48 protein-coding genes and 5 tRNA genes (1 of these 53 running past the window's edge) are annotated in these 57671 nt (G+C 71.4%); 39 read left to right on the plus strand and 14 right to left on the minus strand.

Features of this window, described 5'->3' with window-relative positions; genetic code table 11:
- A partial coding sequence (locus tag CHR28_RS23775) for a nitrate- and nitrite sensing domain-containing protein (RefSeq protein WP_143655881.1) occupies nt 1–2316 on the minus strand: 2316 nt, incomplete at its 3' end.
- Between the two features lie 600 nt (nt 2317–2916).
- Between CHR28_RS23775 and CHR28_RS23780 the strand changes: the two genes are divergently transcribed.
- The 11 genes from CHR28_RS23780 (at nt 2917) to CHR28_RS23830 (ending at nt 12412) form a co-directional block, all read left to right on the plus strand.
- Complete coding sequence (locus CHR28_RS23780) at nt 2917–3108, plus strand: hypothetical protein (RefSeq protein WP_179272543.1); 192 nt, start codon at nt 2917–2919, stop codon at nt 3106–3108.
- A gap of 173 nt (nt 3109–3281) precedes the next feature.
- Nucleotides 3282–4058 (plus strand): fumarylacetoacetate hydrolase family protein, encoded by a 777-nt coding sequence (locus tag CHR28_RS23785; protein ID WP_094055727.1) that lies wholly within the window; start codon nt 3282–3284, stop codon nt 4056–4058.
- Entirely contained in the window at nt 4051–5535 is a 1485-nt protein-coding gene (gene gltX, locus CHR28_RS23790) for a glutamate--tRNA ligase (RefSeq protein ID WP_094055728.1), read from the plus strand. Before CHR28_RS23785 ends, gltX begins: the two co-directional genes overlap by 8 nt.
- 170 nt (nt 5536–5705) lie before the next feature.
- The gene (locus CHR28_RS23795) at nt 5706–7919 is read left to right on the plus strand and encodes a hypothetical protein (RefSeq protein ID WP_094055729.1); all 2214 of its coding nucleotides are present in this window, start codon (nt 5706–5708) and stop codon (nt 7917–7919) included.
- Nucleotides 7920–7948: 29 nt separating this feature from the next.
- Nucleotides 7949–8680 carry an HAD family hydrolase gene (locus CHR28_RS23800; protein WP_094055730.1) on the plus strand — a complete coding sequence of 244 codons (732 nt, stop codon included), beginning with the start codon at nt 7949–7951 and terminating at the stop codon, nt 8678–8680.
- Between the two features lie 90 nt (nt 8681–8770).
- Nucleotides 8771–8842, plus strand: a tRNA-Gln gene (locus tag CHR28_RS23805).
- A gap of 40 nt (nt 8843–8882) precedes the next feature.
- Nucleotides 8883–8955, plus strand: a tRNA-Glu gene (locus CHR28_RS23810).
- A gap of 39 nt (nt 8956–8994) precedes the next feature.
- A tRNA-Glu gene (locus CHR28_RS23815) sits at nt 8995–9067 on the plus strand.
- A 20-nt stretch (nt 9068–9087) separates the two neighbouring features.
- Nucleotides 9088–9159 (plus strand) — tRNA-Gln (locus CHR28_RS23820).
- Between the two features lie 28 nt (nt 9160–9187).
- Nucleotides 9188–9260: transfer RNA gene (locus CHR28_RS23825), tRNA-Glu, on the plus strand.
- Between the two features lie 506 nt (nt 9261–9766).
- Nucleotides 9767–12412, plus strand: a complete 2646-nt coding sequence (locus CHR28_RS23830; protein ID WP_094055731.1) for a ParA family protein — start codon at nt 9767–9769, stop codon at nt 12410–12412.
- 228 nt (nt 12413–12640) lie between these two features.
- Here CHR28_RS23830 and ndgR read toward each other — a convergent pair whose 3' ends face one another.
- The gene (gene ndgR, locus CHR28_RS23835; protein WP_094055732.1) at nt 12641–13354 is read right to left on the minus strand and encodes an IclR family transcriptional regulator NdgR; all 714 of its coding nucleotides are present in this window, start codon (nt 13352–13354) and stop codon (nt 12641–12643) included.
- Between the two features lie 194 nt (nt 13355–13548).
- Here ndgR and leuC point away from each other — a divergent pair, with 194 nt between their 5' ends.
- From leuC to CHR28_RS23855, 4 genes are all read left to right on the plus strand, one after another.
- Nucleotides 13549–14979 carry a 3-isopropylmalate dehydratase large subunit gene (gene leuC / locus CHR28_RS23840; protein ID WP_094055733.1) on the plus strand — a complete coding sequence of 477 codons (1431 nt, stop codon included), beginning with the start codon at nt 13549–13551 and terminating at the stop codon, nt 14977–14979.
- A 6-nt stretch (nt 14980–14985) separates the two neighbouring features.
- Complete coding sequence (gene leuD / locus CHR28_RS23845; protein WP_094055734.1) at nt 14986–15579, plus strand: 3-isopropylmalate dehydratase small subunit; 594 nt, start codon at nt 14986–14988, stop codon at nt 15577–15579.
- Nucleotides 15580–15856: 277 nt separating this feature from the next.
- On the plus strand, nt 15857–16087 hold the full coding sequence (locus CHR28_RS23850) for a hypothetical protein (RefSeq protein ID WP_094055842.1): 231 nt from the start codon (nt 15857–15859) through the stop codon (nt 16085–16087).
- Between the two features lie 136 nt (nt 16088–16223).
- Nucleotides 16224–16871 carry an HU family DNA-binding protein gene (locus tag CHR28_RS23855; protein ID WP_094055735.1) on the plus strand — a complete coding sequence of 216 codons (648 nt, stop codon included), beginning with the start codon at nt 16224–16226 and terminating at the stop codon, nt 16869–16871.
- An 82-nt stretch (nt 16872–16953) separates the two neighbouring features.
- Here the strand turns inward: CHR28_RS23855 and CHR28_RS23860 are convergent, their stop codons facing one another.
- Together CHR28_RS23860 and cofC are read right to left on the minus strand one after the other, a co-directional pair.
- Nucleotides 16954–17157, minus strand: coding sequence for a hypothetical protein (locus CHR28_RS23860; protein ID WP_094055736.1), 204 nt, complete (start codon nt 17155–17157; stop codon nt 16954–16956).
- 9 nt (nt 17158–17166) lie between these two features.
- Nucleotides 17167–17805 (minus strand): 2-phospho-L-lactate guanylyltransferase, encoded by a 639-nt coding sequence (gene cofC / locus CHR28_RS23865; RefSeq protein WP_094055737.1) that lies wholly within the window; start codon nt 17803–17805, stop codon nt 17167–17169.
- A 157-nt stretch (nt 17806–17962) separates the two neighbouring features.
- On the opposite strand from cofC, the gene CHR28_RS23870 reads away from it, so the two are divergent.
- Genes CHR28_RS23870 through CHR28_RS23880 form a run of 3 tightly spaced genes read left to right on the plus strand, consistent with a single transcriptional unit; the run spans nt 17963 to nt 21008 of the window.
- A complete protein-coding gene (locus tag CHR28_RS23870; protein ID WP_094055738.1) occupies nt 17963–18784 on the plus strand; it encodes a lysophospholipid acyltransferase family protein in 822 nt (273 codons plus the stop codon).
- Complete coding sequence (locus tag CHR28_RS23875; RefSeq protein WP_094055739.1) at nt 18781–19791, plus strand: NAD(P)H-dependent glycerol-3-phosphate dehydrogenase; 1011 nt, start codon at nt 18781–18783, stop codon at nt 19789–19791. Before CHR28_RS23870 ends, CHR28_RS23875 begins: the two co-directional genes overlap by 4 nt.
- 59 nt (nt 19792–19850) lie before the next feature.
- Nucleotides 19851–21008: a D-alanine--D-alanine ligase family protein gene (locus CHR28_RS23880; protein ID WP_094055740.1), complete on the plus strand. Its 1158-nt coding sequence runs from the start codon at nt 19851–19853 to the stop codon at nt 21006–21008.
- Between the two features lie 28 nt (nt 21009–21036).
- Here the strand turns inward: CHR28_RS23880 and CHR28_RS23885 are convergent, their stop codons facing one another.
- Nucleotides 21037–21552 (minus strand): DUF3515 domain-containing protein, encoded by a 516-nt coding sequence (locus CHR28_RS23885; RefSeq protein ID WP_256984376.1) that lies wholly within the window; start codon nt 21550–21552, stop codon nt 21037–21039.
- Between the two features lie 20 nt (nt 21553–21572).
- Nucleotides 21573–21806 carry an Lrp/AsnC family transcriptional regulator gene (locus tag CHR28_RS23890; RefSeq protein WP_003997603.1) on the minus strand — a complete coding sequence of 78 codons (234 nt, stop codon included), beginning with the start codon at nt 21804–21806 and terminating at the stop codon, nt 21573–21575.
- Nucleotides 21807–22012: 206 nt separating this feature from the next.
- Between CHR28_RS23890 and CHR28_RS23895 the strand changes: the two genes are divergently transcribed.
- Together CHR28_RS23895 and thiD are read left to right on the plus strand one after the other, a co-directional pair.
- Nucleotides 22013–22978 (plus strand): thiamine-phosphate kinase, encoded by a 966-nt coding sequence (locus tag CHR28_RS23895; RefSeq protein WP_094055741.1) that lies wholly within the window; start codon nt 22013–22015, stop codon nt 22976–22978.
- Nucleotides 22975–23784, plus strand: coding sequence for a bifunctional hydroxymethylpyrimidine kinase/phosphomethylpyrimidine kinase (gene thiD, locus CHR28_RS23900; protein ID WP_094055742.1), 810 nt, complete (start codon nt 22975–22977; stop codon nt 23782–23784). Before CHR28_RS23895 ends, thiD begins: the two co-directional genes overlap by 4 nt.
- A 177-nt stretch (nt 23785–23961) precedes the next feature.
- Here thiD and rpmB read toward each other — a convergent pair whose 3' ends face one another.
- The gene (gene rpmB, locus CHR28_RS23905; protein WP_003993230.1) at nt 23962–24147 is read right to left on the minus strand and encodes a 50S ribosomal protein L28; all 186 of its coding nucleotides are present in this window, start codon (nt 24145–24147) and stop codon (nt 23962–23964) included.
- 268 nt (nt 24148–24415) lie between these two features.
- Here rpmB and CHR28_RS23910 point away from each other — a divergent pair, with 268 nt between their 5' ends.
- Entirely contained in the window at nt 24416–26254 is a 1839-nt protein-coding gene (locus CHR28_RS23910) for a DAK2 domain-containing protein (RefSeq protein WP_094055743.1), read from the plus strand.
- A gap of 50 nt (nt 26255–26304) precedes the next feature.
- Here CHR28_RS23910 and CHR28_RS23915 read toward each other — a convergent pair whose 3' ends face one another.
- Together CHR28_RS23915 and CHR28_RS23920 are read right to left on the minus strand one after the other, a co-directional pair.
- Nucleotides 26305–29283: a hypothetical protein gene (locus tag CHR28_RS23915; protein ID WP_094055744.1), complete on the minus strand. Its 2979-nt coding sequence runs from the start codon at nt 29281–29283 to the stop codon at nt 26305–26307.
- Complete coding sequence (locus CHR28_RS23920) at nt 29280–31118, minus strand: HSP90 family protein (protein WP_094055745.1); 1839 nt, start codon at nt 31116–31118, stop codon at nt 29280–29282. The genes CHR28_RS23915 and CHR28_RS23920 overlap by 4 nt, the downstream gene beginning before the upstream one ends.
- 187 nt (nt 31119–31305) lie before the next feature.
- Between CHR28_RS23920 and CHR28_RS23925 the strand changes: the two genes are divergently transcribed.
- The 8 genes from CHR28_RS23925 to mutM all read left to right on the plus strand — a co-directional run bounded on the left by CHR28_RS23925 (nt 31306) and on the right by mutM (nt 39734).
- Nucleotides 31306–34548 (plus strand): helicase-related protein, encoded by a 3243-nt coding sequence (locus CHR28_RS23925; protein WP_094055746.1) that lies wholly within the window; start codon nt 31306–31308, stop codon nt 34546–34548.
- Between the two features lie 86 nt (nt 34549–34634).
- Complete coding sequence (rsmD, locus tag CHR28_RS23930; RefSeq protein WP_094055747.1) at nt 34635–35222, plus strand: 16S rRNA (guanine(966)-N(2))-methyltransferase RsmD; 588 nt, start codon at nt 34635–34637, stop codon at nt 35220–35222.
- Nucleotides 35223–35248: 26 nt separating this feature from the next.
- Nucleotides 35249–35728: a pantetheine-phosphate adenylyltransferase gene (gene coaD / locus CHR28_RS23935; RefSeq protein WP_094055748.1), complete on the plus strand. Its 480-nt coding sequence runs from the start codon at nt 35249–35251 to the stop codon at nt 35726–35728.
- A 121-nt stretch (nt 35729–35849) separates the two neighbouring features.
- On the plus strand, nt 35850–36953 hold the full coding sequence (locus CHR28_RS23940; protein ID WP_094055749.1) for a cell division initiation protein: 1104 nt from the start codon (nt 35850–35852) through the stop codon (nt 36951–36953).
- Between the two features lie 128 nt (nt 36954–37081).
- Nucleotides 37082–37726 carry a YceD family protein gene (locus CHR28_RS23945; RefSeq protein ID WP_037763916.1) on the plus strand — a complete coding sequence of 215 codons (645 nt, stop codon included), beginning with the start codon at nt 37082–37084 and terminating at the stop codon, nt 37724–37726.
- A gap of 2 nt (nt 37727–37728) precedes the next feature.
- Entirely contained in the window at nt 37729–37902 is a 174-nt protein-coding gene (gene rpmF / locus CHR28_RS23950) for a 50S ribosomal protein L32 (protein ID WP_007493396.1), read from the plus strand.
- Between the two features lie 19 nt (nt 37903–37921).
- The gene (gene rnc, locus CHR28_RS23955) at nt 37922–38761 is read left to right on the plus strand and encodes a ribonuclease III (protein ID WP_373453382.1); all 840 of its coding nucleotides are present in this window, start codon (nt 37922–37924) and stop codon (nt 38759–38761) included.
- A 112-nt stretch (nt 38762–38873) separates the two neighbouring features.
- Complete coding sequence (gene mutM / locus CHR28_RS23960) at nt 38874–39734, plus strand: bifunctional DNA-formamidopyrimidine glycosylase/DNA-(apurinic or apyrimidinic site) lyase (RefSeq protein ID WP_094055751.1); 861 nt, start codon at nt 38874–38876, stop codon at nt 39732–39734.
- Here mutM and CHR28_RS23965 read toward each other — a convergent pair.
- Entirely contained in the window at nt 39707–40111 is a 405-nt protein-coding gene (locus tag CHR28_RS23965) for a winged helix-turn-helix transcriptional regulator (RefSeq protein WP_094055752.1), read from the minus strand. The two genes, mutM and CHR28_RS23965, sit on opposite strands and share 28 nt — an antisense overlap.
- A gap of 107 nt (nt 40112–40218) precedes the next feature.
- Between CHR28_RS23965 and CHR28_RS23970 the strand changes: the two genes are divergently transcribed.
- Nucleotides 40219–40803, plus strand: coding sequence for a flavodoxin family protein (locus tag CHR28_RS23970; RefSeq protein WP_094055753.1), 585 nt, complete (start codon nt 40219–40221; stop codon nt 40801–40803).
- Nucleotides 40804–41025: 222 nt separating this feature from the next.
- On the opposite strand, the gene CHR28_RS23975 is transcribed toward CHR28_RS23970, so the two are convergent.
- Nucleotides 41026–42180: a CAP domain-containing protein gene (locus CHR28_RS23975; protein WP_094055754.1), complete on the minus strand. Its 1155-nt coding sequence runs from the start codon at nt 42178–42180 to the stop codon at nt 41026–41028.
- Nucleotides 42181–42341: 161 nt separating this feature from the next.
- Between CHR28_RS23975 and CHR28_RS23980 the strand changes: the two genes are divergently transcribed.
- From CHR28_RS23980 to CHR28_RS23995, 4 genes are all read left to right on the plus strand, one after another.
- Nucleotides 42342–42623: an acylphosphatase gene (locus CHR28_RS23980; RefSeq protein ID WP_094055755.1), complete on the plus strand. Its 282-nt coding sequence runs from the start codon at nt 42342–42344 to the stop codon at nt 42621–42623.
- Between the two features lie 378 nt (nt 42624–43001).
- The gene (locus CHR28_RS23985; RefSeq protein ID WP_003993245.1) at nt 43002–43205 is read left to right on the plus strand and encodes a hypothetical protein; all 204 of its coding nucleotides are present in this window, start codon (nt 43002–43004) and stop codon (nt 43203–43205) included.
- Between the two features lie 212 nt (nt 43206–43417).
- Nucleotides 43418–46996 carry a chromosome segregation protein SMC gene (gene smc, locus CHR28_RS23990; RefSeq protein WP_094055756.1) on the plus strand — a complete coding sequence of 1193 codons (3579 nt, stop codon included), beginning with the start codon at nt 43418–43420 and terminating at the stop codon, nt 46994–46996.
- A gap of 223 nt (nt 46997–47219) precedes the next feature.
- Nucleotides 47220–48638 carry a sugar porter family MFS transporter gene (locus CHR28_RS23995; protein ID WP_094055757.1) on the plus strand — a complete coding sequence of 473 codons (1419 nt, stop codon included), beginning with the start codon at nt 47220–47222 and terminating at the stop codon, nt 48636–48638.
- A gap of 129 nt (nt 48639–48767) precedes the next feature.
- Here the strand turns inward: CHR28_RS23995 and CHR28_RS24000 are convergent, their stop codons facing one another.
- Together CHR28_RS24000 and CHR28_RS24005 are read right to left on the minus strand one after the other, a co-directional pair.
- Entirely contained in the window at nt 48768–49145 is a 378-nt protein-coding gene (locus CHR28_RS24000; protein WP_094055758.1) for a hypothetical protein, read from the minus strand.
- A gap of 274 nt (nt 49146–49419) precedes the next feature.
- Entirely contained in the window at nt 49420–50391 is a 972-nt protein-coding gene (locus tag CHR28_RS24005) for an LLM class flavin-dependent oxidoreductase (protein WP_094055759.1), read from the minus strand.
- 148 nt (nt 50392–50539) lie between these two features.
- Here CHR28_RS24005 and ftsY point away from each other — a divergent pair, with 148 nt between their 5' ends.
- The gene (ftsY, locus tag CHR28_RS24010) at nt 50540–51739 is read left to right on the plus strand and encodes a signal recognition particle-docking protein FtsY (protein WP_094055760.1); all 1200 of its coding nucleotides are present in this window, start codon (nt 50540–50542) and stop codon (nt 51737–51739) included.
- 109 nt (nt 51740–51848) lie between these two features.
- On the opposite strand, the gene CHR28_RS24015 is transcribed toward ftsY, so the two are convergent.
- Nucleotides 51849–52514, minus strand: coding sequence for a bifunctional DNA primase/polymerase (locus tag CHR28_RS24015; protein ID WP_094055761.1), 666 nt, complete (start codon nt 52512–52514; stop codon nt 51849–51851).
- Nucleotides 52515–52960: 446 nt separating this feature from the next.
- Between CHR28_RS24015 and nsdA the strand changes: the two genes are divergently transcribed.
- The 4 genes from nsdA to CHR28_RS24035 all read left to right on the plus strand — a co-directional run.
- A complete protein-coding gene (gene nsdA, locus CHR28_RS24020) occupies nt 52961–54454 on the plus strand; it encodes a transcriptional repressor NsdA (RefSeq protein WP_094055762.1) in 1494 nt (497 codons plus the stop codon).
- A gap of 339 nt (nt 54455–54793) precedes the next feature.
- Nucleotides 54794–56137 carry an ammonium transporter gene (locus CHR28_RS24025; RefSeq protein ID WP_094055763.1) on the plus strand — a complete coding sequence of 448 codons (1344 nt, stop codon included), beginning with the start codon at nt 54794–54796 and terminating at the stop codon, nt 56135–56137.
- Complete coding sequence (locus tag CHR28_RS24030) at nt 56134–56472, plus strand: P-II family nitrogen regulator (protein WP_030231663.1); 339 nt, start codon at nt 56134–56136, stop codon at nt 56470–56472. The genes CHR28_RS24025 and CHR28_RS24030 overlap by 4 nt, the downstream gene beginning before the upstream one ends.
- A 29-nt stretch (nt 56473–56501) precedes the next feature.
- On the plus strand, nt 56502–57671 hold the beginning of the coding sequence (locus CHR28_RS24035) for a [protein-PII] uridylyltransferase (protein WP_094055764.1). Its footprint extends 1278 nt past the window's final position; 1170 of the gene's 2448 nt are visible here — the first part of the coding sequence; its start codon is at nt 56502–56504; its stop codon lies beyond the right edge, outside the window.

Here is a 57671-nt window from a genome sequence, read left to right on the forward strand (position 1 = left end):
GGCACCGCCGCCGAAGGCACCGCCGGCAGCGAGGGCGCCGCCGTTCTGGCCGGCACCGGCGGCCCGCCGGGCCGCCGCCGCACCGGCCGCGGCCTGCGCTGCGGCCGGACCGCCACCGCCGACCGGCGGCTGGCCGCCCTGCTTGGGCTGGGGCTTCTTGCCGCCCTGGGCGACGTCGACGGGCAGCATGACCAGCGCGGTCGTGCCGCCGGAGTCGGACGGGCGGAGCTGGATGCGGATGCCGTGCCGCTGGGACAGCCGGCCGACCACGAACAGACCCATGCGGCGGGAGACGGAGACGTCCACCGTCGGGGGAGAGGCTAGCCGCTCGTTGATCGCCGCGAGGTCCTCGGGGGAGAGGCCGATACCGGTGTCGTGGATCTCGATCAGCACCCGGCCGTCGGGCAGGGCGTGACCGGTGACCTTGACCTTGGTCTGCGGCGAGGAGAAGGAGGTCGCGTTCTCCAGCAGCTCGGCGAGCAGGTGCACGAGGTCGTTGACCACGCGGCCGGCCACTTCGGTGGTCGGCACCGAGGCCAGCTCGATGCGCTCGTACTGCTCCACCTCGGAGGCGGCGGCGCGGAGCACGTCGACCAGCGGGACCGGGCGGGTCCAGCGGCGGCCGGGCTCCTCACCGGCGAGGACGAGGAGGTTCTCGCCGTTACGGCGCATGCGCGTCGCGAGGTGGTCGAGCTTGAACAGCGAGGACAGCTGGTCCGGGTCGGCCTCGCGGGACTCCAGCTCGGAGATCAGCGACAGCTGGCGCTGGATCAGACCCTGGGAGCGGCGCGAGAGGTTGGTGAACATCGCGTTGACGTTGCCCCGCAGCAGGGCCTGCTCGGCGGCGAGGCGGACCGCCTCGCGGTGCACGTCGTCGAAGGCCGCGGCCACCCGGCCGATCTCGTCCCGGGAGTGCACACCGACCGACTCCACGGACGTGTCGACGTCCTGCGGGTCGGACTCGGACAGCTGCTTGACCAGCTCGGGCAGACGGTCGGAGGCGACCTTGGTCGCGGTCTCCTCCAGCCGGCGCAGCGAGCGGATCATGGAGCGGGCCACGACGAAGGCGCCGACCAGGGAGACACCGAGCACGATCAGGATCAGCGCACCGGAGATGATCGCGTCGCGCTCGGTGGCGCTGCGCAGCTCACGGGCCTTCTGTTCCATCTCCTCGAGCAGGGTGTGCTCGATGTTCTTCATCTGCTGGATCTTGGTGGAGCTGTCGTCCAGCCAGTCGCGGTAGGACCGCTTGTCCTGCTGGGCCAGACCGCTCGCGGAGATCAGGGCGCGGCCGGCGTAGGTGTCGGTGGCCTTGATCGTGGAGTTGCCGCCGTCCTCGATCGGCTTGAGCAGCTCGGCGGCGGCGTCCTCGCCGTAGATGCTCTTGAAGCTGCGGATCTCGGAGTTCTGGCTCTCCAGGGCCGACTGGGCGTAGAGCCGGTCGTTCGGGGAGAGCTTGCCGGTCGTGGTGTTGCTGGCCGGCAGGGCCGCGGCGAGGGCCGCGCGCTGGATCGAGGAGTACTCCTTGGCGGAGGAGAACGCCGCGAGCGCACGCGTGCGCTGGATCATGTCCGGGTTGCTGGTCGCCTCGGCCATGTCCTGGGAGAGGTCGATCAGGTTCTCGATCAGACGGTGGTACGCCTCGATCGTCTGCGTGGAGTTGCCCTCGGACGCGTAGGCGCCCTTGCGGATCTGCGCCAGATCGCCGAGCTCACCGGCGATCTGGATGAGGTACTCGCGGACGCCCTTGAGGTTGCCGTCCTTGCTCGCGCTGTCGATCTCCTCGGACGAGTCGAGGAAGTTGTTCATCGCGCGGTCGGTCTTCTCGCGCAGCCCCTTGACCGTGAAGTCGGTGGCCTTGCCGCCGTGCGCGAGCGGGCCCGCCGACTGGTCGCGCTCCTCCTGGAGCGCGGCCGACAGCTCGGTGGCCTGCTTGGTCATGTCCGTCAGCAGCTTCATGTTGTCGAGCTGCTGGATGTCGTCCATGGACTGGTTGATACGCAGGGCGCCCAGCGAGGTGGCCGCGACCACCGGGAGCGCGAGCAGCGACACCAGTCGGGTGGAGATGCGCCAGTTGCGCAGGGCTATTCGCGGGCCGGGGCCGGTCGGACCGGCCGGCGGCTTCAGGGCCGGGGCCGGGCCCGCGGGCCCGGAGGGGGCCGACGCGCCGGGGCGCCCCGGGCTCTCACCGCCGTCACCGGCCGGGCCCGGGTTCTGGGCGTGCTGGGGCGAGGGGCCGCCATTCATGGGGCCAGTCCCGCCGTGCGGCTCCGGCTCCGCCGAAGCGTTGCCATCCCTCTTGAAACGTCCCTGCACTAGCGTCGCAACCTCTGGACCAGGCACCCCGTCGGATGAACGGCGGGGCACGGTGTCGGCGTTCTGGGGACGCCCTGAGTTCGCCCCCGTGGTGGTCGTGAGTGACCGGCGCTGGTTCCCCCTTCTGGCCGCCACTCGGCGCGTCTGTGCGCCCCCTGTGCGCCGGCTCGATCCCGCGGCGGTCCGTGGCATTCCAGCACAGCACAGGATCTCCAACAAGGCTCGTAGGCCAGGCCGTGACATAGGTGACACCACGTGAGGGGCGGATCACCGGACGTAGAAAGGGAGTTCGCCCAATTCGGGCACATGCCCGCGAGTTGCCGAGTGGTGACAGGTGTCCCAGTCGCCATGATCGGGAGCGGAATGAGGGCTTCAGGGGGTCAATGTCCGCTTCGTCGCAGTGGGGTGGGGGTCCGTATTGCCCGTTTCGACCCTTGATTCGTGAGGAAACTCACACGCCGATCGTGACCCCTCCGCCATGGGGCCGGGAATCTGATGTTTAGCCTGACGCTTTACAGAGATGGCAAAACCGACAACCCGCGCCCGAGCGGGGGTCTCGCACCCTCGCGGCGCCCGTCACAGGACAGGGTCAAGTAAACAGTGAAGACGACGACGATGTTCCACAAGATCGCCAACCCGCGGCGCACGACGCTGGCGCACCTCGACGACGCCGACGAACTGCAGACGCCGGAACAGCCGGAGCACCGCGTCGAACTGCCGACCCAGACCGCCAACCCCAAGCGCACCGTCCTCATGGAGATCCCCGCCGCGGCCGCCGCTGCCGCGAAGTGACACCAGGACATACGCGCGCCGGCCGCAGGATGCTCACCGCGGCCCGGCACGGACTTCGAGGGGCGTCCCCGGACATGGTGACGCCCCTCGTCCGTGCGCACGGCGGGGACACCTCCCCGCGTTAGCCTGGAGCGTCAGACTCCAGTCGCTTCAGTCAAGGGGCCAAGCATCCCGTGCGCATCGCCAGATTCTCCATCGACGGGAACGTCGCCTTCGGCGCCATCGAGGGCGAGAAGCAGGACGAGCTCGTCCTGGACATCATCAAGGGCATCCCGTTCGCGGACTTCGAGCTCTCCGGGACGAAGGTGCCGGTCGGCAAGGTGAGGCTGCTGCCGCCGGTGCTGCCCAACAAGGTCGTGGCCTTCGGCCGCAACTACGCGGAGCACGCGCGCGAGCTGGGCAACGAGGTACCCGAGGCCCCCTTCGCCTTCTTCAAGCCGTCCACTTCGGTGATCGGCCCCGGCGACGAGATCCAGTACCCCTCCTTCTCCACCGAGGTGCACCACGAGGCCGAGCTGGCCGTGGTCATCGGCCGGATGTGCCGCGAGGTCCCACGCGAACGCGTCAAGGACGTGATCTTCGGCTACACCTGCGCCAACGACGTCACCGCCCGCGACGTCCAGAAGCGCGAGAAGCAGTGGGCCAGGGCCAAGGGCTTCGACACCGCCTGCCCGCTCGGCCCCTGGGTGGAGACCGACCTCGACCCCTCCGACCTGACCATCCAGCTCACGGTCAACGGCCAGCAGCGCCAGCTCGGCCGCACCAGCGAGATGATCCACTCCGTCGAGGACCTGATCGTCAACATCTCCGAGGCCATGACGCTGCTCCCCGGCGACGTGATCCTCACGGGCACCCCGGCTGGGGTCGGCCCCCTGAACGTCGGCGACGAGGTCGCCGTCACCATCGAAGGCATCGGCACTCTCACCAACAAGGTTGTCAAGCGTGGCTAGCGCATCCGCCCCAGCAGTCCGTGTCCGTTTCTGCCCGTCGCCCACCGGCAACCCCCACGTGGGCCTGGTGCGCACCGCCCTGTTCAACTGGGCGTTCGCCAAGCACCACCAGGGCACTCTGGTCTTCCGCATCGAGGACACCGACGCGGCCCGCGACTCCGAGGAGTCGTACACCCAGCTGCTCGACTCGATGCGCTGGCTGGGCTTCGACTGGGACGAGGGCCCCGAGGTCGGCGGCCCGCACGCGCCCTACCGCCAGTCGCAGCGCATGGACCTGTACAAGGACGTCGCCGCCAAGCTGCTCGACGCCGGCCACGCCTACCACTGCTACTGCTCCCAGGAGGAGCTGGACACCCGCCGCGAGGCCGCCCGCGCCGCCGGCAAGCCCTCCGGCTACGACGGCCACTGCCGCGACCTGTCCGCCGCGCAGGTCGAGGAGTACAAGGCCCAGGGCCGCGAGCCGATCGTCCGCTTCCGGATGCCCGACGAGACGATCACCTTCACCGACCTCGTCCGCGGCGAGCTGACCTTCACCCCGGAGAACGTCCCGGACTACGGCATCGTCCGCGCCAACGGCGCCCCGCTGTACACCCTGGTCAACCCGGTCGACGACGCCCTGATGGAGATCACCCACGTCCTGCGCGGCGAGGACCTGCTCTCCTCCACCCCCCGCCAGATCGCCCTGTACAAGGCGCTGATCGAGCTGGGCATCGCCAAGGAGATCCCGTCCTTCGGCCACCTGCCGTACGTGATGGGCGAGGGCAACAAGAAGCTCTCCAAGCGCGACCCGCAGTCCAGCCTGAACCTCTACCGCGAGCGCGGCTTCCTCCCCGAGGGCCTGCTCAACTACCTCTCGCTGCTCGGCTGGTCCCTCTCGGCCGACCAGGACGTCTTCACCATCGACGAGATGGTCGCCGCGTTCGACATCTCCGACGTGAACCCGAACCCGGCGCGCTTCGACCTCAAGAAGTGCGAGGCGATCAACGGCGACCACATCCGCATGCTCGACGTGAAGGACTTCACGGAGCGCTGCCGCCCCTGGCTGCAGGCGCCGTTCGCCCCCTGGGCCCCGGAGGCCTTCGACGAGGCGAAGTGGCAGGCCATCGCCCCGCACGCGCAGACCCGGCTGAAGGTCCTGTCGGAGATCACCGACAACGTCGACTTCCTGTTCCTGCCGGAGCCGGCCGAGGACGAGGCCTCCTGGAACAAGGCCATGAAGGAGGGCTCCGACGCCCTGCTGCGCACGGCCCGCGAGAAGCTGGAGGCCGCCGACTGGACCTCCGCCGAGTCGCTCATGGAGGCCGTCCTGGCCGCCGGTGAGGCCCACGGCCTCAAGCTCGGCAAGGCCCAGGCGCCGGTCCGCGTCGCCGTCACCGGCCGTACGGTCGGCCTGCCGCTGTTCGAGTCCCTGGAGGTCCTGGGCAAGGAGAAGACCCTGGCCCGGATCGACGCGGCGCTGGCGAAGCTGGCCGCGTAACCACACGGTTCCGGCGAGGGCGGCGTCCGGTTCGGGCGCCGCCCTCGCCGTGTCCGCCCAGTCGTCACCCGGAGTTCACCGTTCCGGCCGACTCCCGTCCGCGGCCGGGACGTTGGATGCCCCCTGTGCGCACGGTGCGCGTGTGCGCCCTGGTCCAGGGGGAGAGGAACATGAGCCGTTCACGAAGACTCGTCTACACGGCCGTCGGCGGGGTGCTGGCCCTGTCCTGCACGGTGCCGACCGCACCCGCGCAGGCCGCCGCGGCGGCGGGAGAACCGGTCGGCACGGTCCGGCTCGTCACGGAGAAACGCGTGACCGTCGACTACCCGTGGGCCGGGGCCTCCGGCTTCCAGTACCGGCCCGGGACCGGCTCGGTCACCACGGTGGACTACCCCGACACGGTCCCGCCCGCCCACGCCGGCCCCGACGACCTGGCGAGCGGCACCGACGTCATGACCACCCGCGACGGGCAGAAGGTCGTGCAGCGGCACCGCTCCACCGGGGTGACCGCCACCGTCACCCTCCCCGCCGACCAGGCCTACCGGGCCGCCGTCGGCTGGAGCGTGCTGACCCTGGACTCCACCGGAGCCCTGCACGTCCTGCGCGCCGCCGACGGCACGGTCACCGCCGACACCCCTGTCACCGGTTTCCCCGCGGGCGCCCGGCCCGTCGTCTACCGCACCGGCGGCTCGGTCACCCGCCTGGCGATCGTCTACGCGCTGGACGGCAGGACCTCCGTGGGCCTGGTCGACCTCGCCGACGGCACTTTCCGCACCTACGTCACCGGCGACGAGGCCACCCCGGAGCTCGCCTTCAACGACCGCTGGCTCGTCGCCGACTGGAAGGCGATCCGGGTGGACTCCGAGCCCGGCACCCAGCCCACCGCCCTCACCAGGACCGGTGAGCGGCTCGAAGCGGTCGTGGGCGACCGGCTCCTGCTCGGCAACCCGGACTTCGTCCTGGGCGGCACCGAGGCGGCCCTGACCGCACGCTCCCTCGCCACCGGAGCCAGGGACACCGTGCTGACCTCGTCGTTCGGCGGGATCGGCCCGACGCCGGACGGCGGCGCCCTGGCCACCGCTGGTCCCTCCAGCCTCGACTGGAACATCCACCGCATCCGCCTCGACGGCAACGGTGGCCTCACCACCACGGAGGTCGCCCGGGTCCCCGCCGCCGCGACCGCCGTCCAGGGACTGGCCGTCGGCGCCGGCGAGTTGCTCCTGCACGGCGCCACCCCGGGCGCCTCGCTCCGCTACAGCGGCTTCCCGCTGGACGCCACCGGCCGGCCCACCGGCCCCCAGACCCCGCGCAGTCCGGCACTGGCCGCCCCCACCTGCCTCGGCGGCGACGCCGCCTGCCCCCAGCTGGAGGCCCTGGGCGACGGCCGCGTCAGCCACCTGCACACCGACGCGAACGGGGAGGAGTCCGTGGTGAACACCGGCCTCGACACCACCACCCTCCTCACCGCGCCCACCGACGGCGACTCCGGCGGCCGCATCGCCGGCGGCACCGGCCGCTACGTGCTCTACAACGGCGGCTCCGGCAGACAGCGGGTCGTCGACTTCCCGCGCGGCGCCACCAACGGAACGACCGTGCTCACCCGCGACCGCACCGCCGCCGCGGTGTGGGGCCAGACCCTGTGGACCCCGGGCAGCACCCAGGGGACGGCCACCGGCCGCAACCTGAAGACGGGCACGACCACCACCGTCACCACCGGCGCCCCCTGCACCCCGACCGACCTGCAAGCCGTCAACACCTGGCTCTACTGGACCTGCGGCACCACCGCCGGCGTCCTCGACCGCGCCACGAACCGCAGGATCACGGTCCCGGCCGACCACGGCCCGGCCCGCCTCGCCGACGGCTTCCTGCTCCGCGAGAACCGCACCACCCACGAGCTGCTGCTCACCGACTTCCACACCGGCACGGCCACCACCCGCGCCCTGGTCAAGCTGCCCGCCACGGACCAGAACACCGGCGGCAGCAACGGCCGCTGGGCCGTCGACCGCTTCGGCGGCCACATCGCCCACCTCAACGGCACGTACGGCGAGGTCTCCATCGTCCCCGCCGGCGTCCCCACCTCGCCGCTGGCGCAGATGGAGGCCCAGGTCTACTCGCCGTCCGTGATCGGCACGTCGTTCCCCTGGTCACCGGTGTGGCAGCTGAACAAGCCGTCCACCTGGACCCTGACCCTGGCCAACGCCTCCGGCACGGTCGTGCGCACCCTGACCGGCGCCTCCACGGGGGCCGCCGTGCGCCCCGCCTGGGACGGCAGAACCGACTCGGGCGGCGCCACGAGCGGCACCCACACCTGGAAGCTCACCGCCCACCCCCGCGACGGCCAGGGCCCGGACCTCACGCTCTCCGGCACCATGACCCTGGGCTGAGAGCGGGCCGCCGCGGGTACGGTCGGACCATGAGCATCCGCGCCGTGGTCTGGGACGTCGACGACACCCTCTTCGACTACACCACCGCCGACCGCCTCGGCATGCGCGCCCACCTGACGGCCGAGGGCCTGCTCGACGACCGCGAGACCGTCGAGCAGGCCCTCGCCCGCTGGCGGGAGGTCACCGGCCGGCAGTGGGCCCGCTTCGCGGCCGGCGAGGCCACCTGGGAGGCCCAGCGCCGCGACCGCGTACGGGTGTTCCTGGACCGGGACCTCACCGACGACGAGGCCGACGCCTGGTACCGGCGGTACATCACCCACTACGAGGCGGCCTGGGCGCTCTTCCCGGACGTCCTGCCCGTCCTCGACGCCCTCGCCGCCAGCCACCGGCACGCCGTGCTCTCCAACTCCAGCCTCCAGGTCCAGGACCGCAAGCTGCGCGCCCTCGGCGTCCACGACCGCTTCGAGACGATCCTGTGCGCGGCGGAACTGGGCATCTCCAAACCGGAGGCCGGCGCGTTCCTCGCCGCCTGCGAATTCCTCGGCCTGCCACCCCACCAGGTCGCCTACGTCGGCGACCACCCGGAGATCGACGGACGGGGCGCCGCCGACGCCGGCCTGCTGTCGGTGTGGATCGACCGCGGCGGTGTGTACGCCACGATCGAACCGCCCGTCGGCCCGCACCGCATCGCCTCCCTCGCCGAACTGCCGTCTCTGCTCGGCGCGGATACTCGTTTTGGAGCCCCGTCCACCTTCGGGTAATGTTCTTCCTGCGCCGCGGGGAGCGGGCCGGAAGGCACAAGCCCCAGGCGCACTACTAGAACAAGATCCCCTCAGGGGCTTGCGTTCCAGTGGCCTATGGTGTAATTGGCAGCACGACTGATTCTGGTTCAGTTAGTCTTGGTTCGAGTCCAGGTAGGCCAGCTCGCAGAGCTCATCTGCGCCAGCGGATTCCGATCCGCAAGCCCCCGTTGTGTAGCGGCCTAGCACGCTGCCCTCTCAAGGCAGTAGCGCCGGTTCGAATCCGGTCGGGGGTACTGGTTCCGGACGATCGACGATCATCCAGAGCTGCTAGGGCCCCCGTTGTGTAGCGGCCTAGCACGCCGCCCTCTCAAGGCGGTAGCGCCGGTTCGAATCCGGTCGGGGGTACTGACTGGTCTAAACCACATTGGTCTATGGTGTAATTGGCAGCACGACTGATTCTGGTTCAGTTAGTCTTGGTTCGAGTCCAGGTAGACCAGCTCGGACCTGCGGAAACGCAGGATCCACGCCCCCGTTGTGTAGCGGCCTAGCACGCCGCCCTCTCAAGGCGGTAGCGCCGGTTCGAATCCGGTCGGGGGTACTGTGAACGGAAGCCTCCCAGCCTGGCTGGGGGGCTTCCGTCGTCTCGGCTGCAACAGGGTTCGGGAGAGCCTTGGTGTGTTCGCAACAGGGACGGAGGGGGGAGTCAGTGGCTGACTTCCAAGCTGTGGCTGGTGTGCGTGCCGCAGAGGTCAAAGCTCTGACCGATTCAGGGCACTACCTGGGGGCCGTCTACTTGGCCGGCTACGTGGTCGAGTGTCGTTTGAAGACGTATTTGCAGCTGAACGGTATTCGCTTCCCCAGAGGTGGGAGTGAGGGGCACAATCTGCGAGGTTTGTGGCGGTCTGCCGGCTTTCCGCCGCCTCCGGGGCATGCCGACTTGTTCATCGCCCATTGGGGTACGGAACTGCGCTATGAGACTCGCCTGCCGGCGGACGTCGACCCAAAAGACCTGCTCAAGGGGGGGAGAGAGCTGGCAAGCTGGGTGGCGACGCGTATCCGGCAGGCAAACTCCCGACGCGGAGTTGTTGGGCGCAGGTGGAACGGATGAGGAAGGCCGATGTGATGTCCGACCATGACTCCACTGACAAGATCGTGGCGGCCGTGCGAGAGGTTGTCCCTGCGGCAGTGGTTCATGTCGTCCGTGATGCCGGGGGTCTTCTGGTTCGCGCCGAGAGTGACAGCTTCGGCTCCTGGACCCCTGAGGAACGGAAGTCCAAGGTCGTATCCCGTCTGGAAGACGAGGTGCTGCGGCAGGTGCATACCTGGGAGCTGCTCACCCCGGCGGAAGCCGAGTGGTACGGCGACTTGGACCACGCGGATGATGACGAGCGAGTGCCGCACTGGACGTCTGCTCTGGAGCGCGCGAACGACGCTACCCGCACCCTGCCCTCCGTGAGGTTCGCCAGCGATCTGGACGAGGACCTCGATTCGGCACCGGTTGTCACCTTCTACAGCCTCAAGGGCGGAGTGGGTCGCAGTACCGCGCTGGCGTCGGTCGCACGTCGCCTCAGTGGTGACCATGGGCTTACCGTCGTCTGCATCGACATGGATCTCGAGGCGCCTGGCCTCGACTCCCTGTTCGGGATCGAGAGCGAGGTCGAAGCCGATCAGGGCGTGGTGGCGGCGCTGCTCCGGTACGAATTCGGCGACCAGAGGCCAGTGCTCAAGCATCTCATTCCGGTCGATGACGCCGGCCGGCTGTATTGCATGCCCGCCGGTCGGATCGACAGCGCTTACGCCGCACAGTTGCGGGCGCTCGAACCGGAGATCTGGTACCGCGAGCGGACCAATGCGCTGCATCGCCTCATCGATGATGTCCGCGAGTCCAACCTCTCGCCCGACGTCATCCTGATCGACTCGCGCACCGGTGTCAGTCCCGTCGCCGCGCCCCTGCTGTTCGACGTTTCCGACATGGCGGTGATCTGTTTTCATCCCCACGCTCAAGCGCGGGTGGGCACGGAAATGCTCACCAGGGCCCTGATGAGTGCCACGACGCGACGCAGCACCGCCGACCGAGCTCTCACGCCCGAGCCGCGTTTCGTCGTGTCGCCGATGCCTCCCGGCATCAGCGCCACCCGCCTGGCCGAGCGTGCAAGGTCCTGGGTCGAGGCCTGGACAGCGCCCGCAGGTTCCCAGCGAGAGGCTCAGGGGCTCTCGGCCGAAGAGATCACGCACATGATCCCCTACAACGCCGAAGTGGCTTTCGCGGACACCGTCGGCGACTCGCGGGCCCAGCTATCGCCGTATGCGCGTATCGCCGACTGGATCGTGCAGATCGTGCCCGAGCCGGCGCCTGCACTGGCTGTGCAGAACCGGACCTCGGCAAGCAAGGTCGAGGCGCTCCGGCAGCTCTCGTTTTCGACGGGTACGGCAGAGATCCTCGACCACGACGAGTTCTTGCAGGACTACGTTGTGACACGTCAGGTCAACGAGACGGCTGCCCCCGATGTGCCGTTGATCCTCGGTCGTAAGGGGACGGGCAAGACGGCTCTGTTCCGGTGGCTGGCGGCTGGCAAACTCGTCAGCTGGGAATCCGTGTTGGTGACGACGCCGAACCAGTACAGAGGGCGTCCAGCGTGGTCTTTCGGACCGGACAACTATGCAGCTGTCGGCGGTGCACTCGACCAACGAGGCCTTGACTGGGGATCTTTCTGGCAGGTTCTGATGGCTCTTGCCATTCACCAGTCATACGGCCCGGCTCAAAAGTTCGGAGCCCCCCACCCTGCCCTCGCCGACCTTGAGGACGGCGACTTCGCGGTGACGCAGGCCGTCTTCAAGGTTCTCGACGATCCGATGGGTCCGCTGCGATGCGGTGATTGGCTGCGCCGTGTGGACGCCGGCGGCGACCGCGGTGTCCTCCTGCTCTTCGATGGCCTGGACACGGCCTTCGGCCATTCGCCGGTTCAGCGTTCACGTAGGTCGGCCGCGATTGCCGGGTTGCTGACAAAGCAGGCAGACCTCGCATCGCGCCTGCACAGGATTCGACTGAAGGTCTTCGTACGACAAGACATCTGGCAAGGGCTCCGCTTCGAGAACAAGAGCCACTTCTTCGGTCTCTCCCGTCGCCTGCAGTGGGAGGACCGAGAGGATTACTTCAAGGTCGTCCTCAAGCGGGCCGTACGCTCGTCCGCCTTCGCGGATGTGCTGGCCGTGCTCGACTCTGCCCTTCCCGCGAAGGAGGTGGCGGCGTGGAGCCCTGAGCAGGTGGCTGTCGCCTGGAATGCGCTGGTAGGCGAGCGCATGCGCGGGGAGCGCACCGCCTTCACGGCGAACTGGGTGTGGAATCGACTCGCGGATGGCAACGGTGACCATTCGCCGCGCGCCCTGCTGCAGCTCTTCGCGGCAGCGCTGGACTGGGAACGCGCAGAAGAGAAACGGAGTGGTTACGACCGCTCTGTCCTCCGGCCTCGCAGCCTTGCGCTCAGTCTGGAGAGCGTCAGCGACAAGGCCTTGTCGGCTCTGCTGGACGAGGAGTTCCAGGAGCTCAGGCATGTCGCCGAGGCGTTGCGTGATTATGGCCGGACACCTGTGACTGAGGACGCGCTGAGTGACATCGAGGAGGATCTCGTCGTCCTGGCTCAGGAAGCGGGACTTTTGGAGGTCATCGACAGCGACGCGTCTGAGCGATTGTTCAAGGTTCCGGATCTCTACCGGTGGGCGCTCGGCGTGACCCGTCGTGGACCCATGTGAAAGCGGCTAATCATCGGGGCACGGTCGATACGCATGCGGCCGCGCATGGCCGGTGCCCGGTGGTAGGGACCACGGAAGTGGTTCACTCAGCGCCGCCCCGATTCTGGAAAGGGGCACTTGGAGCGTCCGGCTATAGATCCAGACAGGTGCCCCGCTGTCCCTGAGGTTCGTCTGCACGGAGCGGGGGAGGACCTGCCGCGGCGTCGAGGCCGGCCTTCCCCGTATCGCTCAGCCGCGCCGCAGCGCCTCGGAGAGCCGCCCCGCCGCGTCGATCACGGCCTGCGCGTGCATACGGCCCGGATGCCGGGTCAGCCGCTCGATGGGCCCGGAGACGGACACCGCCGCCACCACCCGGTTCGACGGCCCCCGCACCGGCGCGGACACGGACGCGACGCCCGGCTCCCGCTCACCGATCGACTGGGCCCAGCCCCGCCGCCGCACACCCGACAGGGCCGTCGCCGTGAAACGCGCCCCCTGCAGCCCCCGGTGCAGCCGCTCCGGCTCCTCCCAGGCCAGCAGGATCTGCGCCGAGGAGCCGGCCTTCATCGTCAGCGTCGAACCGACCGGGACCGTGTCCCGCAGTCCGGACAGCCGCTCCGCCGCGGCGACGCAGATGCGCATGTCGCCCTGGCGGCGGTAGAGCTGCGCGCTCTCGCCCGTGACGTCCCGCAGATGCGTGAGCACCGGCCCGGCGGTGGCGAGGAGACGGTCCTCACCCGCGGCCGCGGCCAGCTCGGCCAGGCGAGGGCCGAGAATGAAACGGCCCTGCATGTCCCGCGCCACCATGCGGTGGTGTTCCAGGGCCACGGCCAGGCGGTGAGCCGTGGGTCGTGCCAGTCCGGTGGCGCCGACCAGGCCCGCGAGGGTGGCCGGACCGGACTCCAGAGCGCTCAGGACGAGGGCCGCCTTGTCCAGAACGCCGACGCCGCTACTGTTGTCCATGCAACGATACTCGCGTCTCACTCTGTGAAACGCAAGTTCAAATTTCTCCGGAACCCGCCACCCTGGAATCACGAAGTCACAACGGCCCGTGACGTAAGGGCCTGGTGGTGTGTGCCCGGAATCAGGGGAACGGGCACCGCCTCTCAAGATCTCTAGTTGGGTCGGCGGACCGCCGTCGGCCGGAGGGAACAGCGATGGGTAGGACACTCGCGGAGAAAGTCTGGGACGACCATGTCGTCCGCCGCGCGGAGGGCGAGCCCGACCTTCTCTTCATCGATCTGCACCTGCTGCACGAGGTGACCAGCCCGCAGGCCTTCGACGGTCTCCGCAAGAGCGGCCGCCCCGTGCGGCGCCTCGACCTCACCATCGCCACCGAGGACCACAACACCCCCACCCTCGACATCGACAAGCCCATCGCCGACCCTGTCTCCCGGGTCCAGCTGGAGACGCTGCGCAAGAACGCCGCCGAGTTCGGGGTGCGCCTGCACCCGCTGGGCGACGTCGAGCAGGGCGTCGTGCACGTCGTCGGTCCGCAGCTGGGCCTGACCCAGCCCGGCACCACCGTCGTCTGCGGTGACTCCCACACCTCCACGCACGGCGCCTTCGGCGCGCTGGCCTTCGGTATCGGCACCTCGCAGGTGGAGCACGTACTGGCCACCCAGACGCTGCCGATGGCCCGCCCCAAGACCATGGCGATCACGGTCGAGGGCGAGCTGCCCGAGGGCGTCACCGCAAAGGACCTGATCCTCGCGATCATCGCGAAGATCGGCACGGGCGGCGGCCAGGGCTACATCCTGGAATACCGCGGCGAGGCCATCGAGAAGCTCTCGATGGAAGCCCGCATGACCATCTGCAACATGTCGATCGAGGCCGGCGCCCGCGCGGGCATGATCGCCCCGGACGAGACGACGTTCGCGTACCTCAAGGGCCGTCCGCACGCCCCCGAGGGCGAGGACTGGGACGCCGCCGTCGCGTACTGGAAGACGCTGAAGACGGACGAGGACGCCGAGTTCGACGCCGAGGTCGTCATCGACGCCGCCGCGCTGTCGCCGTTCGTCACCTGGGGCACCAACCCCGGGCAGGGCGCACCGCTTTCGGCGTCCGTCCCCGATCCCGCTTCGTACGAAGACGCATCGGAGCGGCACGCCGCCGAAAAGGCCCTGGAATACATGGGGTTGGAGGCCGGGCAGCCGCTGCGCTCCATCAAGGTGGACACCGTCTTCGTAGGCTCCTGCACCAACGGCCGCATCGAGGACCTGCGGGCCGCCGCCGAGCTGCTCAAGGGCCGCAAAGTCGCCGACGGCGTACGGATGCTGGTCGTCCCGGGCTCGGCGCGGGTCGGTCTGCAGGCCGTCTCCGAGGGGCTGGACGTCGTCTTCAAGGAGGCCGGCGCCGAATGGCGGCACGCGGGCTGCTCGATGTGCCTGGGCATGAACCCGGACCAGCTGGCCCCGGGTGAGCGCTCCGCGTCCACCTCCAACCGCAACTTCGAGGGCCGGCAGGGCAAGGGCGGCCGTACGCACCTGGTGTCGCCGCAGGTCGCGGCGGCCACCGCCGTCCTGGGCCACCTGGCCTCCCCGGCCGACCTGGCCGACGCCGACGTCCGTACGCCCGCTGGAGTCTGATCAGTCATGGAAGCATTCACCACCCACACCGGCCGGGCCGTCCCGCTGCGCCGCAGCAACGTCGACACCGACCAGATCATCCCCGCCCACTGGCTCAAGAAGGTCACGCGCGACGGGTTCGAGGACGGGCTGTTCGAGGCCTGGCGCAAGGACGCGTCCTTCGTGCTCAACCAGCCCGAGCGGCAGGGCGCGACCGTGCTGGTCGCGGGCCCCGACTTCGGCACCGGCTCCTCCCGTGAGCACGCCGTCTGGGCGCTGCAGAACTACGGCTTCAAGACCGTGATCTCCTCCCGCTTCGCCGACATCTTCCGCGGCAACTCGCTCAAGAACGGCCTGCTCACGGTCGTTCTGGAGCAGAAGATCGTGGACGCGCTGTGGGAGCTCACCGAGAAGGACCCGCAGACCGAGATCACCGTCGACCTGGTCGCCCGCGAGGTGCGCGCCGAGGGCATCACCGCCTCGTTCGAGCTGGACGAGAACTCCCGCTGGCGGCTGCTGAACGGCCTCGACGACATCTCGATCACCCTGCAGAACGAGGCGGACATCGCCGCGTACGAGGCGAAGCGCCCGTCGTTCAAGCCGCGGACGCTCCCGGTCTGATCCGGAACATGGTCCGCCGCCTCTGAACAAGGCGACTTTCGGCCACCGCAACACCCCCGCCGTACCCCCGATCAGCCCGATCGGGGGTACAGCCGTTTCTGCACCCGAACGGCCCTGTCCGCCCCCAGGTCGGCAGCCAACTGACCACGTTATGACGGTGGTTGCCGGGGTAAGCGAGTGGTACAGCCGTGACTTCCGGGTGTGCCCGGAAGGCCGTTTGAGGCGGCAGTTGTCCCCTGCGCAGGCGACAACTCGCCCCAGATGGCACAATCTGTGCATGGAACACGACGGCCAACTCGAGCTCTATACGGCAGTCGCGGACCAACTCAAGGAAGCGCACGCAAGGGTGCGCGCACTGCAAGTCCCGGAGGGCGTACGGATGGCGCTGACCCGGAAGCTGCTGGTCATTACGGCCGCGGCCAAGCACGATCTCGCCGACGCGGCAAGGCGGCTGGAGCGGTTCACCGCGGACCTCGACGAGGGGCGTATCCCCGACGAGGAACGCTGAACCCGCCGATACCGCCGGGCTCGTTGCGGCACAAGGGTGATAAGCCCGTTTCGTGTTTGATTTGCGGTATATATCTGCCTAACGTGCGAAAAAGCTTGAACACTTTCGTTCTGGCGATGTCTCCGAAGGGGAAGACGTGAACAAGGCGCAGCTCGTAGAAGCGATTGCCGACAAGATGGGCGGCCGCCAGCAGGCCGCCGATGCTGTCGACCATGTACTGGACGCCATCGTCCGCGCGGTGGTCGCGGGTGACCGGGTCTCGGTCACCGGCTTCGGTTCCTTCGAGAAGGTCGACCGTCCGGCCCGCTACGCCCGTAACCCTCAGACGGGCGAGCGGGTTCGGGTCAAGAAGACCTCCGTTCCGCGTTTCCGTGCGGGTCAGGGCTTCAAGGACCTGGTCAGTGGCTCGAAGAAGCTCCCGAAGGGTGACATCGCCGTCAAGAAGGCCCCCAAGGGCAGCCTGTCCGGCCCGCCCCCCACCATCGCCAAGTCGGCGGGCAAGAAGGCCGCGGCGAAGAAGACGGCGGGCGCGGCGAAGACCACCACGGCGCGCAAGACGGCGGCGAAGAAGGCCACCCCCACGAAGACGGCTGCCGCGAAGAAGACCACGGCGAAGAAGGCGCCCGCCAAGAAGACCACGGCGACGGCCAAGACGACCGCGGCCAAGAAGACCACCGCCAAGAAGTCGTCCCCGGCGAAGAAGGCGACCGCCAAGAAGGCGCCCGCCAAGAAGTCGACGGCGCGCAAGACCACCGCCAAGAAGACCACCGCCCGCAAGAAGTAGGGCCGCCTGGGTACTCACGCGACGGGCCGGACTCCCTGACGGAGTCCGGCCCGCGGCGTGTTCCGGAAGTGATCGGACGTGCTCAGAGGGTCTGCAGGGTCACCAGAGTGATGCGCGGGGCGTCCTTCGGGCCCTCCACCTCGATGCGCACCCGCTGCCCGGGGCGCAGCAGCAGCAGACCGCCGGCGTCGAACGCCGCCGCGTCGAAGGGCACCGGAGTGCCGTCGTCCAGGAGGACCTGCCCGCTGCGGCTGTCGGGGTCGTAGGTGTACGCGGTCGCCTGCATGCCCGCAGCCTACTGCCCGGGGATCAGCAACCGCGCGGCGGCCGCGGCCGTATGAGGGCCCACCCCGAGGGCGAGCGCGCTGCGCAGGTCGTCGCCGGTGTCCACGTCCTGGCGTACGGAATCCACGGCGGTCAGGGACAGTTCCACGGCCCCGGACGCGCGGTGCCGGGCGCGGGAATCGGTGCCGAACGCCGGGTGCAATGCGCGGCCCGGGGCGGCGGCCAGAAGAGTCGTGCCGATTGCGGCCGCATCCGGAAGAAATGCGCGCGGGAATTCCGCGGCGGCGTCGAGTACCCGGGACAATTCCCGCGGGCGCAGCGCCGGCAGATCGGCGTTGAGCGCGGCCACCGGGCTCGCGGGGCGGGCGGAGCGCACGGCCGCCGCCGCGTGTGCGAGTGCGGCGTTGAGACCGCTGCCCGGCTCGTCGGCGATGATCGCGGCCCCGAGCGCGGCCAGCGCACGGCCCGCCCGGGCGTCGTCCGTGACGACTGCCACATCCCGCACCGCCGGGCAGGCCAGCACGGCCGCCACCGTGTCCTGCGCGAAGGCCAGCGCGAGGTCCGGCCGCAGCCCGTCGTCGGCGGTGTCCGCCAGCCTGCTCTTGGCCTGGGCCAGCGGCTTCAGGGGTACGACCAACGTCCACTGCACGGGTGTTCCGTCCTCCTCTTGTCGCGGTCATTGTCACCCGGGGCCTGAGGCGCCCGGCGTGTCGGGGCGTACGGTGTTCTCGACAGACCGGCGGCCTGGGGCGACACTTGTGCGGCCCCCGTGGCCGCCGCTTCAGGCCCTAGAGGAAGGTGTCCGCGTGCCCCGCCGCAGAATCGGCTTCTGGTACCGCTTCGCCGCGGTGATCTGCAAACCGCCGCTGGTGGTACTGCTCAGGCGGGACTGGCGCGGAATGGAGCACATTCCGGCCGAGGGTGGATTTATCACCGCGGTGAACCACAATTCGCACATCGACCCCTTCGCTTACGCGCACTTTCAGTACAACACCGGGCGCGTCCCGCGATTCCTCGCGAAGAGCGGTCTTTTCAAGAAGGGATTCGTCGGCGCCGCGATGCGCGGCACCGGGCAGATCCCCGTCTACCGCGAGAGCACGGACGCGCTCAGCGCCTTCCGGGCCGCGATCGACGCCGTGAACCGCGGGGAATGCGTCGCCTTCTATCCCGAGGGCACCCTCACCCGCGACCCGGACGGCTGGCCCATGACGGGCAAGACCGGGGCCGCCCGCGTCGCCCTGCAGACCAAGTGCCCGGTGATCCCCGTGGCCCAGTGGGGCTGCAACGAGCTGCTGCCGCCGTACGCGAAGAAGCCGCACCTGCTGCCGCGCAAGACGCATCGGGTCCTCGCCGGACCGCCGGTCGACCTCTCCCGGTTCTACGACCGGGAGATGACCGCGGACCTGCTGAAGGAGGCCACGGAGGTGATCATGGCCGCCATCACCGCGCAGCTGGAGGAGATCCGCGGGGAGAAGGCGCCCGAGACGCCCTACGACCCGCGCCGGGAGCGGATCGAGCAGCGGCGCCGCACGCAGAAGCAGACCAAGCGGGGCGGGCAGGAGCCGGGGCGGCCGGTACGGTCGGCACAGTCGCCGAAGTCGGTGCAGGAAGAGGGGCTGGGCACGTGAGCAAGCCGGTCAAGGCGGCGGTTCTGAGCGCCGGTTCGTGGGGCACGGCCTTCGGCATGGTGCTCGCGGACGCGGGGTGCGAGGTCACCCTCTGGGGGCGCCGCCCGGAGCTCGTGGAGGCGATCAACTCCACGCGGACCAATCCCGACTACTTCCCGGGCGTCGAGCTCCCGGAGCAGGTGCGGGCCACCACGGACCCCGCCGAGGCCGCGGCCGGCGCCGACTTCACGGTCCTGTCGGTTCCCTCGCAGACCCTGCGCGGCAATCTCGCCGAGTGGGCCCCGCTGCTCGCCCCGGACACCGTCCTGGTGTCGCTGATGAAGGGCGTCGAACTCGGCTCCGCGATGCGCATGAGCGAGGTCATCGACGACGTCGCCAAGGTCGGCCCGGACCGGATCGCCGTGGTCACCGGGCCCAACCTGGCCCGGGAGATCGCCGCGCGCATGCCGGCCGCGGCCGTCGTGGCCTGCACCGACGAGGCCGTCGCCCAGCGGCTCCAGGCCGCCTGCCACACGCCCTACTTCCGCCCGTACACCAACACGGACGTGGTCGGGTGCGAACTGGGCGGAGCCGTGAAGAACGTCATCGGTCTCGCCGTCGGCATCGCGGACGGCATGGGGCTCGGCGACAACGCCAAGGGCTCGCTCATCACCCGCGGCCTCGCCGAGACCACCCGGCTCGGCATGGTGCTCGGCGCCGACCCGCTCACCTTCTCCGGACTGGCGGGCCTGGGCGACCTGGTGGCGACCTGCTCCTCGCCGCTGTCGCGCAACCACACCTTCGGCACCAACCTCGGCAAGGGCATGACGCTGCAGGAGACCATCGCGGTCACCAAGCAGACCGCCGAGGGCGTCAAGTCCTGCGAGTCGGTGCTGGATCTGGCCCGCAGGCACGGCGTCGACATGCCGATCACGGAGACGGTCGTCGGCATCGTGCACGAGGGCAAGCCCCCGGTGGTCGCCCTCAAGGAGCTGATGTCGCGCAGCGCGAAGCCCGAACGACGCTGAGCGACGCGAGGCGGCGGGCGCTGTCTCCGGGCCCTACCACCGGGTACTCTCGACGCGATATGAGCACCGAGAACCTCCCCCAGAGCCCCGAGCAGCCGCCTCGCAAGCCGCGTGTGGCCGTCGTGTTCGGCGGGCGCAGCTCCGAACACGGGATCTCCGTGGTCACCGCCGGCGCCGTCCTCAAAGCCATCGACCGGACGAAGTACGACGTCCTCCCGATCGGCATCACCCAGGACGGCCGTTGGGCGCTCACGGCGGACGAACCGGAGCGGATGGCGATCGTCGACCGGCGCCCGCCGAGCGTCGACGCGCTCGCCGAGTCGGCCGAGGGCGGAGTGATCCTCCCGGTCGACCCCGCCAGCCGCGAAGTCGTCTACAGCGAGCCGGGATCGGTGCCCAAGGCGCTCGGCGAGGTCGACGTGGTCTTCCCGGTGCTGCACGGCCCGTACGGCGAGGACGGCACCCTCCAGGGCCTCCTGGAGCTCTCCGGGGTCCCGTACGTGGGTTCGGGTGTGCTCGCCTCGGCCGTCGGCCAGGACAAGGAGTACATGAAGCGGGTGTTCACCTCCTTCGGGCTGAAGGTGGGCCCGTACGTGGTGATCCGGCCGCGCGAGTGGGAGCGCGACCAGGCCGCGGCCCGCAAGAAGATCGTCGACTTCGCCGGTGAGCACGGCTGGCCGCTGTTCGTGAAGCCCTCGCGCGCCGGTTCGTCGATCGGCATCACCAAGGTCGACGACCTCTCCGGCCTGGACGAGGCGATCGAAGAGGCCCGGCGCCACGACCCGAAGATCCTCGTGGAGGCCGCTCTGCGCGGCCGCGAGATCGAGTGCGGCGTCCTGGAGTTCGAGGACGGCCCCCGCTCCTCGGTGCCCGCGGAGATCCCGCCGCCGCAGGCGCAGGCGTACTACGACTTCGAGGCCAAGTACATCGACTCCACGCCGGGGATCGTGCCGGCGCCGCTGACGCCGGAGGAGACGGCCGAGGTGCGGCGCCTGGCGGTGGACGCCTTCGAGGCGGCCTCCTGCGAGGGCCTGGTCCGCGCGGACTTCTTCCTCACCGAGGACGGCGAGTTCGTGATCAACGAGATCAACACCATGCCCGGCTTCACGCCCATCTCGATGTACCCGCAGATGTGGCAGGCGAGCGGGGTGAGCTACCCGGAGCTGATCGACCGGCTGGTGCAGGCGGCGCTGCGCCGTTCGACGGGTCTGCGCTGACGCCGCTGCGCGGACGGACGGCAGGTGATCAGGAGGCGATCCCCTTGGGGATCGCCTTTTTCACGGCCGCGGCCAGATCGATCAGGACACCGGAGCTGTCCACGCCCTCCGGCACCTGCACCTCGACGTAGACCTTGCGGTTGGCGGTGGTGAACCGGTGGGCGTCGCCCTGCTTCTCCATCAGCCAGTCGACCCCGTTCACACCGCCGGCGACGGCGTCCGCGTCCCGCCCCTCGGCCACCTTCGGATCCACCATCTTCGGCGGCTGCGGTACACCGCAGCGAAGTATGATCGCCGGGCTGCCCCAGGCCGCCGTCAGCGCGGACGCGGGCTCGGGGTCCTCGCGACGCTCACCGTCCACCTTCGCGGGCAGTACCTTGTCCAGGTCCCGGCACAGTTTCGTGACCCCGGCGTCCGGACTGGGAACCGCCGCCGACGCGCTGTCGTCTGCTGAGGAGCAGCCCGCGGCAGTGATCAACAGCGCGAGAGCGGGCAGGCGGAACACGCGGAGGACACGACGGTGCCGGTGACGGAAAGAGTTCACCGGCACAGGGTAGACGGGGGCTAGAGATGGACGACCGGGCAGGTCAGAGTGCGGGTGATGCCGTCCACCTGCTGGACCTTGGCGACCACCATGCGACCGAGGTCGTCGACGGTGTCGGCCTGGGCCCGCACGATCACGTCGTACGGTCCTGTGACGTCCTCGGCCTGGATGACCCCAGGGATCTTGCTGATCGTCTCGGCGACGGTCGACGCCTTGCCGACCTCCGTCTGGATCAGGATGTACGCCTGTACCACGGAACCTCCAGGGCGGCCACGAGGATCATGTGGGGAAAAGGAACGCCACGGTATCGCGTTGCCGCTCGCCGCGGGGAGACCTGCGGATACCGGGTCTTGCGCGCCGGGGCGCAGGTCCGGCAGAACGTGACGGTCACATCGACCGTAACGAGGACCGAGATGCCCCGCGACCGGGCACGGACAGGGACAGAAGGGGAGAAAGGGCAATGAAGGGCACTGTTGGTGAGCTCGGTGAGTTCGGGCTCATCAGGGAGCTCACCTCCCGTCTGACCACCACCCCGGCGGTCCGGGTCGGCCCCGGCGACGACGCCGCCGTGGTGGCCGCACCCGACCGCAGGGTCGTGGCGAGCACGGACATCCTGGTGGAGGGCCGGCACTTCCGCCGGGACTGGTCGACGGCCTACGACGTCGGCCGCAAGGCCGCCGCGCAGAACCTGGCCGACATCGCCGCCATGGGCGCCGTGCCGACCGCGCTGCTGCTCGGCCTGGTCGTCCCGGCCGAGCTGCCGGTGACGTGGCCGAGCGAACTGATGGACGGCCTGCGCGACGAGTGCCAGGTGGCCGGTGCCGCCGTGGTCGGCGGGGACGTCGTGCGCGGCGACTCGATCATGGTGTCGATCACCGCGCTGGGCGATCTACGCAACCAGGAGCCGGTGACGCGGGCGGGGGCGCAGCCCGGCGACCTCGTCGCCGTGACGGGCTGGCTGGGCTGGTCGGCGGCCGGGTACGCGGTGCTGTCCCGGGGGTTCCGCTCGCCGCGGGCGTTCGTGGAGGCCCACCGGCGGCCCGAGCCGCCGTACCACGCCGGGCCGGCCGCAGCCGGGCTCGGGGCGACCGCCATGTGCGACGTGAGCGACGGACTGATCGCCGACCTGGGGCACATCGCCGAGGCCAGCAAGGTGCGCATCGACATCCGCTCCCAGGCGATCGACATCCCGTCCCAGATGAACGACATCGGGCAGGCCGTCGGGGTCGACCCGATGCAGTGGGTGCTGACCGGGGGAGAGGACCACGCGATCGTGGCGACCTTCCCGCCGGATGTGAAGCTGCCCGCCCGCTGGAAGGTCATCGGCGAGGTCCTCAACCCCTCGGCGCTGCCCCAGGTGACGGTCGACGGGGCGCCGTGGACCAGCAAGGGCGGCTGGGACCACTTCGGGGACGTGGAGTCATGAGCCCCACCGTCCCCAGCGTCCCCACCGTCCTCACCGTCGCCGGGTCCGACTCGGGCGGCGGCGCCGGCATCCAGGCCGACCTGAAGACGATGCTCGCGCTCGGCGTCCACGGCATGAGCGTGATCACCGCCGTGACCGCGCAGAACTCGCTCGGGGTGCAGGGCGCCTGGGAGCTACCCGTGGCGGCCGTGCGCGCCCAGTACCGCAGCGTCGTCGACGACATCGGCGTCCAGGCGGTCAAGACCGGCATGCTCGCCTCGGCGGAACTCGTCGAGGAGGTCGCCGAGTTGATCGCCGGAACGGACGCCCCGGCGGTCGTCGACCCGGTCGGCGTCTCCAAGCATGGCGACTCCCTGCTCGCCGCCTCCGCGCTGGACTCGGTCCGTACGAAGCTGCTGCCGGTGGCGACGGTCGCCACGCCCAACCTCGACGAGGTGGCCCAGCTGACGGGCGTGCGCGTCGAGTCGGAGGGCGAGATGCGCCGGGCCGCGGCGGCCGTGCTCGCATACGGGCCGCGCTGGGCGCTGATCAAGGGCGGTCACCTCGCGGGGGACGCCGTGGACCTGCTCACGGACGGCTCCGAGGAGCACTGGCTGCGGGCGCCCCGGCATGACAACCGCCACACCCACGGCACCGGCTGCACGCTCGCCTCCGCGATCGCCGCGCGGCTCGCGAAGGGCGACTCCGTGCCGGAGGCGGTGGCGGCGGCCAAGGAGTACGTCACCGGGGCCGTCGCGGCCGGGTTCGCGCTCGGCGGGGGGATCGGGCCGGTGGACCACGGCTGGCGCTTCCGCGGCGACTCGTGACGGCGCGGGCGGCGGGTGGGGTACGCCGGCGGGCGACGGGCTGAGGGCGATGCGCCTAGGCTGGTCTGTTGGGGCGATGCGCCTTGGCCGTTCCGCTGCGAGCACGCCAAAGAGCCGGTCCACCTGGGTGGACCGGCTCCTTCGGCGAACCAGCAGTGGCCGCGCGCTAGCTGAGCGTCAGCGCGAGACCTTGCCGGCCTTGATGCACGAGGTGCAAGCGTTCACGCGCTTCGGCGTCCCGCCCACCACGGTACGCACACGCTGGATGTTCGGGTTCCAGCGGCGGGACGTACGGCGGTGCGAGTGCGAGATGTTGTTGCCGAAGCCCGGCCCCTTGCCGCAGACGTCGCAGTTGGCAGCCACGGGTCACTCCAAAGACTTCAGATGCACTTACGGTTAATCCCGGCATGCCGGGATCGAGATCCTGTGGCTCCAGGAGCCGGCGAGATCTGAGTGGCGCTGCCAGGTGGGAAAGCCCGATCAGGATCGGGCAACCGGAGCAGCATACAACGGCTGCACCCGTACAAGAAAACTAGCACGGCAGCTCAGGGCCCCGCCCCCGGCCCTCTTCCGGCGGGGACCGCCCCGGGGTCTACGCTGCGTGCCACGTCCAGCAGCTCAGGGAGGCGCGGTGGCGCAGGTGCCGCAGACATTCTTCGATGCTCTCGCGGTGCGCACCTGGTGCGGCCTCGCGCTGGAGACGCTGGGGCGTTCGCGCGAGGAGATCGACGCGATCAACGTGTACCCGGTGGCCGACGGCGACACCGGCACGAACCTGTACCTGACCGTGGAATCCGCGGTCGCGGCCGTCGAGGCGGTGTTCGCCGGGCACGCGGCGGGTCCGGCGGGCGCCGCGGATCCCGCTCCGGCTGGGCCGACCCTGGCCGACGCGGTGCGGGCGATGGCCCACGGGGCGCTGATCGGTGCCCGCGGGAACTCCGGGACGATCCTCGCCCAACTGCTGCGCGGCATGGCCCAGGTACTGGCCGCCGACGCGCACGCGCACGCCGACGGCGGGGACCTGCGCCGTGCCCTGCGGCACGCGGCCGATTCGGCCCGCCAGGCGGTGGCCCACCCCGTGGAGGGCACCGTCCTCACGGTCGCCTCGGCCGCCGCCGACGCCGCCGGCGGTGCCGAGGGCGACTGCGGGAGCGTGGCCCGGGCCGCCTACGCGGGGGCTCGCGAGGCCCTCGCCGCGACCCCGGAGCAGCTGCCCGTACTGGAACGCGCGGGCGTGGTCGACGCGGGCGGGCGGGGGCTGGTGGCGGTGCTCGGGGCACTGGTGGAGACGTTCACGGGGGAGCGGCCGCGCGGGCCGGTGGCGAGCGCCGGGCGGGTGCCGGAGGCGAGGGCCTCGGGGCCGGCGGCCGGGGCGTTCGCGCCGGGGTCCGGGGAGCCGGCCGTGGCGCACGCGCGCGTGGTGCCCGGGCCGGTGGGCGACGAGCCGCCGGTGCGGACCGTGGCGCCCGCGGCCGTGGAGCCCTGCGGCGACCCCCTGACGGCCTGCGCGGATCCGGGCGACGGCACCGCCGTGCCCCACCAGGACGGGCCCGCCTTCGAGGTGATCTACCTCCTGGAGGCCGAGGACGCGGCCGTCGCGCGGCTGCGGCAGCGGCTCGACGCCCTCGGGGACTCCCTGGTCGTGGTCGGCGGCGACGGGCTGTGGAACGTGCACGTCCATGTCGACGACGCGGGCGCCGCCGTCGAGGCCGGGATCGAGGCCGGGCGACCCCACCGGATCAGGATCACGCACTTCGGCGCCCAGGACGTCCACACCACAGGCGCCGAGCGCGCGCCCCGGGAGCGTGCGCAGCGCGCCGTCGTCGCCGTCGTGCCCGGCGAGGGCCTGGCCGGGCTGTACGCCGAGGCCGGCGCGACCACCGTGCTCGCCCGCCCCGGGGAGCCGCCCGCGAGCGGCGAGCTCGTCCAGGCCGTACGGCGGGCCCACGCGCGCGAGGTCGTGCTGCTGCCGAACGACGCCGAGCTGCGCCACACCGCGGCGGCGGCCGCCGAGCAGGTCCGCGCGGAGGGCGTCCGGGTCGCCCTCATCCCGACCCGCTCGGCGATCCAGGGCATCGCGGCGCTGGCCGTGCACGAGCCGGAGCGCCGCTTCGACGAGGACGTCGTGTCGATGACCTCGGCCGCGGGGGCCACCCGGCACGCCGAGGTCACCGTCGCCGAGGCCCAGTCCTGGACCATGGCGGGCATCTGCCAGGCCGGCGACGTCCTCGGCCTGATCGACGGCGACGTGGCCGTGATCGGCTCGGACGTCACGGCCACGGCGGCGGCCGTCCTGGACCGGATGCTCGCGGCCGGGGGCGAGATGGTCACCCTGGTCCTCGGCGACGACGTCCCCGACACGGTCGCCGAGCACCTGGAGGGCCGGGTCCGCGAGGGCTACCTGGCCGTCGACACGGTCGTCTACCGGGGCGGACGGCAGGGATCCCTGCTCCTCATCGGCGTCGAGTAGGCCGGGCGGGCCCGGCAGACGGTGGGGGCGCGTGCCCGGCGCCGGGCGTCTCAGCCCTGGTTCTCCTCCGATGCGACGTTCTCCTCCGACGCGACGCGGAGCAGCTGTTCGGCCTCCGCCCGCCGGGTCCGTACCGCCTCGCCGCCGTCGTCGGACGGTTCCCCGCGGCCCGTGCCGTCGTCACCGGCGTACGCCGCCAGCACCGCACGCGCGCGGGCCCGCGCGTCGGCGAGGCGGCCCAGCTCGACCTCCAGTAGGCCCGCGGTGAGTTCGGCGCCGGTGCGGCTGTGCAGGGCGGCGTCGCCGAGGGAGGCGAACACCTCGGCCGACTGCCGCAGTTGGGCCAGTGCCTCCTCGAACAGGGCCGGGAGCGTGGCCCCGGCGTCGCCCTCGGCGGCCCGGGCCAGCAGGTCGCCGAACTGGCGGTGGGTGTCGCCGAGTTCGGCGACGAACGACTGCCGGGACGCCTCGTCGGGCGCCTCGTCCCGCGCGGTCCCGCACGCCCGGAGCGCGTCCGTCATCAGCGCGCGGGCCGTCGCCACGCCGTCCTGGGCGCGCAACGCCAGCCAGGCGCGGGCGCGCAGGGAACGGACCAGGCCCTGCGGATTGCCAAGGTCCCGCCACAGCTCTCCCGCGCGCGCATAGGCCCGCTCGGCCTCGGCGGCCAGTCCCGCCTGCCCGAGGGACTCCCCGGCCAGGTGCGCGAGGGTCGCGTGGTCGTGCTGCTCGGGCCAGGTGCGGGCGATCTCGGCGGCCTGCAGGCGCCGTTCGGCGGCCGCGCGGTGCTCGCCGAGCTCGCTCAGGCAGTCGCCGAGCCACCACTGCGTCTGCACGATCGCCCCGTCGCCGTGCGTCTCGGCGGTCAGGTCGGGCAGCGCCGACTCCAGCACCTCCGCCGCCTCCGCCCACCGCCCCTGCCGCAGCAGGAACCCGCCCAGCTGCTGCCGCGCCCAGGCGCCCAGGGTGGCGCTCTCGCCGGCTTCGTCGGCCCAGTGCGCGGCCTCCAGCGCGTGCCGCGCGGCCTCCGCGACCTCGTCACGGTTGCCGAGGAGTTCGGCGAGCTGGAGGTGCAGCTGGGCCCGCCCGGGCGCCTCCAGCTGGGCTCCGCCGTGCTCCAGGGCGGCCCGCACGGCCCGTTCCGCCTCGGCCATGTCGCCGAGGTGGTGCGCGAGAGACGCCAGCCGGGCCTCGTACTCCACGGCGAACCAGGGCAGCCCCGCCGCGACGAACGCGGCCGCGCCCCGTCCGAACAGCTCCACGGCCGCCGCCAGGTCTCCCCGCAGTCCCGCCAGCTCGGCGAGCATCGCCTGGGCCTCGGCGGCCCGCGCGGCCAGCCGCACGTCGTCGCCGGTGCGCCCGTCGACGAGCGCCAGGACCTCGCGTACGGCGGCCTCGGCCGCGCCGTACACCGCCTCCGCGCCGGGCTCCTGCGCCTCCGTGTGCGCCCGGCGCAGCAGTACCCGGGCCCGGCCCATCAGGACGGCCGCCGTCTGCCGCGTCCCCGTGCCCCCGGCGGCGTACAGCGCGAGGACCTCCTCGTACGGCCCGGCCACGGCCGCGACCGCCTCGGCCACGTCGCCCCCCAGAGCGCGCACGTACGCCGCACGCGCGCGTGCCGCCAGGGCCTCGCCCGGGTCGCCGGCCCGCGCGTACAGCTCCGCGGCCCGTTCGAACAGCGTGGCGCCCGCCGGGCCGAGGCCCATCGCCTCGTGGTCGGCGATCTCGGCCCGGTCGCGCGGGTCCAGTTCGACGCCCTCAGCGGCCCGCGCGACCGCCGCCCACGCCTCCACGGCGTGCGGTCGCAGGTGGTCCGACAGCCGCCGTGCCTCGGCCAGCAGGGCGGGCAGGTCCGGCTGCCCGCCGACGGGGACCGCGACCGCCGGGGGAGCGGACACCGGGGGAGCGGGCGCCGGACCGACCGAGCGCACCCCCAGCGGCAGCCGCTCGGCCAGCGGCTTCTGCGCCATGCGCGCGCGGGCACGCTCGCCCACGTGGGCCGTGCCGTTGCGCTCGTCGAAGCGGGCCGCGAGCGCGAGGGCGTCCGCACGCGCGCGTGCGGCGAGTTCCCGGGCCGTCCACTCCCGGCCGGGCGGGCCCGGCACCGGCCGGTCGCCGAGACCGAGGGCGGTGAGGCGGTCCATGAGCAGGGCCACCACGCTCAGGAAGTCCAGCCTGCTCTGCGGCTGCCCGTCGTCCGTGAAGTACGCCGGCCGCTCCGCGAGCAGTTCGAGTCCCCGCGCCTCGTTGCCGGTCAGCGCGCAGAACTCCACGTGCTCCGCATAGGCGCCGCGCATGCTCTCCATGGCCCGGACCAGCCGGAACCCCCGCAGATGGTTGGCCCGAGCCTCGTCCAGGCGGCCCAGCCGCAGCAGCGGCACCAGGGAGGAGGCCAGGACCGTGTGCGGCTCGTGGGCGCAGGTGTACCGGCCCTCCAGCACCGGCCGCCACAGCTCAAGGGCCTCCTCGTCCCGGCCCAGCTCGGCCTGCCACCAGCCCTGCCCGTGCAGCTCGCAGGCGTGGCAGTCGGACATGGCGTCCCGGTCGGCGGCCAGCCACGCGGCGTAGGCCCGCTCCGCGCGCGCCACGTCCCCGACATGCGCGGCCACACTGTGCTCGGCGCTGCGCACGGCAGCTTCCGAGTAGCCGGCGAGCCGGTAGCGGCGCTCCATCTCGCCGAGCCACTTCTCGATCGAGGCGAGCGGGATGTGCGGCTGGTCGAGCATGCCCGACGACACCCACTTGAAGACCCAGTGCAGCGAGTGCGCCTCGAACTCGTCGAAGTCCTCGGGCCGTTCGTCCCACATGCGCAGCAGCCGCGCGAAGGGGACGAACATCTTCCCCTTCTCGGAGCTGTAGTTGTAGACCTTCAGCTGGTGCCCGAGCGCCTCGATCACGGCGAGCGGGACGTTCAGCTGCTCGGCCGCCGCCAGCAACTGCTCCGCGCGCGCGTTGCGGGCCGGTCCCTCCGGCTGCTCGGAGTTCTCCGCCATCGCCCGGCGCAGTGCGTCGACATCCGTGATCTCCGTCATGACCGGCCGTCCTCGCTGTGGGTGGCCCACTCCAGCAGGTTGATGAACGCGCGGTTGAGCAGCGCCGAGTCGGCGGGCCCGAGCGGCCGCTGCGCCATCAGCAGCGCCTGCCCGTACAGCGACTCCGTGGCCGTGCCGACGAGTTCCGGGTCGGGCAGGGCGCCGATCCGCCGCACGAGCGGGTTCAGATGGTTGAGCACCAGACGCGCGCGGGGCGCGCTGCCGCGCAGGGACCCGAGGATCCCCGCCCACAGGTCGTCGGCGCGCTCCTCGGCGTCCGCCCGGGCCTGCTCGTGCCGGGCGTCCCGGTCGTCGAGGTGCAGCGCGGGCACGGACAGCGGATGGAACGCGCGCAGCACGACGTCGCAGCCCAGCGGGTCGAGCCGGGCCCGCGCGGCGGCCAGGAAACCGGACAGGGCCAGCTCCTCGGCCGGGTCGACCGCGTCCAGATGCGCGGTCACCGTCTCGGCGTCCAGCTCGGCGACCACGGTCCCCGGCCGCACCGACGGCAGCGCCTCCACCAGCTCGCTGTCGTACGTGTAACCGCCGTTGATCACGCCGATGCCCTGCGCGGACGCGATCGGCGCGACCTGCCGGTACTCCTCCACCGTCCGCGTGAAGTGCACCACCGGGTGCCGCTGCGCGAACTCCTCCAGCGACAGCCGCCCGTCCGTCGTCTCGAACGGCAGCCACGGCAGCATCGTGCGCAGCATCTCCCGGTCGTGCCGGGCCAGGGACTTCACGCCCAGGTGGTGCACCGCGAGGAACGCGGCCAGCCGCTCCGGATCACCGGCCGCGAGCCCCGTCAGCCAGGCGCGGATCCGCTCCCCCAGCGCCTCGCGCACGGCGGCCAGCGTCTCGTCCTCGTACAGCGCCTCGCGCGAGGCCGTCGGCCGCAGGCTGTCCGTGTCGAGCACGCAGCGCACGAAGAACGCCCAGTCGGGCAGCAGCTGTTCGGCCCGCTCGGTCAGCAGCATGCCCTTGAGGTGCACGCGATGCCCCGCGCGCTGCGCCGGGCTCACCGCCGCAGGCAGCACGTACGCCACCCCGCGGACGCCCGCCACCGGCACGGACAGGTCGACGGTGTCCAGCGGCGTGAACCCGAACAGGTCGTGGCAGTGCCGCGCGAGGGCGACGCGGCGGGCGGCCGGGCCCGGGTACGGACGGTCCCAGGGCGCGGGCAGGTCGGTGACCGCCTCGTCGCCCACCCGGACGTCGTACGGCAGCAGCGACCCGAAGTCCCGGGCCAGCGCCTCGACCCGCGCGGGCGTGAGCCACTCCGCCGCCCCGGCCCGGGCCACCAGGTGCACAGTGGTGCCCGGTTCGCGCCGCTCGGCGTCCGGCAGCGTCCGCACCGTGTACGAACCGTCGTCGGACGCCGTCCACTCCACCGGCGGCGCCCCGGGCGTACGGGCGCTGCGGCTGACCACGCGGATCCGCTCGGCGACGACGAAACACGCCAGCAGCCCGATGCCGAACTGCCCGAGAAAGTCGGACCGGGCCTCCTGCAGCCCCTCGGCACGCTTGGAACTGCGCCCGATGGTGGCGAGCAGGCTGTGCACGTCCGCCTCGGTGAGCCCCACGCCGGTGTCCTCGACGCGCAGCGCGCCGCCCTCCGCGTACAGCCGGACCCGGGCCGGAGCGTCGGGTTCCGTCGCGCGTCTGGCGGTGATCGCGTCCACGGCGTTCTGCAGCAGTTCCCGCAGGTACACCTTCGGACTGGAGTAGAGGTGGTGGGAGAGCAGGTCCACCAGACCACGCAGGTCGACCTGGAACGTATGAGGTGACGGGGGCGAGGGAGGGGGCTGGGATGCCGGTGAGGTGTGGGAGTCCATCTTCACGGCGCCGGTGGGGGACTCGCGACGGCGCGGGGTCGGGCGGTCCCGGTGGGGCGGTGACCGCGAAAGAGGGCCGGGAGCGCGTCATCCTATGGCCCGGGCGAGCCGCCTGACCAGGGGTTTCCGGGATCTTTACGGCGATCCGGCCACGGCCTGGGAGCCATTGTCAGTGGCGTGGTGTGCAATGGATCTCGTGCCCGCACTGGAAGAACCGCTGCAACAACCCCTGAAGTCGGTGCTCGGCCCCGCCACCGCGAAGGTGATGGCCGAGCACCTCGGCCTGCACACCGTCGGCGACCTGCTCCACCACTACCCGCGCAGATACGAGGAGCGCGGCCAGCTCACCCACCTCGCCGACCTCCCCATGGACGAGCACGTCACGGTGGTCGCCCAGGTCGCCGACGCCCGGCTGCACACCTTCGCCTCCGCCAAGGCCCCGCGCGGCAAGGGCCAGCGCCTGGAGGTCACGATCACCGACGGCAGCGGCCGGCTCCAACTGGTCTTCTTCGGCGCGGGCGTCCACAAGCCCCACAAGGAACTCCTGCCGGGCACCCGCGCGATGTTCGCCGGCAAGGTCTCCGTCTTCAACCGCCGCCTCCAACTCGCCCATCCCGCTTACGAGTTGCTGCGCGGCGACCCCGAGGAATCCGTCGAGACCTGGGCGGGCGCCCTGATCCCGATCTACCCCGCCACCGCCAAGCTGGAGTCCTGGAAGATCGGCAAGGCGATCCAGACGGTCCTGCCCACCGCACAGGAGGCCGTCGACCCGCTCCCGGACACCCTGCGCGAGGGCCGCGGCCTGGTCCCGCTCCCCGAGGCCCTCCTCAAGATCCACCGCCCGCACACCAAGGCCGACATCGAGGACGCCCGCTCCCGCCTGAAGTGGGACGAGGCCTTCGTCCTCCAGGTCGCCCTCGCCCGCCGCCGCCACGCGGACGCCCAACTCCCCGCCGTCCCCCGCCGGCCCGCCCCGGACGGCCTCCTCACCGCCTTCGACGCCCGCCTGCCCTTCACCCTCACCGAAGGCCAGCAGCGCGTCTCCCGCGAGATCTTCGCCGACCTGGCCACGGACCATCCGATGCACCGGCTGCTGCAGGGGGAGGTCGGCTCGGGCAAGGCCCAGCCCCTCGACTCGCTGGTGCTCACGCCCACGGGCTTCCGCTCGATGGGGGATCTGCGGGTGGGCGACGAGGTGGTGGTGCCGGACGGGGGTGTCGCCCTGATCGATGGCGTCTTTCCACAGGGCGACCGCGACGTGTGGCGCTTGGTCCTGTCGGACGGAAGTTCCGTCGAGTGCGACGACGAGCATCTCTGGATCGTCGGCACGAGCTGTGCTTGGCACCGTGGTGAGGCTCCCAAGGTCATGACAACCCGGGAGATCCGTCTCGACACGTACAAGGCCAACGGTTCCTCGAAGTGGTACATCCCACCGGCGAAGCCGGTCGATCTCAGCGGCGACGCCGGGCTGCCTCTCGACCCGTATCTGCTCGGGCTGCTGTTGGGGGACGGCTCGTTCCGGCACAATCTCCGGCTTTCCACCATCGACGACGAGATCCGTGACGCGGTGGCGGCGGCAGTGGCGCCCGAATGCCGGCTGGTACCGGTGAAGGGGTCCCGCTGTGACTACACGATCCAGCTCAAGCAGCGTGCCGGAGGCGTGCGCAACCCGGTGATCCAGGTCCTGCGCGAGCTGGGCCTCTGGGGGAGGACGTCCCACGACAAGTACGTTCCTCAAGCTTTCAAGAACGCTCCGGTCAAGGACCGTCTCTCCGTGCTGCAGGGACTTCTGGACACGGACGGCACTGTTCACGCCGACGGCACGAGTGTTTCCCTCTGCTCGGCTTCGCGCCGGCTCGCGGAGGACGTCGCATGGCTCGTGCGTTCGCTGGGCGGCCGGGCCCGAGTACTGCCGAAGAAGACGGCGTACAACGTGCAGGTGTCCCTGCCGGACGATCACGCCCCGTTCCGGCTCACGCGCAAAGCAGAACGGATGCGTCCGAGGCCGAAGTACACCTCGTTCCGACGCGGCATCCGGGCGGTCGAGTACGTGGGGCGAAAGCCCGTGCAGTGCATCAGCGTCGCCCACCCGAGCCATGCCTATGTCACCGACAACTTCACGGTCACACACAACACCATGGTGGCGCTGCGCGCCATGCTCGCTGTCGTCGACTCCGGCGGGCAGGCCGCGATGCTCGCGCCCACCGAAGTGCTCGCCCAGCAGCACCACCGGTCGATCGTGGAGATGATGGGCGAGCTGGCCGAGGGCGGCATGCTGGGCGGGGCCGAGCAGGGCACCAAGGTCGTCCTGCTCACCGGCTCCATGGGCACGGCCGCCCGCCGCCAGGCCCTGCTCGACCTCACCACCGGCGAGGCCGGCATCGTCATCGGCACCCACGCGCTGATCGAGGACAAGGTGCAGTTCCACGACCTGGGCCTGGTCGTCGTCGACGAACAGCACCGCTTCGGCGTCGAGCAGCGCGACGCCCTGCGCGGCAAGGGCAAGCAGCCCCCGCACCTGCTCGTCATGACGGCCACGCCCATCCCGCGCACGGTCGCCATGACGGTCTTCGGGGACCTGGAGACCTCCGTCCTCGACCAGCTCCCGGCCGGCCGCTCCCCGATCGCCAGCCATGTCGTCCCGGCCGCCGACAAGCCCCACTTCCTGGCCCGCGCCTGGGAGCGGGTCCGTGAGGAGGTCTCCAACGGCCACCAGGCCTACGTCGTCTGCCCCCGCATCGGCGACGAGGAGGACGACCCGAAGAAGACCGGCCGCAAGAAGCCCCCGGAGTCCCCGGAGGACGCCGCCGAGAAGCGCCCGCCCCTCGCCGTCCTGGACGTGGCCGACCAGCTCGCCAAGGGCCCCCTGAAGGGCCTGCGCGTGGAGGTCCTGCACGGCCGCATGCACCCGGACGACAAGGACGCCGTCATGCGCCGCTTCGCCGCCGGCGACACCGACGTCCTGGTCGCCACCACGGTCATCGAGGTCGGCGTGAACGTCCCCAACGCCACCGCCATGGTGATCATGGACGCCGACCGCTTCGGCGTCTCCCAGCTCCACCAGCTGCGCGGCCGTGTGGGCCGCGGCTCGGCCCCCGGCCTGTGCCTGCTGGTCACGGAGATGCCCGAGGCGAGCGCCGCCCGCCAGCGCCTGAACGCCGTGGCGGCCACGCTCGACGGCTTCGAGCTCTCCCGCATCGACCTGGAACAGCGCCGCGAGGGCGACGTCCTCGGCCAGGCCCAGTCGGGCGCCAGGACCTCCCTGCGCATGCTCGCCGTCATCGACGACGAGGAGATCATCGCGGAGGCGAGACAGGAAGCGACGGCCGTGGTCGCCGCCGACCCGGAGCTGACGCGCCTCCCGGCCCTGCGGACGGCCCTGGACGCCCTCCTGGACGAGGAGAGGGAGCAGTACCTGGAGAAGGGGTGAGGGTGACCGACCCTCCTTCAGGGACGCGAGGAACTGCGCGACCAGCCACACTGATACCGAAAGCCGCCCACGACCAAGGACCGAAGATGACCCGCGTGATCGCCGGCAGCGCCGGCGGACGTCGCCTGGCCGTACCCCCAGGCACGGGCACCCGCCCCACCTCCGACCGCGCACGCGAAGGCCTCTTCTCCACCTGGCAGTCGCTCCTCGGCGGCCCCCTGGACGGCGAGCGAGTGCTGGACCTCTACGCGGGCTCCGGCGCGGTCGGCCTGGAGGCCCTGTCCCGGGGCGCGGGCCACACGCTCCTGGTCGAGGCCGACGCCAGAGCCGCCCGCGTCGTCCGCGAGAACGTGAAGAACCTCGGCCTCCCCGGCGCCGAGGTCAGAGCGGGCAAAGCGGAACAGATCATCCGCACCGCACCCCCCGGCGACCCGTACGACCTCGTCTTCCTCGACCCGCCGTACGCCGTCACGGACGACGATCTTCGGGAGATCCTCCTCACACTCCGCTCGGAGGGCTGGCTCGCCGGGGAAGCCCTCGTCACCGTGGAGCGCAGCACCAGAGGCGGCGAATTCCGGTGGCCCGAGGGTTTCGAACCCCTCCGGGCCCGTCGCTACGGCGAGGGAACGTTTTGGTACGGTCGCGCCGCCTCTACGTGCGAAGACGCACGATGACCGGACCGGAGAGCGAGGGATCACAAGTGCGCCGTGCCGTCTGTCCCGGGTCGTTCGACCCGATCACCAACGGACACCTCGACATCATCTCCCGCGCCTCCAGGCTGTACGACGAGGTCTACGTCGCGGTGATGATCAACCAGGCCAAGCGGGGCCTGTTCGAGATCGAGGAGCGGATCGACCTGATCCGCCGGGTCACCGCCGAGTACGGCAACGTCCGCGTCGAGGCCTTCCACGGCCTGCTCGTCGACTTCTGCAAGCAGCGCGACATCCCCGCCATCGTCAAGGGCCTGCGCGCGGTCAGCGACTTCGACTACGAGCTGCAGATGGCCCAGATGAACAACGGCCTCTCGGGCGTGGAGACCCTCTTCATCCCCACCAACCCCACCTACAGCTTCCTGTCGTCCTCCCTGGTCAAGGAGGTCGCGACCTGGGGCGGCGACGTCTCGCACCTGGTGCCCGCCGAGGTCCTCCAGGCGCTCACCGAGCGGCTGCGCAAGGACTGAACGCGCCCCCGCGCCCCCCGGCGAGCTGACCACCCGTCACCCGGTGTCCGCGGGGGACCCCGTGGCCGTACAGTTCGTCCCGTCCGTCTCCAACGCATCTGTAGAGAGTGGCGAGCACACGGTGGACGTGCAGAAGAAGCTCGACGAGATCGTCACCACGATCTCCGGCGCCCGGTCCATGCCCATGTCGGCCTCGTGCGTGGTCAACCGCGCCGAGCTGCTCGCGATGCTGGAAGAGGTGCGCGCGGCGCTGCCCGACTCCCTCGCCCAGGCCCAGGAGCTGATCGGCGGCCGTGAGCAGATGGTCGAGCAGGCCCGCCAGGAGGCCCAGCGGATCATCGACAGCGCCCACGCCGAGCGCGGCTCGCTGATCTCCGACACCGAGATCGCCCGCCGCTCCCAGGCCGAGGCCGACCGGATCCTCGCCGAGGCCCGCAAGGAGGCCGAGGAGGTCCGCGCCGAGGCCGACGAGTACGTCGACTCCAAGCTCGCCAACTTCGAGGTCGTCCTCACCAAGACCCTCGGCTCGGTCGGCCGCGGCCGCGAGAAGCTCCTCGGCACCGGCCCCGGCACCGACGAGCAGGGCTACCAGGACGAGGACGCCCCCGAGCGCAGCCACGACCCGGAGACCCAGCGCCGTACCGCCGACGAGTACGTCGACGCCAAGCTCGGCGCCTTCGAGGCGGTCCTCGCCAAGACGCTGGAGGCCGTCGGACGCGGCCGGCAGAAGCTGCACGGCCGGATCGCCACCGACGACCTCGGCGCCCTGGCCGACGACACCAGCACGGTCCAGCACTCCAGCGACGCGGACTACCTCGCCGACCTGGCCGCCCTCGCCGAGCAGCCGCCCACACCCGCCGAGCGCCCCGCCGCCCAGCAGCAGGACTACGGGCAGCCCCAGCCGGCGTACGGCTACCAGCAGCAGCCCGACCCCTACGGCGGCTATCCGCAGCAGGCCTACGCGGCCCAGCACGACCCGTACGGCTACCAGCAGGCCGACCCCTACTCCCCCACCTCCGGCTACGCTCCGGCGGGAGGTGCCCCCTTCCAGGGCTACGACCCGCAGCAGGCCGCCTACGACCCGAACCAGCAGCAGCCGCAGCAGGGACACCAGAGCCAGCAGGGCCAGCAGGGGTACGCCCTCGACGAGACCAGCCTGTTCGACACCAGCATGATCAGCGCCGAGCAGCTGCGGGCCTACGAGCAGGGCCGCGGCCAGGGCTGAGCACCGGATTGGGCCGACAGCGAAAGGTCCAGTATCCTGGCTGTTCGGTCGCGCGTACGTCCGCGATCAACGCTGCCCGGGAACACCGCGGGGCAGTGTCCCTCTGAGCTCGAAGATCGAAAGCAGGAATGGCTCTGAACGCCCGCCTCGACCACCGCAACCCCCTCGTGTTCGACACGCACGAGCTGGGCCGGCGGCCTGGTGCGCTGCAGCGCCTGACCCGCACGGTCGACGCTCCCCAGGACCTCGGTATCAAGGGAGTCATCGGAGTGCCGGAAGGCGCCCCGGTGGAGCTCGAACTCCGTCTGGAGTCGGTCATGGAAGGGGTGCTCGTCACAGGCACCGCCCGTGCCACGGCCGAGGGGGAGTGCGTAAGGTGTCTGGAGCCGCTGGAGCAGCAGCTCGAAGCGGACTTCCAGGAGATGTTCTCGTACCCTGACGCCGACGACCGGGGCCGCGTGATCGCGGAACCGGGCGACGACGCCGAGGACGACGAGGACAGGCTCTTTCTCGAGGACGGCTTGTTCGACCTCGAGCCCGTGCTGCGTGATGCGGTGGTGCTCGCACTGCCGATGCAGCCGGTGTGCCAGGAAGACTGCCCTGGTCTGTGCGCCGAGTGCGGCGCGCGGCTGGCGGACGACCCGGACCACCACCATGACGCCGTCGACATCCGTTGGGCGGCATTGCAGGGACTCGCCGACACCATGTCGGACGGCGAGAAGGACGAGATGAGCGGCGCCGAAGCGGGCGTCGACGAGAAGCAGGAGAAGTAGCCGTGGCTGTTCCGAAGCGGAAGATGTCGCGCAGCAACACGCGCCACCGCCGGTCGCAGTGGAAGGCTGCGGTCCCCACCCTGGTTGCGTGCGAGCGCTGCCACGAGCCCAAGCTGCAGCACATCGCGTGCCCGTCGTGCGGCACCTACAACAAGCGCCAGGTCCTCGAGGTCTGAGCGGCTGGTGAGAGGCACTGTGTCCACGCCTAAGAACAAGTCTTCCCGCGTGAGCGGGAGTGCTCCGGCGGACAACCAGGCCTCGTCCCACACGCTTCTGGAAGGGCGGCTCGGCTACAAGGTCGAGTCCGCCCTTCTGGTGCGCGCACTGACCCACCGGTCGTACGCATACGAGAACGGCGGTCTGCCGACCAACGAGCGCCTGGAGTTCCTCGGGGACTCCGTCCTCGGCCTCGTGGTCACGGACACGCTGTACCGCACCCACCCCGACCTGCCGGAAGGCCAGCTGGCCAAACTGCGGGCCGCGGTGGTGAACTCGCGTGCGCTCGCCGAGGTGGGCCGCGGGCTCGACCTGGGCTCCTTCATCCGGCTCGGCCGCGGTGAAGAGGGCACGGGCGGGCGGGACAAGGCGTCCATCCTGGCCGACACCCTGGAAGCGGTGATCGGCGCGGTCTACCTCGACCAGGGCCTGGACTCGGCGGCGGAGCTGGTGCACCGCCTGTTCGACCCCCTGATCGAGAAGTCCTCGAACCTCGGAGCCGGCCTGGACTGGAAGACCAGTCTCCAGGAGCTCACCGCGACCGAGGGGCTCGGCGTCCCCGAGTACCTGGTCACGGAGACCGGCCCCGACCACGAGAAGACCTTCACTGCTGCCGCCCGCGTCGGAGGCGTCTCGTACGGCACCGGCACCGGCCGCAGCAAGAAGGAGGCGGAGCAGCAGGCCGCCGAGTCCGCCTGGCGGTCCATCAGGGCCGCCGCGGACGAGCGTGCCAAGGCGGCGAAGGCCGCCGAGGAGACGCAGACGGCGGCGGCCCAGGCCGCCCACACGGCCGTCGACGGCAGCACCGTCGACGGCTGACGAGTCGGCCGCCCGCACCGGGCGTCCGGCCACAGCACAGCGCACCCGAGCGCCCGCCCCTGCCCGGGGGCGGGCGCTCGGGTCGTCCGCAGGTTTGTGACGGGGGATTCCCATGCCCGAGTTGCCCGAGGTCGAGGTCGTACGGCGCGGTCTGGAGCGGTGGGTCGCCCACCGGACCGTCGCCGAGGCCGAGGTGCTGCACCCACGCGCGGTGCGCCGCCACCTCGCGGGCGCCGACGACTTCGCGCACCGCCTCAAGGGCCACCGCGTCGGCGTCCCGAGCCGCCGCGGCAAGTACCTGTGGCTGCCCCTGGAGGACACGGACCAGTCGATCCTGGCCCACCTCGGCATGAGCGGCCAGCTGCTGGTCCAGCCGCACACGGCCCCGGACGAGAAGCACCTGCGCATCCGCGTCCGCTTCACCGACGCCCTGGACACCGAACTGCGCTTCGTCGACCAGCGCACCTTCGGCGGACTGTCGCTGCACGAGAACACCCCGGCCGGGCTGCCCGACGTCATCGCGCACATCGCCCGGGACCCGCTCGACCCGCTCTTCGACGACGAGGCCTTCCATCAGGCACTGCGCCGCAAGCGGACCACGATCAAACGCGCCCTGCTCGACCAGTCGCTGATCAGCGGCGTCGGCAACATCTACGCGGACGAGGCCCTGTGGCGCTCCCGCCTCCACTACGAGCGCCCCACCGCCACCTTCACCCGCCCGCGCACCCTGCAGCTCCTGGGGCACGTTCGGGACGTGATGAACGCGGCCCTCGCCGTGGGCGGCACCAGCTTCGACAGCCTGTACGTCAACGTCAACGGCGAGTCGGGCTACTTCGACCGGTCCCTCGACGCGTACGGCCGCGAGGGCCTGCCCTGCCGGCGCTGCGGCACGCCCATGCGCCGCCGGGCCTGGATGAACCGGTCGAGCTACTTCTGCCCGCAGTGTCAGCGGGCGCCGCGCGTCTCGTCGTAGCGCTCGCGCGCGGCGAGCACGTCGTCCATCCGGCCCTCCACGAAGTGGATGAGGCTCAGCAGCCGCTCGGCGACCTCGCGCCCGAGCGGGGTCAGCTCGTAGTCCACCCGGGGTGGGTTGGTGGGCTGCGCCTCGCGGTGCACCAGGCCGTCGCGCTCCAGGGCGTGCAGCGTCTGGGAGAGCATCTTCTCGCTCACGCCGTCGACGCGGCGGCGCAGTTCGTTGAAGCGCAGCGAGCCCTCGTACAGGGCGCCGAGCGTCAGTCCGCCCCAGCGTCCCGTGACGTGTTCGAGCGTGCCGCGCGAGGGACAGGCCTTGGCGAACACGTTGTACGGGAGGTCGTCCAGCCTCTCCGCGGGCTCCTGGGTGGTGGTCATGACACCAGCGTACGCCAGCACAGCGCTAACCGACAGCTTGCACTAACCAAAAGTTAGTGCTTTCCTGTGGTCACTGTCATTGACCTGCCGCTCTCAGGAGTACCCACGTGACCACCCCTGTCGTCTCCCTCGCCTACCACTCCGGCTACGGCCACACCGCGGTCCTCGCCGAAGCCGTCCGTGCCGGTGCCGTCGAAGCCGGAGCCGAGGTGCATCTGATCAGCGTCGACGAGATCACCGAGGAGCAGTGGGCGATTCTCGACCGCTCGGACGCGATCGTGTTCGGATCGCCGACCTACATGGGCACCGCGTCCGGCGCCTTCCACGTCTTCGCGGAGGCCACGTCCCAGCGGTGGGCCACCCAGGCCTGGAAGGACAAGCTGGCCGCTGGCTTCACCAACTCCGCCTCCAAGAGCGGCGACAAGCTGCACACCCTCCAGTACTTCCAGATCCTCGCCGCCCAGCTGGGCATGCACTGGGTCAACCTGGGCCTGCTCCCGGGCTGGAACAGCAGCACCGGCTCCGAGCACGACCTGAACCGCCTGGGCGTCTTCGCGGGCGCCGCGGCCCAGACCAACGCCGACGAGGGCCCGGAGGCCGTCCACAAGGCCGACATCGCCACGGCCGAACAACTGGGCCGCCGCGTAACGGAAACGACCAGGACGTTCCTCAGGGGCCTGGCAGCGGCGTGAGCTCTACGCTGACGCGATGAGCAGCGAGCGCGACTCGCTCGCGCCTCCCTGCGTGGCTGGACCGCACCGGTCCTGGATGCGCCCGGGCCGTGCCGCGGACGGGCGCGCGCAGCCGCCGGTGCCTGGTCGGCCCGCCGCTACGGACAGCGCCCCCGAGGAGAACCGTGTTCCTCGGGGGCACTGTCCGGAATGGTCAGAGGGCTGCCTGCGAAGCGCAGATCCTCAGTAGCCGAAGTTCTGCGTCCACCAAGGGCCGCCCGAGCCGAGTTCCACTCCGACTCCCAGGGTTTTGAAGTCGCAGTTCAGGATGTTGGCGCGGTGGCCGGGGCTGTTCATCCAGGCGTCCATGACGGCCGCCGCGTCGGCCTGGCCGCGGGCTATGTTCTCGCCGCCCAGGTTGGATATCCCGGCCTTCTCGGCCCGGTCCCACGGCGTCCGGCCGTCCGGGTCGGTGTGGTCGAAGAAGCCCCGCGCGGCCATGTCCTCGCTGTAGTTCTGGGCGAGTCCGGCCAGCGCGCTGTTGGCGGCGACCGGGCTGCAGCCCACCTTGGCGCGCTCCTCGTTCACCAGCGACAGCACCTGCGCCGCCGCCGCGGACTCCCCGGAGAGGGCCGCGGAGGAGTCGGGCTTGCGCGGAGCCCTCGTGGCCGTGCGGGACGGCGTGTCGGCCGGCTTCTCGCTGGGCGTGGCCGCCGGCTTCTTCTTCTCCGGCGCCTTCTCCTGCGTCTTCTCGGTCTTCTCCGGCGTCTTCGTCGGGGCGGCCGACGACTTCGAGGCGGAGGGCGAGGGCGAGACGGTGCGCTCGGCGTCCCGGCTGGTGGGCGAGTCGTCCCGGCTCTCGGCGCTGCCGGACGTGCCGCCCTGCTCGGTCGGGAAGCTCGTCGGGGTGTTGCCGGCCTGGACGTCCTCGGTGCCGCTGCCGCCGCCGAGCTTGTAGTTCTCCAGACCCGGCACCGCGCCCGTGGCGACGGCGACCGTGCCGAGCGCCACGGCGGCGGACACGCCGAGCAGCCCGGTGCGCATCGGGCGGGCGGTCTTCTTCCGGCGGCGGTGCGCGCCCGCGCGGCGGCTGCCGCCGTCGGGGGTGAAACCGTCGGAGCCGAAGTCGCCGGTGCCGAAGTCGCCGGTGCCGAAACCGCCGCTCGCGAAGACGGCCGTCTCCGTGAAGCGGTCATCGGCCGCGGAGGCCTCCGCCCCGTACAGATACGCCTCGCTCCTGGCGTAGGTCTCGGCGTACGCCTCCGGGTTCAGATACGGCGCGATGCCCATCGTCGGGGCGTCGTCCGCGGCGGAGTACAGCGGGTCGTGGCCCTCCGCGTAGTCGTCGGCGCGGCCCGTGGCGGCGCGGCCGGCGTCGGAGCGTCGGTGGCGTCCCATGTCCTGGCCTTCCTCGTCCTGGCGGTCGACTCGTCCTCGAGATCAACACCAAACTCACTCGATCGTGTGAGTTTCATATGAGATTCGTTGAGGGGGGACGGTACCGCATGGCGCAAGTGGAGGAAGTGCCCGGAGGGAGATTGGGCGGTTAGGTTGCAGGCATGAGCGAGGATGTGCGATTGGTTGCCTGGGTGCGAGGACGCGTCCAAGGTGTGGGTTTCCGCTGGTTCACGCGGGCCAAGGCCCTGGAGATCGGCGGCCTGAGTGGTTTTGCTCTCAATTTGGGCGACGGCCGGGTCCAAGTCGTCGCGGAGGGCGCCCGCGAGGGCTGTCAAGGGCTGCTGGAGTGGCTCCACAGTGACGACACGCCCGGCCGCGTGGACGGCGTCACCGAGATCTGGGACACACCCCGCGGCGGCTACGAGGGCTTCGCCATCCGTTGAACCCTCACCGGGCGGCGGCTGCCCGACCGCCCGCCGCGGGGGTGCGCGGAGTCGCCCCGGACGGAAACCTGCTGGTGATTGCCGAGAACCGCTTGCCTTGGCGGGCGCCAGCCGCAAGGATGATCGCCACGCCCCGAGGGCCCGCTGAAGTCGCCGCGCCGCCGTTCCAGGCCGTGTGCGCCAGGGTCGCCCGCCAATACGGGGCGTGATCGTGTTGACCGTCAAACTTTTTGGTGAGACGCTGAAAGCACCCCGCGCACCTTAGCTGTTTGGCATGGCTGAACGGCAGCACAACTGAAGGCCCTGCCAAGCCGCGGGTGCGAATCCCTCACGACCCAACCGCATCGGTCGGTCACTCATTGTGGAGGACCATCCATCATGGCAAAGGCGCTTCTCGGTTACGTCGGCGGCTCCGACCCTCGACTCCTCGCCGAGATGCGACGGCTCCAGCAGCGCGTCCAGGACCTGGAATCCGAGCTCGTACGGATCCAGGCGGAGAACGAGGCGCTGACGGCTGCCGCTTCTCACGACAGGATCATGGAGAGCGTTGACGCACACCAGGCGGAGCCTGCGCTCACCTGATCACTGCACCGCTCCACATCGGCACAGCAGTGGTTGGGAAGCCCGTAACAACCGCTGAGTTGTCAGAAGTGCAAGGGACGCCACCGGCGTCCCTTCTTTCTTTCCCCCGCGCATCCTTTCACCGTCTTTAACGTCTGGTGTGCCCTGCGCGTTCAGCGGCGAAACCGTGGGTTCATGGAGTGAGACGAACCCGGGCGGTAGAGTCCGGCGGCGTGCACCTCAAGGCCCTGACCCTCCGCGGGTTCAAGTCGTTCGCCTCGGCGACCACCCTCCGGTTCGAGCCGGGGATCACGTGCGTCGTCGGACCGAACGGCTCGGGCAAGTCCAACGTCGTCGACGCGCTCAGCTGGGTCATGGGCGAGCAGGGCGCCAAGTCGCTGCGCGGCGGCAAGATGGAGGACGTCATCTTCGCCGGCACCACCGGCCGCCCGCCCCTGGGCCGCGCCGAGGTGTCCCTGACCATCGACAACTCCGACGGGGCGCTGCCCATCGAGTACGCCGAGGTCACCATCACGCGGATCATGTTCCGCAACGGCGGCAGCGAGTACCAGATCAACGGCGACACCTGCCGCCTCCTCGACATCCAGGAACTGCTCTCCGACTCCGGCATCGGCCGCGAGATGCACGTCATCGTCGGGCAGGGCCAGCTCGACTCCGTGCTGCACGCCGACCCCATGGGCCGCCGCGCCTTCATCGAGGAGGCCGCCGGCGTCCTCAAGCACCGCAAGCGCAAGGAGAAGGCGCTGCGCAAGCTGGACGCGATGCAGGCCAACCTCGCGCGCGTGCAGGACCTCACAGACGAGCTCCGGCGGCAGCTCAAGCCGCTCGGCCGCCAGGCCGCCGTCGCGCGCCGGGCCGCCGTCATCCAGGCCGACCTGCGCGACGCCCGGCTGCGCCTGCTGGCCGACGACCTCGTCCGGCTCCGCGCAGCCCTCCAGGCCGAGGTCGCCGACGAGGCCGCGCTGAAGGAGCGCAAGGAGGCCGCCGAGCAGGAGCTGCGCAGGGCGCTCCAGCGCGAGGCCCTCCTGGAGGACGAGGTGCGGCAGCTGACGCCGCGCCTGCAGCGCGCCCAGCAGACCTGGTACGAGCTCTCCCAGCTCGCCGAGCGGGTGCGCGGCACGATCTCCCTGGCCGACGCCCGCGTCAAGAGCGCCACTTCCGCGCCCCCCGAGGAACGGCGCGGGCGCGACCCCGAGGACATGGAGCGCGAGGCCGCCCGCATCCGCGAGCAGGAGGCCGAGCTGGAGGCGGCCCTGGAAGCCGCCGAGCGTGCCCTGGAGGACACCGTCGCCCACCGGGCCGAGCTGGAGCGCGAGCTGGCCCAGGAGGAGCGGCGCCTGAAGGACGCCGCCCGGGCCATCGCCGACCGGCGCGAGGGCCTGGCCCGGCTCAGCGGCCAGGTCAACGCGGCCCGCTCCCGCGCGGCCTCCGCCCAGGCCGAGATCGAGCGCCTGGCCGCCGCCCGCGACGAGGCGCACGAGCGTGCCGTCGCCGCGCAGGAGGAGTACGAGGCCCTCAAGGCCGAGGTCGACGGCCTCGACGCGGGCGACGCGGAACTCGCCGAGCGGCACGAGGAGGCCAAGCGGCGACTGGCGCAGGCCGAGGCCGCCCTCACCGCGGCCCGCGAGGCCAGCACGGCGGCGGAACGCCGGCGCGCCGCCACCCAGGCCCGCCACGAGGCCCTGGCGCTCGGCCTGCGCCGCAAGGACGGCAGCGGCATACTGCTGGCCGCGAAGGACCGCCTCACCGGCCTGCTCGGCCCGGCGGCGGAACTCCTCACGGTGGCCCAGGGCCACGAGGCCGCCCTGGCCGCCGCGTTCGGGGCGGCGGCGGATGCCGTCGCGGTCACGTCCCCGGCATCCGCGGCCGACGCGATCCGGCTCCTCCGCAAGCAGGACGGCGGCAGGGCCACCCTGCTCCTGGCAGGAGACGACGCCCCCGGGGGCGCGGGGAACCGCGCGACCAGCGACAACGGCCCCGCGGACGCCCGCCACACCTACGCCGCAGACCTGGTCCGCGGCCCCACGGACCTCATGCCCGCCGTCAGACGGCTCCTGCACGGCATCGTCGTGGTCGACACCCTCGAAGACGCGGAAAGCCTCGTCTACACCCACCCGGAGCTCACCGCCGTCACCGCCGAAGGCGACCTCCTCGGCACCCACTTCGCGCACGGCGGCTCCGCCGGCGCCCCCAGCCTCCTCGAGGTGCAGGCCTCCGTCGACGAGGCCGCCGCCGAACTGGAGGAGCTGGCCGTCCGCTGCGAGGAGCTCACCGAGGCCCAGCACGCGGCCGCAGAGCACCGCACGGAGTGCGCCGCCCTGGTCGAGGAGCTGGGGGAGCGGCGCCGGGCCGCCGAGCGGGAGAAGTCGGCCGTGGCCCAGCAGCTCGGGCGGCTCGCGGGCCAGGCGCGTGGGGCCACCGGGGAGGCGGAACGCGCCACCGCCGCCGCTGCCCGGGCCCAGGAGGCCCTGGACAAGGCGCTGCAGGAGGTCGAGGAGCTCGCCGAGCGGCTGGCCGTCGCCGAGGAGATGCCGATCGAGGAGGAGCCCGACACCTCCGTGCGCGACCGGCTCGCCGCCGACGGTGCCAACGCCCGCCAGACCGAGATGGAGGCCCGGCTCCAGGTCCGTACGCACGAGGAACGGGTCAAGGGCCTCGCCGGGCGGGCCGACTCCCTCGACCGGGCCGCCCGCGCGGAACGCGAGGCACGCGCGCGTGCCGAGCAGCGGCGGGCCCGGCTGCGGCACGAGGCGGCCGTCGCGGAGGCCGTCGCCTCCGGCGCCCGGCAGCTGCTCGCCCACGTCGAGGTGTCCGTCGCCCGGGCCGACGCCGAGCGCACCGCCGCCGAGGCCGCCAAGGCCCTCCGCGAGCAGGAACTCGCCCGCGCCCGCACCGAGGGACGCGACCTCAAGGCGGAACTCGACAAGCTGACGGATTCGGTCCACCGCGGCGAGGTACTCGGTGCCGAGAAGCGGCTGCGGATCGAGCAGCTGGAGACCAAGGCACTGGAGGAGCTGGGTGTCGAACCGGCCGGGCTCGTCGCGGAGTACGGTCCGCACCAGCTCGTGCCGCCCTCGCCCCCCGCCGAGGGCGAGGAGCTGCCGGAGGACCCCGAGCACCCCCGCAACCGGCCGAAGCCGTATCACCGTGCCGAGCAGGAGAAGCGCCTCAAGGCGGCCGAGCGTGCCTACCAGCAGCTCGGCAAGGTGAACCCGCTCGCGCTGGAGGAGTTCGCGGCGCTGGAGGAACGCCACCAGTTCCTCAGCGAGCAGCTGGAGGACCTGAAGAAGACCCGTGCCGACCTGCTCCAGGTCGTCAAGGAGGTCGACGAGCGCGTCGAGCAGGTCTTCACCGAGGCCTACCGGGACACCGCCCGGGAGTTCGAGGGTGTCTTCAGCCGGCTCTTCCCCGGTGGTGAAGGGCGACTGGTGCTGACCGACCCCGACAACATGCTCACCACGGGCGTGGACGTCGAGGCCCGCCCGCCGGGCAAGAAGGTCAAGCGGCTGTCGCTGCTCTCCGGCGGGGAGCGGTCGCTGACGGCCGTGGCGCTGCTCGTGTCGATCTTCAAGGCACGCCCCAGCCCGTTCTACGTCATGGACGAGGTCGAGGCCGCCCTCGACGACACCAACCTCCAGCGGCTCATCCGGATCATGCAGGAGCTGCAGGAGGCCTCGCAGCTGATCGTGATCACCCACCAGAAGCGGACGATGGAGGTCGCCGACGCGCTGTACGGCGTCTCCATGCAGGGCGACGGTGTGTCGAAGGTCATCTCCCAGCGCCTCCGCTAGATGAGTGTGCGCTACACCGTTCTCACCTGCAACCCTTCATGACTTCAACACTTGAACACATCCCTGACACACTCCTGCCTCAGATTCACAGCAGCTGACCTATTGACTTCGAAACTTGAAGGCATAGTCTCGGCAACGTTCCTTTTACCTTCAGGTACCTTCAGGTGGACCTCGAAGGGCTGAACCCCCTCCGGCAGCGTTGCCGGTGGCCCGAGGAGTACACGTGACCAGCACAGCGCAGGCACCCAAGTCAGGAGCCGGGACGGCTCACCCCGATCATCTCGGGCACGTCATCTTCATCGCGGCGGCGGCCGCGATGGGCGGTTTCCTCTTCGGCTACGACAGCTCCGTGATCAACGGCGCCGTCGAGGCCATCCGTGACCGCTACGACGTCGGCTCCGCGGCCCTCGCCCAGGTCATCGCCATCGCCCTGATCGGCTGCGCCATCGGCGCCGCGACCGCCGGCCGGATAGCCGACCGCATCGGCCGCATCCGGTGCATGCAGATCGCCGCGGTGCTGTTCACCATCAGCGCCGTCGGCTCCGCGGTCCCCTTCGCGCTGTGGGACCTCGCCTTCTGGCGGGTCGTCGGCGGCTTCGCCATCGGCATGGCCTCCGTGATCGGCCCGGCCTACATCGCCGAGGTCGCCCCGCCCGCCTACCGCGGCCGGCTCGGCTCCTTCCAGCAGGCCGCGATCGTCATCGGCATCGCCGTGTCGCAGCTGGTCAACTGGGGCCTGCTCAACGCCGCCGACGGTGACCAGCGCGGCAAGCTGATGGGCCTGGAGGCCTGGCAGGTCATGCTGGGCGTCATGGTCGTCCCGGCCGTGCTGTACGGCCTGCTCTCCTTCGCGATCCCCGAGTCCCCGCGCTTCCTGATCTCCGTCGGCAAGCACGAGCGCGCCCGGCAGATCCTCGGCGAGGTCGAGGGCAAGGACGTCGACCTGGACGCCCGTGTCGCCGAGATCGAGGGCGCCATGAAGAGCGAGCACAGGTCGAGCTTCAAGGACCTGCTCGGCGGCAGCTTCTTCTTCAAGCCGATCGTCTGGGTCGGCATCGGCCTGTCGGTCTTCCAGCAGTTCGTCGGCATCAACGTCGCGTTCTACTACTCCTCGACGCTGTGGCAGTCGGTCGGCGTCGACCCGACGGACTCGTTCTTCTACTCCTTCACCACGTCGATCATCAACATCGTCGGCACCGTCATCGCGATGATCTTCGTCGACCGCGTCGGCCGCAAGCCGCTCGCGATCATCGGCTCGATCGGCATGGTCGTCGGTCTGGCGCTGGAGGCCTGGGCGTTCTCGTACCACCTGGTCGACGGCAAGCTGCCCGCCGCGCAGGGCTGGATCGCCCTGATCGCCGCGCACGTCTTCGTCCTCTTCTTCGCCCTGTCCTGGGGTGTGGTCGTCTGGGTCATGCTCGGCGAGATGTTCCCCAACCGGATCCGCGCCGCCGCCCTGGGTGTGGCCGCCGCCGCGCAGTGGATCGCCAACTGGGCCATCACCGCGAGCTTCCCGTCGCTGGCCGACTGGAACCTGTCCGTGACGTACGTGATCTACACGGCGTTCGCCGCGCTCTCGATCCCGTTCGTCCTGAAGTTCGTCACCGAGACGAAGGGCAAGTCCCTGGAGGAGATGGGCTGAGCCCGTCCCACGCACTCGGGGAGGAGGGCCAAGTCCCCGCTGCCCCTCTCCCCGTGACCCGCCGCCGCCCCGGTTCGGCCACTGCCCGAGCCGGGGCGGCGGTCCGTCGTCCCACCGGGGCGACACGTCTCACCAGACGATGACGCCACCCTCGATCACCCGGGCGTGCAGGGCGGCCACCTCCAGGTTCCGCAGCCGTCTCACCAGCCCCCGCCGGTGTTCCCCGAACTCCCGCGGCCCCCGTGTGCTCTCGGCGATAGCGTCGAGCCGGTCGCGCAGCAGGGCCACCTCGCGCAGGAACTCCGCGACGTCCTCGACCTCTATCTCCAGGTCGTCACCGGCCAGCACCGGCAGGAAGCGGGCGCCCGCCGCACGCACCGCCTCCGACCCCCACACCGCGGTCCGCCAGGACTCGAACCCGACCGAGTCGTCGCGCCCCTCGGGGACGTCGAGGATCCGCAGCCGTCCGTCCGGCTCGCGCACAAACACGTCGACCGACAAGCTCATGCCCCCAGTGGATCACCGGGCAGGCGCGGCGGGCCACCCCTTATGAGCCCGGTTCCAGCCCTCCGGACCCGGCAGCGCGCCCGGTCTCAGCCCTCCGCGCCCGGCAGCGTGCGCGAATTCGGCCCTTCAGGCCCGGGGAAGCATCCGGTCTTGGCCTCCCCAGGCCCGGGCAGTCCCGGTCTCAGCGCCCAGGCCCGGCAGCGCACCCGGTCCCAGCCCTCCGGGCCCAGCAGCACCCGCGGTCCAAGCCCCCGGCCCGGGTCCGCACCCCGTCTCAGTCCTCCAGGGCCGGCAGTACCCGCTCGCAGAACAGCTGCAGGCTGCGCCACCCCTCCTCCACCGGCATCCCGCCCGCCAGCGGATGCAGGACGTACGAGTCGAGGCCCAGCCCCGCGCACTGCTCCGGCGTGAGGATCCGGTACACGCCCTCCGCGCGCAGCTCCGCCACGCTCGTCGCCGTCGACTTCACCGCCGAGCGCACCGTGCCCGACTGCCAGGAGGCGTACGTCCGCGCCTCGTGCAGGAAGTGCCTGCCGTACCGCGCCCAGGCCCGGTCCGGATCCTCGGCCACGTGCAGCAGCGCGGTCTCGGCCGCCGGCATCATGACCCAGCCCTCGGTGCCGTACTCGGCCAGCCGCTCCTTGTAGTAGGCCTCCAGCTCCGGCAGGTGCGCGCTCGGGAAGAAGGGCAGACCCAGCCGGGCGGCGCGACGGGCGGCCGCCCTGGAGGAGCCCCCGACCAGCAGCAGCGGGTGGGGTTCGGTGCCGGGGCGCGGGGTGACGCGGACCGTGCGGCCCCGGTAGGGGAAGGGCTCGCCCGTCCACGCCCGCAGCAGCGTCTGCAACAGCTCGTCCTGGAGCTTCCCGCGCCGGGCGAAGTCCACCCCGAACTGCTCGTACTCCTCCGGCCGGTACCCGATCCCGGCGACCGTCACCAGCCGGCCGCCGCTCAGCAGGTCCAGCACGGCGATCTCCTCGGCGAGCCGCAGCGGGTCGTGCAGCGGGCCGATGACCGCCGAGACGGTGACCGCGACACGCCGGGTCGCGCCGAAGACGGCTCCCGCGAAGACGAACGGCGACGGCAGCCAGTTGTTCTCCGCCCCGTGGTGCTCCTCCGTCTGCACCGTGGTGACGCCCCGGTCGTCGGCGTACGCGGCCATCTCCAGGGCCGCCCGGTAGCGGGCGCCGAGCTCGGCGGGGGAGGCCCCGGGGGCGACGAGGTTGAAGCGTACGACCGTGACGGGCATGGCGGCGTCTCCCTTCACCGGGCGGTGTCCGGGGGACGTTAGCTGACGATGCGTCAGACATCCAGAGGCGTGGAGATCCGGCGGCCCCGGCCTTTCGGGGCGGTGCGCGCAGGGTGACCCGGGGCCCATGGCTGATACTGGACGCGTTATGGACATCGTCATCCTTGCTGTAGTCATCGCCGTGGTCGTGCTCGGCGCGCTCGGCGGGCTCATCGTCGGCAGCCGGCGCAAGAAGCAGCTGCCGCCGCCCCCGCCCGCGGCGCCCGACATCACCGCCCCACCGGCCGAGCCGCACGTCGGCGACGAGGCCGAGACGCCGCGGGAGGAACCGCGGCGCACGATAGAGGAGGTTGATCTCCCGGACGGCTCGGCTCCGGTCGTCGTCGAGGAGCCGCCCGCCGAGGCTCCCGAGATCGAGATCCCGGAGCCCACGGCGGGCCGCCTGGTCCGGCTGCGGGCCCGGCTCTCCCGCTCGCAGAACGCCCTCGGCAAGGGCCTGCTGACCCTGCTGTCCCGCGAGCACCTCGACGAGGACACCTGGGAGGAGATCGAGGACACGCTGCTCACCGCCGACGTCGGCGTGCAGCCCACCCAGGAACTGGTCGAGCGGCTGCGCGAGCGCGTGAAGGTGCTCGGCACCCGCACCCCCGAGGAACTGCGCACCCTGCTCCGCGAGGAGCTCGTCACCCTGGTCGGCCGCGACATGGACCGCGCGGTCAAGACCGAGCCGGAGGACCGCAAGCCGGGCATCGTGATGGTCGTCGGCGTCAACGGCACCGGCAAGACCACCACCACCGGCAAGCTCGCCCGCGTCCTGGTCGCCGACGGCCAGAGCGTGGTGCTCGGCGCCGCCGACACCTTCCGGGCCGCCGCCGCCGACCAGCTCCAGACCTGGGGCGAGCGCGTCGGCGCCTACACCGTACGCGGACCGGAGGGCGGCGACCCCGCCTCCGTGGCCTTCGACGCGGTCAAGGAGGGCAAGGAGATGGGCGCGAACGTCGTGCTCATCGACACCGCCGGCCGGCTGCACACCAAGACCGGCCTGATGGACGAGCTCGGCAAGGTCAAGCGGGTCGTCGAGAAGCACGCCCCGGTCGACGAGGTGCTGCTCGTCCTGGACGCCACCACCGGCCAGAACGGCCTCGTCCAGGCCCGGGTCTTCGCCGAGGTCGTCGACATCACCGGCATCGTCCTGACCAAGCTGGACGGCACGGCCAAGGGCGGCATCGTGGTCGCGGTCCAGCGCGAGCTGGGCGTCCCGGTCAAGCTGGTCGGGCTCGGCGAGGGCGCGGACGACCTCGCGCCGTTCGAGCCGGAGGCGTTCGTTGACGCCCTTATCGGGGAGTGAGCTCGGCACCAGCCGCGGCACGACCTGCGAAGAACCGTACCTGCGCGAGAAGCGCCCGCCCCCGAGGTGCAGTCGGGGACGGGCGCTTCGCTCTGTGCCCGGGCCGCCGCTAGGCGCGTGAACGGTGTGCCACGTACGCCAGCGTGCCCAGCACCAGGCGGGCCTCCGGCGGCCGGGAGGCCGAGTCCAGGGCGGGGGAGCGCAGCCAGCGCACCGGGCCGAGGCCGCCGCGGTCCGAAGGCGGCGCCGTGATGTGCGTGCCGGGGCCGAGGCCGCGCAGGTCCAGGGCGTCCGGGTCGTCCCAGCCCATGCGGTAGAGCAGCCCGGGCAGGTCGGCGGCGGCGCCCGGGGCGACCAGGAACTGGGCGCGGCCGTCGGGCGTGGCCGCGACCGGGCCGACGGGCAGGCCCATGCGCTCCAGCCGGGCCAGGGCGCGGCAGCCGGCCGGCTCGGCCACCTCGATGACGTCGAAGGCCCGGCCGACCGGCAGCATCACCGCGGCGCCGGGGAACTCGCCCCAGGTCTCCGTGACGTCGTCGAGGGTCGCCCCGGCGGGGATCACGGGGGCGAAGTCCAGCGGGTGCGCGCCCGGAGACGGGCAGTCGCGGCGGCCGCAGGAGCAGGCGCCCGCCGAGGCCCGGGCCCCCGGGACCACGTCCCAGCCCCACAGGCCGGTGAACTCGGCCACGGCCGTGCCGTCCGACGTGCGGCTGCGGCGGCGCGTGCCGGACCGGATGTCGCGCATGCCCCGGCTGATGCCGATCGTGAAGCCCATACCCCCTCCAACGGGTCCGGCGCACCGGCGGTTACGCAGCGGACGCGACGCGTGACTCTCTGTTTCCGGCTTCCCGGGTGGCGGCCTGCTCACTCCGCGCCAGGAAGTGCCCAGGGTGGTGTGCCGGGCGACGCGCGCCCCTGAGTGCATCGCTGCACCCGCTCCTGGTGGTGCCGTGTCAAGTGAATCGCGCGTTGACGCACATGAGTTCATTCGATGGGGTGGCGAATGGTGGCGTTTCCGTGTGAGCCGTGGCCGGACGGGTGATCGTAGGATTACTTTGTGTGCACGAGGCCTGGGGGCACATGCGCTCGTGGGTATGCCGGAGGCAAGTCGTCTTTCCGTTCGAAGGGTGACAAGGGCCGGACGGACGGCCGTACGAACCGGCATGCTGATAGGGCTTGGCGCACTCGGCGACAAGTGGTCTCAGGGATGGGGGCGTTCCAGTGAGCGGCAACGGCGGAAGCGGAACGAACGCTGCACACGCGACGCACACTGACAAGCGCCCGAACGAGCTGCTCACCTCCTGGTTCGTGCGCAGCGGCTGGTCCAAGGGCGAGCTCGCCCGGCAGGTCAACCGCAGGGCCCGCCAGCTGGGCGCCAACCACATCTCCACGGACACCTCGCGGGTCCGCCGCTGGCTCGACGGCGAGAACCCCCGCGAGCCGATCCCCAGGATCCTGTCCGAGCTGTTCTCGGAGCGTTTCGGCGTCGTCGTCTCCGTCGAGGACCTGGGGCTGCGCACCGCGCGCCAGTCACCGTCCGCGACCGGCGTCGACCTGCCCTGGACGGGCCCGCAGACCGTGGCCCTGCTCAGCGAGTTCTCGCGCAGCGACCTGATGCTGGCGCGGCGCGGCTTCCTCGGGAGCTCGCTGGTCCTGTCTGCGGGCCCGGCCCTCATCGAGCCCATGCAGCGCTGGCTCGTCCCCTCGCCTCCCGGCCCGCGGTCCGAGCCGGAGCCGGCTGCCTCCGGGCGCGCCCGCGGCCGGCTCTCCAAGCCGGAGCTGGACCTCCTGGAATCCACGACGGTGATGTTCCGGCAGTGGGACGCCCAGTGCGGCGGCGGACTGCGCCGCAAGGCCGTCGTCGGCCAGCTGCACGAAGTGACCGACCTGCTCCAGGAACCCCAGCCGGAGGCCACCACCCGGCGCCTGTTCAAGGTCGCCGCCGAGCTCGCCGAGCTGGCCGGCTGGATGTCGTACGACATCGGACTGCAGCCGACCGCGCAGAAGTACTTCGTCCTCGCCCTGCACGCGGCCAAGGAGGCCGGCGACCGGCCCCTCGGCTCGTACGTGCTGTCCAGCATGAGCCGCCAGATGATCCACCTCGGCCGGCCCGACGACGCGCTGGAACTGATCCACCTCGCGCAGTACGGCAGCCGGGACTGCGCGAGCCCGCGCACCCAGTCGATGCTGTATGCGATGGAGGCCCGCGCCTACGCCAACATGGGCCAGCCCGGCAAGTGCAAGCGGGCGGTCCGGATGGCCGAGGACACCTTCGCCGAGGCCGACGAGTGGGACGAGCCCGACCCCGACTGGATCCGCTTCTTCTCCGAGGCCGAGCTCCACGGCGAGAACTCCCACTCCTTCCGCGACCTGGCCTATGTCGCAGGCCGCAGCCCGGCCTACGCCTCGCTGGCCGAGCCCCTGATGAAGCGGGCGGTGGAGCTGTTCGCCGAGGACGGCGAGCACCAGCGGTCGTATGCGCTGAACCTGATCGGCATGGCCACCGTGCACCTGCTGCGGCGCGAGCCCGAGCAGAGCACGGTCTTCGCCACGGAGGCCATGCGGGTCGCCAAGAAGGTCCGCTCCGAGCGCGTCAACACCCGCATCCGCAAGACCGTGGACACCGCCGCACGCGACTTCGGCGACCTCGGCGAGGTCGTCGACCTGACCGAGCGGCTCGCCGCCGAGCTGCCCGAAACCGCCGAGGCGGTCTGACCGGCCGCACGGCCCCCTGAACCCCGGCCGCGGCCGGCCCTCCCGAACTGCCCGACTCGGCTCCCCCAGCCAGGTCATCGGAAGGCCGGCCGCGGCCGGCCCGTGTGCCCCGGAAACAGGGAAGACGCCGAAGGTTGCGCCACGATAACGATCGGCGCGGCCGCCCTCCGGCAGTTCATCGACGCGTAACACGGCACGCGCCTTCGTCACGGTCGCGAAACAACGAGGGGCCTCCACCGAAACCGCGCTGCGCCAATCTCGTGGCGCATAACCGGCCCACCCCTCACTCCGCTCCATGCTTCGCCCGCACGGGGCCGTACCAACGACGAGGAGACGCCGATGGCACCAGCCATCACCCTTGCCGCAGAGGCGCCCAAGCTCTCTGCCGCCAACACAGGGTTCATGCTCATCTGTTCCGCCCTGGTGATGCTCATGACCCCGGGTCTGGCCTTCTTCTACGGAGGCATGGTCCGCGTCAAGAGCACCCTGAACATGCTGATGATGAGCTTCATCAGCCTCGGGATCGTCACCATCCTGTGGGTGCTGTACGGCTTCTCCATGGCGTTCGGCACCGACTCCGGCAGCCTCATCGGCTGGAACTCCGACTGGGTCGGCCTCGGCAACATCGGCCTGACCGAGCTGTGGGACGGCTACACCATCCCGGTGTTCGTCTTCCTGGTCTTCCAGCTGATGTTCGCGATCATCACGCCCGCCCTGATCAGCGGCGCCCTGGCCGACCGCGTGAAGTTCAGCGCCTGGGCGCTGTTCATCGCCCTGTGGGCCACGGTCGTCTACTTCCCGGTCGCGCACTGGGTCTGGGGCGCCGGCGGCTGGGCCTTCGAGCTCGGCGTGATCGACTTCGCCGGTGGTACGGCGGTCCACATCAACGCCGGTGCCGCCGCGCTCGGCGTGATCCTGGTCATCGGCAAGCGCGTCGGCTTCAAGAAGGACCCGATGCGCCCGCACAGCCTCCCGCTGGTGATGCTCGGCGCCGGTCTGCTGTGGTTCGGCTGGTTCGGCTTCAACGCCGGCTCCTGGCTCGGCAACGACGACGGCGTGGGCGCGCTGATGTTCGTCAACACGCAGATCGCCACCGCCGCCGCCATGCTGGCCTGGCTCGCCTACGAGAAGATCCGCCACGGCGCGTTCACCACGCTGGGTGCCGCCTCCGGCGCGGTCGCCGGTCTGGTCGCCATCACCCCCGCCGGTGGTGCGGTCACCCCGCTCGGCGCGATCGCCGTCGGCGCCATCGCCGGTGTGCTGTGCGCCATGGCCGTCGGCCTGAAGTACCGGTTCGGCTACGACGACTCGCTCGACGTCGTCGGCGTCCACCTGGTCGGCGGTGTCGTCGGCTCCCTGCTCATCGGCTTCTTCGCCAGCGGCAAGGGCCAGTCCGAGGTCGAGGGCCTCTTCTACGGCGGCGGCCTGACCCAGTTCTGGAAGCAGTGCGCCGGTGTCTTCGCGGTGCTCGCCTACTCCCTGATCGTCTCCGCGATCCTCGCCTTCATCCTCGACAAGACCATCGGGATGCGGGTCCCCGAGGACGACGAGGTCGCCGGCATCGACCAGGCCGAGCACGCCGAGACCGCATACGACTTCAGCGGCGCCGGTGGCGGTGCCGCCAAGACCGCTGCCGTCGCGGCCGCCGTGACCGGAGCCGAGAGCAAGAAGGTGGACGCATGAAGCTCATCACCGCCGTCGTGAAGCCGCACCGGCTCGACGAGATCAAGGAGGCCCTGCAGGCCTTCGGAGTACACGGACTGACGGTCACCGAGGCCAGCGGCTACGGTCGGCAGCGGGGACACACCGAGGTCTACCGGGGTGCCGAGTACACCGTCGACCTCGTCCCCAAGATCCGCATCGAGGTCCTGGTCGAGGACGACGACGCCGAGCAGCTGATCGACGTCGTGGTCAAGGCGGCCCGCACCGGCAAGATCGGTGACGGCAAGGTCTGGTCCATCCCGGTCGAGACGGCCGTACGGGTCCGGACCGGCGAGCGCGGCCCCGACGCGCTCTGAGGCAGGAAAAACAGAACAGGAGTCGCCGGGTGACGGGTACGGACGTGCGGAAAGAAGCAGAGGACTCGGGACCCGGCGGCTACGCGGCGGCCCGGCTGCGCCTCCTCACCGAGGAGGCGCGGTCCGGGCCGCCGCGCCGTGCGGCCCTGGCCGAACTGACCGACGAGTGGCTCGCGGGCCTGTTCACCGCGGGCGCCGAGAACCTGCGCGGCGTCTCCCTGATCGCCGTCGGAGGCTACGGGCGCGGCGAGCTCTCCCCGCGCAGCGACCTCGACCTGCTCCTGCTGCACGACGGCAGCGACCCCAAGGCCGTCGCCGCCCTCGCCGACCGGCTCTGGTACCCGGTGTGGGACCTGGGCCTCGACCTCGACCACTCCGTGCGCACCCCCGCCGAGGCCCGCAGGACCGCCGGCGAGGACCTCAAGGTGCAGCTCGGGCTGCTGGACGCCCGGCACCTCGCCGGCGACCTCGGTCTCACCGCGTCCCTGCGCACCACCGTCCTGGCCGACTGGCGCAACCAGGCACCCAAGCGCCTGCCCGAACTGCAGGAACTGTGCGCCGAACGCGCCGAGCGCCAGGGCGAGCTGCAGTACCTGCTGGAGCCCGACCTGAAGGAGGCCCGCGGCGGACTGCGCGACGCCACCGCGCTGCGGGCCGTCGCCGCCTCCTGGCTCGCCGACGCCCCGCGCGAGGGCCTGGCCGACGCCCGGCGCCGGCTCCTCGACGTCCGGGACGCCCTGCACCTGGCCACCGGGCGGGCCACCGACCGGCTCGCCCTCCAGGAGCAGGACCAGGTGGCCGCCGAGCTCGGCCTGCTCGACGCGGACACGCTGCTGCGCCAGGTGTACGAGGCGGCGCGGCTCGTGTCGTACGCCAGCGACGTCACCTGGCGCGAGGTGGGGCGGGTGCTGCGCTCGCGTGCCGTGCGGCCCCGGCTGCGCGCCATGCTCGGCGGCGGCAAGCCGACCGCCGAGCGCTCCCCGCTGGCCGAGGGCGTCGTGGAGCAGGACGGCGAGGTGGTGCTCGCCCGCGCGGCCCGCCCCGAACGCGATCCGGTCCTGCCGCTGCGCGCCGCTGCCGCCGCCGCCCAGGCCGGACTCCCGCTGTCCCTGCACGCCGTACGGCGCCTCGCGGCCACCGTGCGCCCGCTGCCCACGCCCTGGCCCGCCGAGGCACGCGAGCAGCTCGTCACCCTGCTC

Origin of the sequence: Streptomyces sp. XY006 (assembly GCF_002237655.1) — a bacterium.
Classification (GTDB): domain Bacteria; phylum Actinomycetota; class Actinomycetes; order Streptomycetales; family Streptomycetaceae; genus Streptomyces; species Streptomyces levis.

Bases quoted from the DNA above. Each gene is read 5' to 3' on its own strand.
- CHR28_RS23830 (WP_094055731.1), top strand. From the start codon at position 9,767: ATGAGGAAGGCCGATGTGATGTCCGACCATGACTCCACTGACAAGATC.
- CHR28_RS23800 (WP_094055730.1), top strand. From the start codon at position 7,949: ATGAGCATCCGCGCCGTGGTCTGGGACGTCGACGACACCCTCTTCGAC.
- CHR28_RS23850 (WP_094055842.1), top strand. From the start codon at position 15,857: ATGGAACACGACGGCCAACTCGAGCTCTATACGGCAGTCGCGGACCAA.
- leuC (WP_094055733.1), top strand. From the start codon at position 13,549: ATGGGTAGGACACTCGCGGAGAAAGTCTGGGACGACCATGTCGTCCGC.
- CHR28_RS24030 (WP_030231663.1), top strand. From the start codon at position 56,134: ATGAAGCTCATCACCGCCGTCGTGAAGCCGCACCGGCTCGACGAGATC.
- leuD (WP_094055734.1), top strand. From the start codon at position 14,986: ATGGAAGCATTCACCACCCACACCGGCCGGGCCGTCCCGCTGCGCCGC.
- CHR28_RS23915 (WP_094055744.1), bottom strand. From the start codon at position 29,283: ATGACGGAGATCACGGATGTCGACGCACTGCGCCGGGCGATGGCGGAG.
- CHR28_RS23925 (WP_094055746.1), top strand. From the start codon at position 31,306: ATGGATCTCGTGCCCGCACTGGAAGAACCGCTGCAACAACCCCTGAAG.
- CHR28_RS24015 (WP_094055761.1), bottom strand. From the start codon at position 52,514: ATGGGCTTCACGATCGGCATCAGCCGGGGCATGCGCGACATCCGGTCC.
- CHR28_RS23795 (WP_094055729.1), top strand. From the start codon at position 5,706: ATGAGCCGTTCACGAAGACTCGTCTACACGGCCGTCGGCGGGGTGCTG.
- CHR28_RS23945 (WP_037763916.1), top strand. From the start codon at position 37,082: ATGGCTCTGAACGCCCGCCTCGACCACCGCAACCCCCTCGTGTTCGAC.
- CHR28_RS24005 (WP_094055759.1), bottom strand. From the start codon at position 50,391: ATGCCCGTCACGGTCGTACGCTTCAACCTCGTCGCCCCCGGGGCCTCC.
- CHR28_RS24000 (WP_094055758.1), bottom strand. From the start codon at position 49,145: ATGAGCTTGTCGGTCGACGTGTTTGTGCGCGAGCCGGACGGACGGCTG.
- ftsY (WP_094055760.1), top strand. From the start codon at position 50,540: ATGGACATCGTCATCCTTGCTGTAGTCATCGCCGTGGTCGTGCTCGGC.
- mutM (WP_094055751.1), top strand. From the start codon at position 38,874: ATGCCCGAGTTGCCCGAGGTCGAGGTCGTACGGCGCGGTCTGGAGCGG.
- CHR28_RS23980 (WP_094055755.1), top strand. From the start codon at position 42,342: ATGAGCGAGGATGTGCGATTGGTTGCCTGGGTGCGAGGACGCGTCCAA.
- CHR28_RS23965 (WP_094055752.1), bottom strand. From the start codon at position 40,111: ATGACCACCACCCAGGAGCCCGCGGAGAGGCTGGACGACCTCCCGTAC.
- thiD (WP_094055742.1), top strand. From the start codon at position 22,975: ATGAGCCCCACCGTCCCCAGCGTCCCCACCGTCCTCACCGTCGCCGGG.
- rsmD (WP_094055747.1), top strand. From the start codon at position 34,635: ATGACCCGCGTGATCGCCGGCAGCGCCGGCGGACGTCGCCTGGCCGTA.
- CHR28_RS23880 (WP_094055740.1), top strand. From the start codon at position 19,851: ATGAGCACCGAGAACCTCCCCCAGAGCCCCGAGCAGCCGCCTCGCAAG.
- CHR28_RS23920 (WP_094055745.1), bottom strand. From the start codon at position 31,118: ATGGACTCCCACACCTCACCGGCATCCCAGCCCCCTCCCTCGCCCCCG.
- CHR28_RS23860 (WP_094055736.1), bottom strand. From the start codon at position 17,157: ATGCAGGCGACCGCGTACACCTACGACCCCGACAGCCGCAGCGGGCAG.
- CHR28_RS24025 (WP_094055763.1), top strand. From the start codon at position 54,794: ATGGCACCAGCCATCACCCTTGCCGCAGAGGCGCCCAAGCTCTCTGCC.
- CHR28_RS23895 (WP_094055741.1), top strand. From the start codon at position 22,013: ATGAAGGGCACTGTTGGTGAGCTCGGTGAGTTCGGGCTCATCAGGGAG.
- ndgR (WP_094055732.1), bottom strand. From the start codon at position 13,354: ATGGACAACAGTAGCGGCGTCGGCGTTCTGGACAAGGCGGCCCTCGTC.
- CHR28_RS23975 (WP_094055754.1), bottom strand. From the start codon at position 42,180: ATGGGACGCCACCGACGCTCCGACGCCGGCCGCGCCGCCACGGGCCGC.
- CHR28_RS23985 (WP_003993245.1), top strand. From the start codon at position 43,002: ATGGCAAAGGCGCTTCTCGGTTACGTCGGCGGCTCCGACCCTCGACTC.